This window comes from Bacillus pretiosus (assembly GCF_051294775.1).
Taxonomy (GTDB): Bacteria; Bacillota; Bacilli; order Bacillales; family Bacillaceae_G; genus Bacillus_A; species Bacillus_A wiedmannii.
Window position 1 is genome coordinate 1 of sequence record NZ_JBPPHF010000004.1, and the last position, 57,671, is coordinate 57,671.

At 35.7% G+C, this 57,671-nt stretch carries 52 protein-coding genes, 4 tRNA genes and 1 rRNA gene (1 of these 57 running past the window's edge); 44 read left to right on the forward strand and 13 right to left on the reverse strand.

Annotated elements, in window-relative coordinates; genetic code table 11:
- The 7 genes from ACSG5Z_RS20295 to dnaA all read right to left on the reverse strand — a co-directional run.
- A 16S ribosomal RNA gene (locus ACSG5Z_RS20295) occupies window positions 1-309 on the reverse strand; the annotation flags it as partial.
- Between the two features lie 242 nt (window positions 310-551).
- The gene (gyrA, locus tag ACSG5Z_RS20300) at window positions 552-3,023 is read right to left on the reverse strand and encodes a DNA gyrase subunit A (RefSeq protein ID WP_001282859.1); all 2,472 of its coding nucleotides are present in this window, start codon (window positions 3,021-3,023) and stop codon (window positions 552-554) included.
- An 88-nt stretch (window positions 3,024-3,111) separates the two neighbouring features.
- The gene (gene gyrB, locus ACSG5Z_RS20305) at window positions 3,112-5,034 is read right to left on the reverse strand and encodes a DNA topoisomerase (ATP-hydrolyzing) subunit B (protein WP_000435974.1); all 1,923 of its coding nucleotides are present in this window, start codon (window positions 5,032-5,034) and stop codon (window positions 3,112-3,114) included.
- 38 nt (window positions 5,035-5,072) lie between these two features.
- Window positions 5,073-6,200 carry a DNA replication/repair protein RecF gene (gene recF / locus ACSG5Z_RS20310; protein ID WP_000470742.1) on the reverse strand — a complete coding sequence of 376 codons (1,128 nt, stop codon included), beginning with the start codon at window positions 6,198-6,200 and terminating at the stop codon, window positions 5,073-5,075.
- Between the two features lie 12 nt (window positions 6,201-6,212).
- Window positions 6,213-6,425 (reverse strand): ribosome maturation protein RlbA, encoded by a 213-nt coding sequence (rlbA, locus tag ACSG5Z_RS20315; protein WP_000821366.1) that lies wholly within the window; start codon window positions 6,423-6,425, stop codon window positions 6,213-6,215.
- A gap of 127 nt (window positions 6,426-6,552) precedes the next feature.
- The gene (dnaN, locus tag ACSG5Z_RS20320; RefSeq protein WP_087981847.1) at window positions 6,553-7,692 is read right to left on the reverse strand and encodes a DNA polymerase III subunit beta; all 1,140 of its coding nucleotides are present in this window, start codon (window positions 7,690-7,692) and stop codon (window positions 6,553-6,555) included.
- Between the two features lie 179 nt (window positions 7,693-7,871).
- Complete coding sequence (gene dnaA / locus ACSG5Z_RS20325) at window positions 7,872-9,212, reverse strand: chromosomal replication initiator protein DnaA (RefSeq protein WP_000428027.1); 1,341 nt, start codon at window positions 9,210-9,212, stop codon at window positions 7,872-7,874.
- A gap of 565 nt (window positions 9,213-9,777) precedes the next feature.
- Here dnaA and rpmH point away from each other — a divergent pair.
- The 10 genes from rpmH (at window position 9,778) to spo0J (ending at window position 18,823) form a co-directional block, all read left to right on the forward strand.
- Complete coding sequence (rpmH, locus tag ACSG5Z_RS20330; RefSeq protein WP_000831901.1) at window positions 9,778-9,912, forward strand: 50S ribosomal protein L34; 135 nt, start codon at window positions 9,778-9,780, stop codon at window positions 9,910-9,912.
- Window positions 9,913-9,988: 76 nt separating this feature from the next.
- Window positions 9,989-10,336 carry a ribonuclease P protein component gene (rnpA, locus tag ACSG5Z_RS20335; protein WP_000731505.1) on the forward strand — a complete coding sequence of 116 codons (348 nt, stop codon included), beginning with the start codon at window positions 9,989-9,991 and terminating at the stop codon, window positions 10,334-10,336.
- A gap of 52 nt (window positions 10,337-10,388) precedes the next feature.
- Window positions 10,389-11,156 carry a YidC family membrane integrase SpoIIIJ gene (spoIIIJ, locus tag ACSG5Z_RS20340; RefSeq protein ID WP_000726758.1) on the forward strand — a complete coding sequence of 256 codons (768 nt, stop codon included), beginning with the start codon at window positions 10,389-10,391 and terminating at the stop codon, window positions 11,154-11,156.
- Window positions 11,153-11,770, forward strand: coding sequence for an RNA-binding cell elongation regulator Jag/EloR (jag, locus tag ACSG5Z_RS20345; RefSeq protein WP_087981845.1), 618 nt, complete (start codon window positions 11,153-11,155; stop codon window positions 11,768-11,770). The genes spoIIIJ and jag overlap by 4 nt, the downstream gene beginning before the upstream one ends.
- Before the next feature lie 226 nt (window positions 11,771-11,996).
- Window positions 11,997-13,373, forward strand: a complete 1,377-nt coding sequence (mnmE, locus tag ACSG5Z_RS20350; RefSeq protein ID WP_087981843.1) for a tRNA uridine-5-carboxymethylaminomethyl(34) synthesis GTPase MnmE — start codon at window positions 11,997-11,999, stop codon at window positions 13,371-13,373.
- Between the two features lie 46 nt (window positions 13,374-13,419).
- On the forward strand, window positions 13,420-15,309 hold the full coding sequence (gene mnmG / locus ACSG5Z_RS20355; protein ID WP_000541059.1) for a tRNA uridine-5-carboxymethylaminomethyl(34) synthesis enzyme MnmG: 1,890 nt from the start codon (window positions 13,420-13,422) through the stop codon (window positions 15,307-15,309).
- Window positions 15,310-15,330: 21 nt separating this feature from the next.
- On the forward strand, window positions 15,331-16,050 hold the full coding sequence (rsmG, locus tag ACSG5Z_RS20360) for a 16S rRNA (guanine(527)-N(7))-methyltransferase RsmG (RefSeq protein WP_137014057.1): 720 nt from the start codon (window positions 15,331-15,333) through the stop codon (window positions 16,048-16,050).
- 105 nt (window positions 16,051-16,155) lie between these two features.
- Window positions 16,156-17,028 (forward strand): nucleoid occlusion protein, encoded by an 873-nt coding sequence (noc, locus tag ACSG5Z_RS20365; RefSeq protein WP_000799025.1) that lies wholly within the window; start codon window positions 16,156-16,158, stop codon window positions 17,026-17,028.
- Window positions 17,029-17,217: 189 nt separating this feature from the next.
- Complete coding sequence (gene soj, locus ACSG5Z_RS20370; RefSeq protein WP_087981838.1) at window positions 17,218-17,979, forward strand: sporulation initiation inhibitor protein Soj; 762 nt, start codon at window positions 17,218-17,220, stop codon at window positions 17,977-17,979.
- The gene (spo0J, locus tag ACSG5Z_RS20375; RefSeq protein WP_001051814.1) at window positions 17,972-18,823 is read left to right on the forward strand and encodes a stage 0 sporulation protein Spo0J; all 852 of its coding nucleotides are present in this window, start codon (window positions 17,972-17,974) and stop codon (window positions 18,821-18,823) included. The genes soj and spo0J overlap by 8 nt, the downstream gene beginning before the upstream one ends.
- Window positions 18,824-18,843: 20 nt before the next feature.
- Here the strand turns inward: spo0J and yyaC are convergent, their stop codons facing one another.
- Window positions 18,844-19,440, reverse strand: coding sequence for a spore protease YyaC (yyaC, locus tag ACSG5Z_RS20380; protein WP_087981836.1), 597 nt, complete (start codon window positions 19,438-19,440; stop codon window positions 18,844-18,846).
- Window positions 19,441-19,700: 260 nt separating this feature from the next.
- On the opposite strand from yyaC, the gene ACSG5Z_RS20385 reads away from it, so the two are divergent.
- The 24 genes from ACSG5Z_RS20385 (at window position 19,701) to ACSG5Z_RS20500 (ending at window position 39,147) form a co-directional block, all read left to right on the forward strand.
- The gene (locus ACSG5Z_RS20385) at window positions 19,701-20,558 is read left to right on the forward strand and encodes a mechanosensitive ion channel family protein (RefSeq protein WP_000362298.1); all 858 of its coding nucleotides are present in this window, start codon (window positions 19,701-19,703) and stop codon (window positions 20,556-20,558) included.
- Between the two features lie 20 nt (window positions 20,559-20,578).
- Entirely contained in the window at window positions 20,579-20,776 is a 198-nt protein-coding gene (locus tag ACSG5Z_RS20390) for a DUF951 domain-containing protein (protein ID WP_000436051.1), read from the forward strand.
- A gap of 115 nt (window positions 20,777-20,891) precedes the next feature.
- Window positions 20,892-21,992, forward strand: a complete 1,101-nt coding sequence (ychF, locus tag ACSG5Z_RS20395) for a redox-regulated ATPase YchF (RefSeq protein ID WP_000524660.1) — start codon at window positions 20,892-20,894, stop codon at window positions 21,990-21,992.
- A 191-nt stretch (window positions 21,993-22,183) separates the two neighbouring features.
- A complete protein-coding gene (gene rpsF, locus ACSG5Z_RS20400) occupies window positions 22,184-22,474 on the forward strand; it encodes a 30S ribosomal protein S6 (RefSeq protein ID WP_001233781.1) in 291 nt (96 codons plus the stop codon).
- 26 nt (window positions 22,475-22,500) lie between these two features.
- On the forward strand, window positions 22,501-23,022 hold the full coding sequence (gene ssb, locus ACSG5Z_RS20405; protein WP_000981963.1) for a single-stranded DNA-binding protein: 522 nt from the start codon (window positions 22,501-22,503) through the stop codon (window positions 23,020-23,022).
- 44 nt (window positions 23,023-23,066) lie between these two features.
- The gene (rpsR, locus tag ACSG5Z_RS20410; protein ID WP_000918874.1) at window positions 23,067-23,300 is read left to right on the forward strand and encodes a 30S ribosomal protein S18; all 234 of its coding nucleotides are present in this window, start codon (window positions 23,067-23,069) and stop codon (window positions 23,298-23,300) included.
- 80 nt (window positions 23,301-23,380) lie between these two features.
- A complete protein-coding gene (locus ACSG5Z_RS20415) occupies window positions 23,381-24,316 on the forward strand; it encodes a YybS family protein (RefSeq protein ID WP_142343584.1) in 936 nt (311 codons plus the stop codon).
- A 78-nt stretch (window positions 24,317-24,394) separates the two neighbouring features.
- Window positions 24,395-26,368, forward strand: a complete 1,974-nt coding sequence (locus tag ACSG5Z_RS20420) for a DHH family phosphoesterase (RefSeq protein ID WP_098147892.1) — start codon at window positions 24,395-24,397, stop codon at window positions 26,366-26,368.
- On the forward strand, window positions 26,365-26,811 hold the full coding sequence (gene rplI, locus ACSG5Z_RS20425; RefSeq protein WP_000864225.1) for a 50S ribosomal protein L9: 447 nt from the start codon (window positions 26,365-26,367) through the stop codon (window positions 26,809-26,811). The genes ACSG5Z_RS20420 and rplI overlap by 4 nt, the downstream gene beginning before the upstream one ends.
- A gap of 27 nt (window positions 26,812-26,838) precedes the next feature.
- Window positions 26,839-28,200 (forward strand): replicative DNA helicase, encoded by a 1,362-nt coding sequence (gene dnaB, locus ACSG5Z_RS20430; RefSeq protein ID WP_001286242.1) that lies wholly within the window; start codon window positions 26,839-26,841, stop codon window positions 28,198-28,200.
- Window positions 28,201-28,415: 215 nt separating this feature from the next.
- A complete protein-coding gene (locus tag ACSG5Z_RS20435) occupies window positions 28,416-29,705 on the forward strand; it encodes an adenylosuccinate synthase (protein ID WP_044740892.1) in 1,290 nt (429 codons plus the stop codon).
- Between the two features lie 140 nt (window positions 29,706-29,845).
- A tRNA-Lys gene (locus ACSG5Z_RS20440) sits at window positions 29,846-29,921 on the forward strand.
- Window positions 29,922-29,934: 13 nt separating this feature from the next.
- Window positions 29,935-30,006 (forward strand) — tRNA-Glu (locus ACSG5Z_RS20445).
- A gap of 22 nt (window positions 30,007-30,028) precedes the next feature.
- Window positions 30,029-30,104: transfer RNA gene (locus ACSG5Z_RS20450), tRNA-Asp, on the forward strand.
- A 41-nt stretch (window positions 30,105-30,145) separates the two neighbouring features.
- Window positions 30,146-30,218 (forward strand) — tRNA-Phe (locus ACSG5Z_RS20455).
- Between the two features lie 386 nt (window positions 30,219-30,604).
- Complete coding sequence (gene walR, locus ACSG5Z_RS20460; RefSeq protein ID WP_000971866.1) at window positions 30,605-31,312, forward strand: cell wall metabolism DNA-binding response regulator WalR; 708 nt, start codon at window positions 30,605-30,607, stop codon at window positions 31,310-31,312.
- 3 nt (window positions 31,313-31,315) lie between these two features.
- Window positions 31,316-33,157, forward strand: coding sequence for a cell wall metabolism sensor histidine kinase WalK (walK, locus tag ACSG5Z_RS20465; RefSeq protein WP_048542845.1), 1,842 nt, complete (start codon window positions 31,316-31,318; stop codon window positions 33,155-33,157).
- Window positions 33,154-34,470: a YycH family regulatory protein gene (locus ACSG5Z_RS20470; RefSeq protein ID WP_087981853.1), complete on the forward strand. Its 1,317-nt coding sequence runs from the start codon at window positions 33,154-33,156 to the stop codon at window positions 34,468-34,470. Before walK ends, ACSG5Z_RS20470 begins: the two co-directional genes overlap by 4 nt.
- Complete coding sequence (locus tag ACSG5Z_RS20475; RefSeq protein ID WP_435712028.1) at window positions 34,451-35,293, forward strand: two-component system regulatory protein YycI; 843 nt, start codon at window positions 34,451-34,453, stop codon at window positions 35,291-35,293. Before ACSG5Z_RS20470 ends, ACSG5Z_RS20475 begins: the two co-directional genes overlap by 20 nt.
- A complete protein-coding gene (gene yycJ / locus ACSG5Z_RS20480) occupies window positions 35,277-36,071 on the forward strand; it encodes an exodeoxyribonuclease YycJ (RefSeq protein WP_000522836.1) in 795 nt (264 codons plus the stop codon). Before ACSG5Z_RS20475 ends, yycJ begins: the two co-directional genes overlap by 17 nt.
- 63 nt (window positions 36,072-36,134) lie before the next feature.
- Window positions 36,135-37,310 carry a S1C family serine protease gene (locus ACSG5Z_RS20485; protein WP_435712029.1) on the forward strand — a complete coding sequence of 392 codons (1,176 nt, stop codon included), beginning with the start codon at window positions 36,135-36,137 and terminating at the stop codon, window positions 37,308-37,310.
- Window positions 37,311-37,363: 53 nt separating this feature from the next.
- Window positions 37,364-37,549 (forward strand): CxxH/CxxC protein, encoded by a 186-nt coding sequence (locus tag ACSG5Z_RS20490; protein WP_001052827.1) that lies wholly within the window; start codon window positions 37,364-37,366, stop codon window positions 37,547-37,549.
- 59 nt (window positions 37,550-37,608) lie between these two features.
- Window positions 37,609-38,088 (forward strand): 23S rRNA (pseudouridine(1915)-N(3))-methyltransferase RlmH, encoded by a 480-nt coding sequence (gene rlmH / locus ACSG5Z_RS20495; protein WP_001027003.1) that lies wholly within the window; start codon window positions 37,609-37,611, stop codon window positions 38,086-38,088.
- A 180-nt stretch (window positions 38,089-38,268) separates the two neighbouring features.
- Window positions 38,269-39,147, forward strand: a complete 879-nt coding sequence (locus tag ACSG5Z_RS20500) for a radical SAM/SPASM domain-containing protein (RefSeq protein WP_000713629.1) — start codon at window positions 38,269-38,271, stop codon at window positions 39,145-39,147.
- Window positions 39,148-39,184: 37 nt separating this feature from the next.
- Here ACSG5Z_RS20500 and pepF read toward each other — a convergent pair whose 3' ends face one another.
- Both pepF and guaC read right to left on the reverse strand, forming a co-directional pair.
- The gene (gene pepF, locus ACSG5Z_RS20505) at window positions 39,185-41,002 is read right to left on the reverse strand and encodes an oligoendopeptidase F (protein WP_435712030.1); all 1,818 of its coding nucleotides are present in this window, start codon (window positions 41,000-41,002) and stop codon (window positions 39,185-39,187) included.
- 136 nt (window positions 41,003-41,138) lie between these two features.
- Complete coding sequence (gene guaC / locus ACSG5Z_RS20510; RefSeq protein WP_000432444.1) at window positions 41,139-42,122, reverse strand: GMP reductase; 984 nt, start codon at window positions 42,120-42,122, stop codon at window positions 41,139-41,141.
- Between the two features lie 240 nt (window positions 42,123-42,362).
- Here guaC and ACSG5Z_RS20515 point away from each other — a divergent pair, with 240 nt between their 5' ends.
- Window positions 42,363-43,394: an acyltransferase gene (locus ACSG5Z_RS20515; RefSeq protein ID WP_435712031.1), complete on the forward strand. Its 1,032-nt coding sequence runs from the start codon at window positions 42,363-42,365 to the stop codon at window positions 43,392-43,394.
- 187 nt (window positions 43,395-43,581) lie between these two features.
- Window positions 43,582-45,027, forward strand: coding sequence for an ATP-dependent RNA helicase DbpA (gene dbpA, locus ACSG5Z_RS20520; protein ID WP_087981861.1), 1,446 nt, complete (start codon window positions 43,582-43,584; stop codon window positions 45,025-45,027).
- A gap of 41 nt (window positions 45,028-45,068) precedes the next feature.
- Here dbpA and ACSG5Z_RS20525 read toward each other — a convergent pair whose 3' ends face one another.
- The gene (locus ACSG5Z_RS20525) at window positions 45,069-45,629 is read right to left on the reverse strand and encodes a DUF1836 domain-containing protein (RefSeq protein ID WP_088608190.1); all 561 of its coding nucleotides are present in this window, start codon (window positions 45,627-45,629) and stop codon (window positions 45,069-45,071) included.
- Between the two features lie 164 nt (window positions 45,630-45,793).
- On the opposite strand from ACSG5Z_RS20525, the gene trhA reads away from it, so the two are divergent.
- From trhA to ACSG5Z_RS20545, 4 genes are all read left to right on the forward strand, one after another.
- Window positions 45,794-46,441: a PAQR family membrane homeostasis protein TrhA gene (gene trhA, locus ACSG5Z_RS20530; RefSeq protein ID WP_435712032.1), complete on the forward strand. Its 648-nt coding sequence runs from the start codon at window positions 45,794-45,796 to the stop codon at window positions 46,439-46,441.
- Between the two features lie 224 nt (window positions 46,442-46,665).
- A complete protein-coding gene (galE, locus tag ACSG5Z_RS20535; protein ID WP_435712033.1) occupies window positions 46,666-47,682 on the forward strand; it encodes a UDP-glucose 4-epimerase GalE in 1,017 nt (338 codons plus the stop codon).
- A 469-nt stretch (window positions 47,683-48,151) separates the two neighbouring features.
- Window positions 48,152-48,742 carry an AmiS/UreI family transporter gene (locus ACSG5Z_RS20540; protein ID WP_000542569.1) on the forward strand — a complete coding sequence of 197 codons (591 nt, stop codon included), beginning with the start codon at window positions 48,152-48,154 and terminating at the stop codon, window positions 48,740-48,742.
- A gap of 99 nt (window positions 48,743-48,841) precedes the next feature.
- Window positions 48,842-49,729, forward strand: a complete 888-nt coding sequence (locus ACSG5Z_RS20545; protein ID WP_147786850.1) for an NAD-dependent epimerase/dehydratase family protein — start codon at window positions 48,842-48,844, stop codon at window positions 49,727-49,729.
- A gap of 88 nt (window positions 49,730-49,817) precedes the next feature.
- On the opposite strand, the gene sodA is transcribed toward ACSG5Z_RS20545, so the two are convergent.
- Window positions 49,818-50,444 (reverse strand): superoxide dismutase [Mn], encoded by a 627-nt coding sequence (gene sodA / locus ACSG5Z_RS20550; protein ID WP_435712034.1) that lies wholly within the window; start codon window positions 50,442-50,444, stop codon window positions 49,818-49,820.
- Window positions 50,445-50,661: 217 nt separating this feature from the next.
- Between sodA and ACSG5Z_RS20555 the strand changes: the two genes are divergently transcribed.
- Window positions 50,662-51,732: a nitric oxide synthase oxygenase gene (locus ACSG5Z_RS20555; RefSeq protein WP_098201014.1), complete on the forward strand. Its 1,071-nt coding sequence runs from the start codon at window positions 50,662-50,664 to the stop codon at window positions 51,730-51,732.
- Between the two features lie 360 nt (window positions 51,733-52,092).
- Complete coding sequence (locus ACSG5Z_RS20560; protein ID WP_435712035.1) at window positions 52,093-53,661, forward strand: BCCT family transporter; 1,569 nt, start codon at window positions 52,093-52,095, stop codon at window positions 53,659-53,661.
- Window positions 53,662-53,757: 96 nt separating this feature from the next.
- On the opposite strand, the gene ACSG5Z_RS20565 is transcribed toward ACSG5Z_RS20560, so the two are convergent.
- Complete coding sequence (locus ACSG5Z_RS20565) at window positions 53,758-55,056, reverse strand: MFS transporter (protein ID WP_001103428.1); 1,299 nt, start codon at window positions 55,054-55,056, stop codon at window positions 53,758-53,760.
- A gap of 328 nt (window positions 55,057-55,384) precedes the next feature.
- On the opposite strand from ACSG5Z_RS20565, the gene lytS reads away from it, so the two are divergent.
- Window positions 55,385-57,154, forward strand: a complete 1,770-nt coding sequence (gene lytS, locus ACSG5Z_RS20570; RefSeq protein WP_435712036.1) for a two-component system sensor histidine kinase LytS — start codon at window positions 55,385-55,387, stop codon at window positions 57,152-57,154.
- A protein-coding gene (locus ACSG5Z_RS20575) for a LytR/AlgR family response regulator transcription factor (protein ID WP_048542820.1) crosses the window boundary here: on the forward strand, window positions 57,132-57,671 show its 5' portion. 201 nt of this gene lie beyond the right edge of the window; 540 of the gene's 741 nt are visible here — the first part of the coding sequence; it begins with the start codon at window positions 57,132-57,134; its stop codon lies off the right edge, out of view. The genes lytS and ACSG5Z_RS20575 overlap by 23 nt, the downstream gene beginning before the upstream one ends.

Consider the following 57,671-nt stretch of genomic DNA (forward strand, 5'->3'; position numbering starts at 1 on the left):
CTCTCAGGTCGGCTACGCATCGTTGCCTTGGTGAGCCGTTACCTCACCAACTAGCTAATGCGACGCGGGTCCATCCATAAGTGACAGCCGAAGCCGCCTTTCAATTTCGAACCATGCAGTTCAAAATATTATCCGGTATTAGCCCCGGTTTCCCGGAGTTATCCCAGTCTTATGGGCAGGTTACCCACGTGTTACTCACCCGTCCGCCGCTAACTTCATAAGAGCAAGCTCTTAATCCATTCGCTCGACTTGCATGTATTAGGCACGCCGCCAGCGTTCATCCTGAGCCAGGATCAAACTCTCCAATAAAGTAAGTTTGTCTAGCATCTAAAAATAAAAATTGACGTTTCACGTTGTTTGTTTCGTTTAGTTTTCAAAGTTCAACATCGCGTTTCAGCGACTTTCATAATATATCATAGTATATTATTTTCGTCAACAAGTTTTTTAAGATAATTTGTATCTCTCATTTGCTGACTCTGCCTATTATATAGAGTTTTCCATTGCTATGCAAGTATTATTATAAAAAAATAAGAGGAGGAAAAATCCCCCTCTTATTCTTCAGAAGAAACCTCTTCATTAGATTCCTCTTCTTCATCTTTCTGTGCTTTTGCTACCGTCGCTACCTCTTGCTCATCCTCTAATCGAATTAGACGAACACCTTGTGTATTACGTCCCATTTGAGAGATTTGATCAACTGGCATACGAATAATAACACCTGCTGCCGTAATTAACATGATATCTTCTTCACCTGTTACAGATTTAACAGCTACTAATTTACCGTTTTTATCTGTAATATTACAAGTCTTCAGACCTTTACCACCACGGCTTTGTAGACGGTATTCATCAATAGGTGTACGTTTTCCATAACCATTTTTCGTTACGATTAGAACATTTACATCCTCTTCGACAATTTCCATGCCTACAACTTGATCTTCATCACCTAATGTAATTGCTTTTACACCAGCCGCATTACGTCCCATAGAACGCACATCTTGCTCGTTAAAGCGAATTAACATACCATTGCTTGTTCCTACAATAATATCCTTATCACCAGATGTTAAACGTACAGATATTACTTCATCCTCTTCACGAAGAGAGATGGCGATTAAACCATTCGTACGTATATTTGCAAATGATGAAAGTGGCGTTCTCTTAGAAATACCTTGTTTTGTTGTGAAGAATAAGAATTCATCATCACCAAATTCACGAATTGGAATAATGGCGTTAATCCATTCACCCTTATCTACACCTAATAAGTTAATAATAGGTATACCTTTTGCTGTACGACTATACTCTGGGATTTCATATCCTTTCGTACGGTATACTTTCCCTTTATTAGTAAAGAATAAAATGTGATCATGCGTAGAAGTAGTTAATAAATGCTCTACGAAATCATCATCATTTGTTCCCATTCCTTGCACACCACGTCCGCCACGGTTCTGTGTTTTGTACGTAGAAGCCGGTAACCTCTTAATATAACCATTATGAGTTAACGTAATAGCGATGTTTTGTTCTGGAATCAAATCTTCATCTTCAATAAATTCCATGCCACCAATTGTAATTTCCGTTCGTCTCTTATCATTGAAGCGTTCTTTTACTTCCGTTAATTCTTCACGAATAATCTCAAGAACTTTCTCTTCATCTGCTAAGATTGCTTTTAATTCAGCGATTAACTTCATTAAGTCTTGATATTCTTGCTCAATTTTTTCACGTTCTAATCCTGTTAAACGTTGCAGACGCATATCTAAAATTGCTTGTGCTTGTTTCTCACTTAAACCGAAACGTTCCATTAAGCCTTGTTTTGCAATATCTGCTGTTTTCGAACTACGAATTAACGTAATAACTTCATCTAGATGATCTAGAGCAATTCGTAATCCTTCTAAAATATGAGCACGCGCCTCTGCTTTTTCTAATTCATAAGCAGTACGTCGACGAATTACTACCTTCTGATGCTCCAAGTAATGATATAAATTTTGTTTTAAATTCAGTACTTGTGGCTCTCCATTTACAAGAGATAACATATTAATACCGAAACTTGTTTGAAGTGCTGTATGTTTATATAGATTATTTAATAGTACATTGGCATTGGCATCACGGCGTACTTCCATAACAATACGCATACCGTTTCGATCTGACTCATCACGTAAATCCGTAATACCTTCAATTTTCTTATCACGAACTAATTCTGCAATTTTTTCAATTAATCGCGCCTTATTAACTTGATAAGGTAGTTCAGTTACGAGAATAGATTGTTTACCATTTGACTTCTCTTCAATTTCAACTTTAGCTCGAAGCATAATAGAGCCTCTACCTGTTTCATACGCTCTTCGAATCCCACTTCGTCCCAAAATTAAACCTGCTGTTGGAAAATCTGGTCCTGGAATAAACTCCATTAATTCCGCAATCGTAATGTCGGGATTATGGCTTAGTGCCAATACACCATCAATTACTTCACCGAGTTGATGCGGTGGAATATTCGTTGCCATACCTACCGCAATACCCGTCGTACCATTCACTAATAAATTAGGGAAACGCGCTGGCAATACAATTGGCTCTCTTTCAGAACCATCATAGTTATCTTGATAATCAATCGTATTTTTTGAAATATCACGTATTAATTCCATAGAAATCTTAGACATTCTTGCTTCTGTATAACGCATCGCTGCTGCTGAATCACCATCAACAGAACCAAAGTTACCATGCCCATCAACAAGCATATAACGTTGACTAAAATCTTGCGCCATACGTACCATCGTCTCGTAAACAGCTGAATCACCGTGAGGGTGATACTTACCGATTACTTCACCGACAATACGCGCTGATTTTTTATACGCTTTATCAGCTGTAATTCCTAAATCATTCATCGCATATAAAACCCTACGATGCACAGGTTTTAATCCATCACGAACATCTGGTAATGCACGAGATACGATAACACTCATTGCGTAATCTAAAAACGAGGTACGCATTTCATGACTAATATTAATTTCTCGAATTCGTGCTTGTTGTTGATTGTCTGACATCAACCAGCACCTCCTCTTACATTTCCGTTACACATACATTGATTTATATGTAGAAGACAGGAATACTTGGATTCCTGTCATTACCCATTTAAATATCAAGGTTTTTCACGTATTTTGCATTTTCTTGGATAAAGTTACGACGTGGCTCTACTTTATCTCCCATCAAAATTTCAAATGTTTCATCCGCTTCAATTGCATCTTGAAGTGAAACTTGAAGTAATGAACGTACTTCTGGGTCCATTGTCGTCTCCCATAACTGAGTTGGATTCATTTCCCCTAGACCTTTATAACGCTGAATCCCCGGCTTAGGTTGGGCTGGTAATTCAGCTAAGATTTTTTCAAGTTCCTTATCATTGTAAGCATATTGAATTTTCTTACCTTGTTGTACTTTAAACAAAGGTGGCTGTGCAATATATATATAACCGCACTCAATTATTTGACGCATATAGCGATAGAAGAACGTTAATAATAGGGTACGAATATGCGCACCATCAACATCGGCATCCGTCATAATAATAACTTTATGATAGCGTGCTTTTTCAATAGCGAAGTCTCCGCCGATATTTGTACCAATCGCCGTAATAATTGTACGAACTTCATCATTTGATAAAATCTTATCTAAGCGTGCCTTTTCAACATTAATAATTTTACCCTTCAGCGGTAAAATTGCTTGGAAATGACGATCACGTCCTTGTTTTGCAGACCCACCCGCAGAGTCACCCTCTACGATATAGATTTCACTAATTGCTGGATCTTTAGAAGAACAGTCTGCCAATTTCCCTGGTAAACTTGAAACTTCTAAAGCACTCTTTCGGCGAGTTAACTCACGAGCCTTTTTAGCTGCTACACGCGCACGCGCTGCCATCGTCCCTTTATCTATAATCTTACGTGCAACATTCGGATTTTCCAGTAAGAACTTTTCAAATGCCTCTGAGAATACTGACTCTGTAATTGTTCTTGCTTCACTATTTCCAAGTTTCGTCTTCGTTTGTCCTTCGAATTGTGGATTTGGATGTTTAATTGAAACAATCGCTGTTAAACCTTCACGAACATCTTCACCAGTTAAATTACTATCCGCATCTTTTAAAATATTATTTTTACGACCATAATCGTTGATCACACGAGTTAAGGCTGTTTTAAATCCTACCTCATGTGTACCACCTTCATACGTATGAATATTATTTGTAAATGAGTAAATATGATTTGTGTATCCTTCGTTATATTGAAGCGCAACTTCAACCTGAATACCATCTTTTGAACCCTCTACATATACAGGTTCTTCATGAATTGGCTGTTTTGAACGATTTAAATGTTCAACATATGATTTAATTCCACCTTCATAATGGAATTCTTTCTTCTGTTTATGTTCACGTTTATCTTCAATTGTTAATTTAATATTACGATTTAAAAATGCTAATTCGCGCATACGAGTTGCTAACGTATCAAATTCGTATACTATTGTTTCCTGAAAAATTTCTGGATCTGGTTTAAATCGAGTTATCGTCCCTGTTTGATCTGTGTCACCAATGACTTTTAAATCCGCAACCGGGATACCTCTTTCGTATTTTTGATAATGGATTTTGCCTTCACGATGTACAAATACCTCTAGTTCTGTTGATAGAGCATTTACTACAGATGCCCCAACACCATGCAAACCACCAGAAACTTTATAACCCCCACCGCCAAACTTACCACCAGCATGAAGAACGGTCATTATAACTTCTACAGCAGGACGTCCCATTTTTTCTTGTATACCAACTGGAATACCACGTCCATTATCCGTTACAAGAATACTATTATCTTCTTCGATACTAACGTTAATTTCATCACAATACCCTGCAAGTGCTTCATCAATACTATTATCGACAATTTCCCACACAAGATGGTGAAGTCCTTTTCCACTTGTAGATCCAATATACATCCCAGGGCGTTTTCGAACCGCTTCTAATCCTTCAAGTACCTGTATCTGACTTTCATCATATGAGTTTTCTTCCATTTGCTTTTGTTCCATTGACACAAAGATCACCTACTTTTCCATTTAAATAGGGATTACGCCCTATCTATTTCACAATCTACCGTGCCGTTCGTTACATGAATTGTTTTCGCTTCTTTTAATGTTTCGTGTTCAATTCCGTCGACACTCGTCGTTGTCACAAATGTTTGCACTTTTCCTTGAATTGTATTTAACAGATGCGATTGACGATAATCATCTAATTCTGATAATACATCATCCAATAAAAGAATCGGATATTCCTTAACTTCTGAGTAAATCAATTCAATTTCAGCTAATTTTAGGGACAGTGCGGTCGTTCGTTGTTGTCCTTGCGAACCAAAGACTTGAACATTTTTACTATTAACGAAGAATTGTAAATCATCACGATGAGGACCAATTAAAGTCGTACCACGGAAAATCTCACGTTGTTTCACAGATTGAAAATTTTCATAGTATACTTCTTTTATTTTCGACAAATCCATTGATTCTGATACATCTACACTTGGTTTATAGACAATTTCTAATTCTTCTAATCCGCGGCTTATACCGCGATGAATTGGAGCTGCCCATTCTTGTAGTAAATGCAAAAACTCAAACCGTTTTTGCAATATTTTTGCACCATGCTCAATAAGTTGAAGTGTAAATACATCCAACATCGTTTCCTCATTCTTACTATTCCCTTGCATCTTTTTCAGCAAGTGATTTCGTTGCGTGAGCACCTTTTGATATTGACTCAATTCATACAAATAGATTGGAGCTATTTGGCCTAATTCCATATCTAAAAAGCGTCTTCTTACTTGAGGGCTTCCTTTTACAAGATTTAAATCTTCTGGGGCAAACATGACAACATTCATCATGCCAATATATTGACTCAATTTTTGTTGTTCAAGTTGATTTAATTTTGCCTTTTTACCTTTTTTCGAAATATTTAATTCCAAAGACAAAGAACTATTTCTCTTTTGTAATTTCCCTTTAATTTGACCGAAGTCTTCATCCCAACGGATAAGCTCGCGATCATTAGAGGTTCTATGAGATTTCGCCATCGCTAAAACATAAATAGCTTCCATCAAATTCGTTTTCCCTTGTGCGTTTTCACCGATAATCACATTCACTTTATCTTCAAAGGAAAGCTCTAACTTTTCATAATTGCGATAGTTTTTTAATTGTATTTCTGAAATAAACAAAGGGCTCCCCCTTTATGCCTGAACTTGGAAACTTCCGCTTCCTGGAATTTCAATAATATCGTTCGCATATAATTTGCGGCCTCTTCTATTTTCAAGTTCTTGATTCACGTACACTTCATATTCTTGTAAAAACCATTTTACAGCGCCACCTGTATCAATTACATCGGCTAACTTCAAAAATTGTCCTAGTGTAATATACTCTGTTGAAATTTTAATACGTTTCATAAAATCGCTCACTTTCTGAAAGTGTTCATTCTTTCATTGTACTAAATAAACTAACATTAGGAAAGTAATACCCAAAAATCAAATAAGGGCTACTAGTATCTGAAAACTAGCAACCCTTACTTCTTACTTAGTAAGTACGAACCGGTAAAATTAATTGAATAATGGACTCATCATTTACTGTACGAATTAAGAATGGTCTCATCGCACCAGTAAAGCTAATTTTAATTTCAGTACTATCTAAAGCTTTTAGTGCATCCATCATATATTTTGCACTAAAAGATATTTTTAACTCTTCCCCATCCATCTTTTCACATTGAACTTCTTCTACTACTTTCCCAATTTCTGGTGAATTCGAAGAAATTTCTAGCATTTCCTGTTCTAAAGTTGATAATTTTACAACATTATTACGACCATCCCTTGCTAATAAAGATGCACGATCAATCGCTTGTAAAAATTCTTTTGTATTTACAAAAATATCTGTTTTACTTTCGGCTGGAATTAAACGAGTTGTATCCGGATAATTACCTTCTAACAATCTTGAGAAGAATAATAAATGCTTTGTACGGAATAATACTTGATACTCCGTAATAACGATATCTACCATTTCTTCAGACTCATCTAGAATTTTGCTTAATTCATTTAAGCTTTTACCTGGAATAACAACATTCGCTTGAAATTCATCTGCGATTCCTTCGATTTTTGCTTTTCGAAGAGCTAACCTGTGACTATCTGTAGCAATGCAAGTTAATTCGCTGTTATATACTTTCCAGTTTACACCTGTCAAGATTGGTCTTGTTTCAGAAGTGGAAACTGCAAATACAGTTTGTCTGATCATATGTTTCAGTAAATCTGTTGGGATCTTAAAAACATGATGTTCTTCAATTTGTGGTAACAATGGATATTCAGCAGAATCTAAACCATTTAAATTAAACTCTGATTTTCCAGAAATTATTTTTGTCATAAAATGATTTTCCACAGAAATTTCGACAGTCTCTTTAGGTAATTTTTTTACAATCTCACTAAAATATTTTGCTTGTAAAATAATACTTCCTGATTGTGCTACTTCTACGATTTCTTTTCCATTGTCTTCAACTGGGATAAAAGATTCAATAGAAATATCAGCATCGCTTCCTGTTAACGTAACTCCTTCTTCCGTAGCGACAACTTTAATTCCTGTAAGGATCGGAATTGTTGTACGAGAAGAAACAGCCTTCATTACATCTTGTACACTTCTTACAAGATAGTCTTTTTGTATTGTAAAACGCATAAAGAAAAACCTCCGGTAAGTATAATATTTTATTTAATTAATAAAGATAAAAAAATAGTAGTAATAGTAATAGGGCCTGTGGATATGTGGATAACCCCGTTGAAGGATGTAAAAACAGTCTATCTACATGTGGATAGACTGTGCGTAAAACAAGGGAAGTTATTCACACTATTCAGCTACTACTTTAAAATATCGTTAATTTCTTCAACTTGTTTTTGTAATTGCGTATCCGTTTTAAGCAGCTTAGAAATTTTTTCATGAGCATGGATAACTGTTGTATGATCACGTCCACCAAATTCTTCACCGATTTTAGGTAAGGAGTAATCTGTAAGTTCGCGTGATAAATACATTGCAATTTGGCGAGGGAAGGCAACTGATTTTGTTCGCTTTTTCGCCTTGAAATCTTCCAGTTTTATTTGATAAACATCCCCGACAGCCTTTTGAATATCATAAATGGAGATAATTTTTGGTTTAGAATTTGGAATAATATTTTTAAGTGCTTCAGCTGCTAAATCAGCATTAATATCTTTGTTAATTAAAGATGAATAAGCTACAACTCGGATAAGTGCACCTTCTAGTTCACGAATGTTTGAATCAATTTGATTTGCAATATAAAGCATAACCTCATTTGGTATATCGAGTCCTTCAGCCTTTGCTTTTTTACGTAAAATTGCAATTCGTGTTTCTAAATCTGGTGGCGTAATATCCGTAATGAGTCCCCATTCAAAGCGAGAACGAAGACGATCTTCTAAAGTTGGAATTTCTTTTGGTGGCCGATCACTTGAAATTACAATTTGTTTACTTTCTTCGTGTAATGCATTGAATGTATGGAAAAACTCTTCTTGAGTTTGTTCTTTTCCTGCTAGAAATTGAATATCATCTATCAATAAAACATCTACATTACGGTATTTATTACGAAAATCGACCGCTTTATTATCACGAATAGAATTAATGAATTCATTTGTAAATTTTTCTGATGATAAATATACAACCTTTGCGTTTGGGTTATGTTCAATTACATAATGACCAATTGCATGCATTAAATGGGTCTTTCCGAGTCCAACTCCCCCGTAAATAAAGAGGGGATTATATGCTTTAGCTGGCGCTTCGGCTACGGCCAATGAAGCAGCGTGAGCAAAACGGTTACCAGAGCCAATAACAAATGTATCAAACGTATATTTTGGATTTAGCATACTCTGTGGTAAATGATTAGAATCATCTTGTGCTGAATTTGGTTTAGAAGGAGGAAGATCAATCTCCTCTTCAGCTTGACTTTGGGGAATAATAAAGCGAATAGCTAATTTTGCCCCCGTTAAATCATAAAGTGTTTCCGAAATTAGCTCTGAATAATGAGATTCTAACCAATCACGAGCGAATTCATTTGGAGCTGTAATTGTTAACACATCTTTCTTTAAATTATGTGCGGTTGTTGATTTTAACCATGTTTCATAACTTGGTTTACTGACCTTTTTTTCTAGTTCTTTTAAGGCGCTGTTCCATAAATCAGAGATGTTTTCCAAAGGTGTCCCTCCTTTACTAAGATGGTAAAAGAATAAGGTTGCGCAACAAATGTACAACCTAAATAAATATAAAATGTATATTTATACGAAACGTATTTTAAAACCTAAAAACGTCGTTTGTATATGAGATAGGGTTTTCGACAAAAAAAGCAAATGTGGATAAGTATTTACCCACATGTGATTAAAACTGTCCACATGTTATACACAAATTGTGGATAAGGTAAAGGTGTGGAAAACTTATTCAAAGTGAAAACACAACTATAATATCAAAAAAAAGTAGCTATAGCAATGAATTTAAGAAAGTTATCCACAAAATCAATACCTTGTGGAATAAACTTGTCCACAACACGATATACTGTGTAAAAGTACGAAAAGGGTTTGTGGATATAAAAACCGAGAAAAAACATTTATCCACAAGGAAATATAGGGTCTGTGAAAAAGTATGTGAATAGGTTCAAAATGAATATTTGATGAAAATTTCGAGAACCATTGACATTTTCCTAGTTGATTAACTATAATTTATAGGACTGTCTTTAACAGATATTCCTCAGGGAGGTGTCATATAATGAAAAGAACTTACCAACCAAATAAACGTAAGCGCAGCAAAGTACATGGTTTCCGCAGCCGTATGAGCACAGCGAACGGACGTAAAGTGCTAGCAGCTCGTCGTCGTAAAGGAAGAAAAGTATTATCTGCGTAGACCACTGATCGTTCAGTGGTCTTTTTTTCTAATAATAGTGAATTTCCACTGATGAACTACAGGAGTGTCAATTGATATGAAGAAAAAATATCGTATAAAAAAGAATGATGAATTCCAGACGGTTTTTCAAAAAGGAAAATCGAATGCTAACCGTCAGCTTGTTGTCTATCAACTAGATAAGGGAGAGCAGCCAAACTTTCGTATTGGCCTTTCTGTCAGCAAGAAAATAGGAAATGCAGTAGTGCGTAACCGAATTAAACGTATGATCCGCCAGTCGATCACAGAATTAAAAGATGAGATAGATTCTGGAAAAGATTTTGTTATAATAGCAAGGAAGCCTTGTGCAGAGATGACATATGAAGAATTAAAGAAAAGCTTAATTCATGTCTTTAAACGCTCTGGTATGAAAAGAATAAAAAAGTAGCGTAAGGAAATGAATTACACTATATACATACCGAAACAAGGAGGAGCAGGCTTTGAAAAAGAAAATAGGTTTACTAGCCATGGTTATTGCATTAATGGCAATTGCTACTGGCTGTAGTGAAGTGAATCAGCCGATTACACCGAAAAGTACTGGAATTTGGAATGAATATTTCGTATATCCGCTTTCTCAGTTAATTACGTATTTTGCCAACTTATTTGGTAGTAATTACGGTTTAGCAATCGTTGTTACAACTCTTATCATTCGTTTTGCATTATTACCATTAATGATTAAACAAACGAAGAGTACGAAAGCAATGCAGGCGTTACAACCAGAAATGGTTAAGTTAAAAGAGAAATATAGTTCTAAAGATCAAGCAACACAGCAAAAACTACAACAAGAAATGATGCAGTTATATCAAAAAAATGGTGTAAACCCATTAGCAGGATGTTTACCAATATTCATTCAGATGCCTATTTTATTCGCGTTTTACCATGCGATTATGAGAACAGCAGAAATTAGTAAGCATACATTTTTATGGTTCGATTTAGGGCAGGCAGATCCGTACTATATCTTACCGGTTGTTGCGGCAATTACGACATTTATTCAGCAAAAGCTTGCAATGGCAGGAACAGCTGGTCAAAATCCGCAAATGGCAATGATGATTTGGCTTATGCCAATTATGATTTTAGTCTTTGCAATTAACTTCCCAGCTGCATTATCACTTTACTGGGTTGTTGGTAATATCTTTGGTATCGCTCAAATGTACTTGATCAAGGGGCCAGAAATTAAGGCTAGTAAGGCAGAAGGATCAAGCAAGTGAGTGTAATTACTGCTAAAGGACAAACAGTCGAGCTGGCAGTACAAGATGCTTTAAGGCAACTAAATGTTCTAAAAGACCGAGTAGATATAAATATTATCGATGAGGGTAAAAGAGGGTTCCTAGGTTTATTTGGGAATCGACCTGCAGTAGTAGAAGTTGTATTGAAGAAAGATCCGATTCAAGAATGTGAAGAATATTTAAAAAATATTATTCATGATATGGGTGTGGAAGCTGAGATTAGTAAAATTGTAAAAGGACGCGAAGTTGAATTTACAATTTCTGGCGAAAACATAGGTGTTTTGATTGGGAAAAGAGGAAACACCTTGAATTCTTTGCAGTATTTAACAAAACTTGTGGCGAATCGTAGTACGAAGCAGTATATTGGCATCACACTAGATGCTGAAAATTATCGTAGTAAAAGAAAAGCTACATTAGAAGCACTTTCTTATCGATTAGCAAAACAAGTAGTAAGTACGAAAAAAAGAGTTGTGTTGGAGCCTATGCCATCTTTTGAACGAAAGATTATCCACCAAGCATTATCTAATCATCAAAATATCATTACAACTTCTGAAGGAAAAGAACCACATCGACATGTTGTAATATCTTCCAAGTGACCGGTTACTCAATTGAGTGCCGGTTTTTTTGAGGGGAAAATAGGTGTGGATAACTAAAAAACACTAAACTTATCCACTGTGAATAAGTTTAGTGTTTTTTACATGAGGACATAATAAAATGAGTTATTATTCTTTTGTAGATAGGTTCGTTATGGTATTCTAATAATTTAGTGAAGAAAATAATCATGTTGAAATAGAGATAAATAAGCAAGTGAGGTGAAAGGACATGGAATTTGATACAATTGCCGCGATTTCCACAGCGCTTGGAGAGGGTGCAATTGCCATTGTTCGAGTAAGTGGAGATGATGCGGTTGAAAAAGTTAATCGTATTTTTAAAGGGAAGGATTTAACAGAAGTTCCTTCTCACACAATTCATTATGGTCATATTGTGGATTTAGATACAAATCAGGTTATTGAAGAAGTGATGGTATCTATTCTGCGTGCACCAAGGACTTTTACACGTGAAAATATAGTGGAAATTAACTGTCACGGCGGACTTGTTTCGGTAAATAAAGTATTGCAGCTTATTTTAGCGCAAGGAGTACGATTAGCAGAGCCTGGTGAATTTACAAAACGTGCTTTTTTAAATGGCCGTATTGATTTATCACAAGCAGAAGCTGTTATGGACTTAATCCGTGCAAAAACAGATCGTGCAATGAACGTAGCGATTAATCAAATGGAAGGACGATTATCTAAATTAATCGGCCGTCTGCGTCAGGACATATTAGAAACGTTGGCTCATGTTGAGGTAAACATAGATTACCCGGAATATGATGATGTGGAAGAAATGACACATAATATTTTAATTGAGAAGGCTACACATGTTCGTACGGAAATTGCAAAAATATTAGAAACATCGAAGCAAGGAAAGATTTTACGTGAAGGTATTGCTACTGCAATCATCGGTAGACCTAACGTTGGGAAGTCATCGCTATTAAATAGTCTTGTTCAGGAGAAAAAGGCAATTGTAACTGATATTGCAGGAACAACTCGTGATGTTATTGAAGAGTACGTTAATGTGCGTGGTGTACCACTTAAACTTATAGATACAGCCGGGATTCGTGAAACAGAAGATGTTGTTGAACGAATTGGTGTAGAACGTTCAAAAGAAATGATGAGCCAAGCTGATTTAGTGTTAGTTGTCGTTAATTATAGCGAGGCTTTAACGCATGAGGATGAAGATCTATTCCGTGCCGTACAAGGAAAAGATTTCATTGTTATTGTAAATAAGACAGATTTATCGCAAGTAATCGATATGGAACGTGTTATAGAATTGGCAGCGGGAAATCGTATTATTACAACATCGTTAATTGAGGAACAAGGAATAGATGAGCTTGAAAAGGCAATAGCTGATTTATTCTTTGAAGGAACAATTGATTCTGCAGATGTGACATATGTTTCTAACGCGAGACATATTGGATTATTAACACAAGCAGGAAAAACAATTGGAGATGCAATTGAGGCAATAGAAAATGGTGTTCCAATTGATATGGTGCAAATTGATTTAACAAGAACGTGGGAAATACTTGGTGAAATTACTGGTGATACCGTCCATGAAAGCCTAATTGACCAGTTGTTCTCTCAATTTTGTTTAGGAAAATAATATAGCGATGTTTGAGAAAGATAGAGATTTTTAGGAGGAATAAACAATGGGATACAATGCCGGTTCATACGATGTCATAGTAATCGGTGCAGGTCATGCAGGATGTGAAGCTGGTCTTGCGGCAGCACGAATGGGCTCCAAAACATTAATGTTAACAATTAATTTAGATATGGTGGCGTTTATGCCATGTAACCCTTCTGTTGGTGGACCAGCAAAAGGGATTGTTGTTCGGGAAATTGATGCATTAGGCGGAGAAATGGGACGCAACATCGATAAAACATATATTCAAATGCGTATGTTAAATACAGGTAAAGGACCAGCTGTACGCGCGCTTCGCGCACAAGCAGATAAGTTTTCTTACCAGCATGAATTAAAGAAAACAATTGAAGAAACACCAAATCTAACGTTGTTCCAAGGAATGGTTGAGCGTTTAATCGTTGAAGATGGCGAATGTAAAGGGGTAGTTACGCAAGCTGGTGCTGAATATACAGCCAAAACAGTTGTAATTACGACTGGAACATTTTTACGCGGTGAGATTATTATGGGAGATCTAAAATATTCGAGCGGTCCGAATAATCAACAACCATCTATTACTTTATCCGAGCATTTAGAGGAGCTTGGATTTGATCTTGTTAGATTTAAAACAGGTACACCTCCGCGTGTAAATAGTAATACGATTGATTACAGTAAAACAGAAATTCAGCCAGGTGATGATAAACCACGAGCTTTCTCTTTTGAAACGACAAAATTTATTATGGATCAAATTCCATGTTGGTTGACGTATACAAGTACGGAAACACATCGTTTAATAGATGAAAACCTACATCGCTCAGCTATGTATTCTGGTATGATTAAGGGAACAGGACCTAGATATTGTCCTTCAATTGAAGACAAAGTAGTAAGATTTAATGATAAACCACGTCATCAAATTTTCTTAGAGCCAGAAGGACGTAATACACAAGAAGTGTATGTACAAGGTTTATCCACAAGCTTACCAGAAGATGTGCAACGTGATATGCTTAGAACAATACCTGGCCTAGAAAATGTTGAAATGATGCGTACAGGTTATGCAATTGAATATGATGCAATCGTGCCAACACAACTATGGCCAACACTTGAAACGAAAAAAATTAAGAATTTATATACAGCAGGACAAATTAACGGAACTTCTGGTTACGAAGAGGCGGCAGGACAAGGGCTTATGGCTGGGATTAATGCAGCATGTCGTTCTTTAGGTAAAAAAGAAGTTATTTTAGGTCGCGCGGATGCTTATATTGGTGTCTTAATTGATGACCTTGTAACGAAAGGGACAAATGAACCATATCGCTTATTAACATCTCGTGCAGAATATCGCCTATTATTACGCCACGATAATGCTGATCTTCGTTTAACTGAAGTTGGTCGTGAAATTGGATTAATTAAAGAAGAGCGCTATGAGCGATTTACAAATAAAAAATTAAAAATTGAACAGGAAAAGGAACGTTTAAGCAGCATTATTATTAAACCACGTCCTGAAGTTCAAGAATTAATTCGTAGTATTGGCGGAAGTGAATTGAAAGATGGAATACGTGCAAGTGACTTATTACGTCGTCCAGAGATGACATATGAGCATATTCATCTTTTAGTACCAAGCGAAGTAGAATTAAGTGATGAAATTACAGAACAAGTTGAAATTCAGATTAAGTACGAAGGATATATCGAAAAATCCTTACAGCAAGTAGAGCGTATGAAGAAAATGGAAAACAAAAAAATCCCTGTGGATATTGATTATGATGCGATTTCTAGCCTTGCCTCAGAAGCGAGACAGAAATTGAAAGATGTGCGTCCACTTTCAATGGGGCAGGCTTCACGTATTTCTGGCGTGAATCCAGCGGATGTTTCTATTTTACTTGTGTATATTGAACAAGGAAAAATTGCGCGAGTATCGAACCAATAAATAGTAAGGAGATATTGTTAGATGAACATAGAACAATTTCAATCTATGCTAGAAGAGAAGGGTATCACCCTCTCTTCTAGACAGTTAGAGCAGTTCGAAATCTACTTTGAAACATTAGTAGAGTGGAATGAAAAAATGAACTTAACGGCTATTACGGAGAAAGAGGAAGTATATTTAAAACACTTTTTTGATTCCATTACAGCTGCTTTTTATTATGATTTTTCAGAACCATTCTCAATTTGTGATGTTGGCGCAGGAGCCGGATTCCCAAGTATTCCTTTGAAAATCTGTTTCCCGCACTTAAAAGTAACAATTGTAGACTCATTGCAAAAACGTATTAACTTCTTAAATCATTTAGCACAAAAGTTGGAATTAGGTGACGTTGCGTTTTGTCACGATCGTGCGGAAACATTTGGGAAAAAAGAAGATGTACGTGAATCATACGATATTGTAATGGCACGTGCAGTCGCGCGTCTTTCGGTATTGAGTGAGCTATGTTTACCACTTGTAAAAGTTGGGGGAACATTCATTGCAATGAAAGGTGCCGCAGCAAACGAAGAAATTGAAAATGGCAAGTATGCTTTAGAGGTGCTAGGTGGGAATTTAAAAGAAATGTCTACGTTCCAATTACCGTTTGAAGAAAGTGAACGTAATATTTTATTAATCGAGAAAAAGCGCAAGACACCAAAGAAATATCCACGCAAACCGGGAACACCCAATAAATTACCTATTGAAAAATAAATCTTATTAGACGTAAGATTAAATTATATAAATGAAAACGTAAATGTTTCATAGGAAACATTTTATGGAGAATAGTCAATAGGCCTAAAAGGTGGTGGAATATGTATGAAAAATACGTTTTCTCGTTTATTTGGCTTTGGAGATAAAGAGAGCGAATTCGAATTACAAGACGAAAGCCATGAAGAAATAGATAAAAAGGTATATGAAGAAATACAAGAAATTCCGATAGTAAATATTACCCCTAACCGTTATCAACCACGAACAGTTTTTGATGATGCACGAATTGAAGAGCTAGCACTAACGATTCGTACACATGGGCTGATTCAGCCGATTGTTGTGAGGCAATATGAGGATGACAAGTACGAGATTATCGCTGGAGAAAGGCGTTTCCGTGCGGCAACAAAGTTAGGGTGGGAAAAAGTTCCTGCAATTATAAAGAACTTAAATGATACAGAGACAGCTTCTGTAGCTTTAATTGAAAACTTGCAACGTGAGGAACTAACAGCAATCGAGGAAGCTGTGGCATATCAAAAGCTAATTGAGTTACATAATTTAACACAAGAAGCATTGGCACAACGACTTGGAAAAGGACAATCCACAATCGCAAATAAGTTGCGATTGTTAAAGTTGCCTGAAGAAATAAAACGTGCGTTATTAGAAAAAAGTATTACAGAACGTCATGCCCGCGCTCTCATTCCTTTAAAGAATGAGGAATTACAACTGAAGGTTTTACAGGAAATTGTGGAGAAACAACTGAATGTAAAGCAAACAGAGGAACGAATTGCGAAATTACTAGAGGAAGCCAAACCGAAGCGTAAGGCAAAGCAAAAAGCAGTAAGTCGAGATACGAGAATTGCCATGAATACAATTAGGCAGTCATTACAAATGGTTGCTGACAGTGGTTTAAATGTTAATTCTGCGGAAGAAGAATTTGATGAGTACTATCAAATTACAATTAAAATTCCGAAGAAAAAATAATAATGGCGTGTTAGAGACCTTATCCTACTGGATAGGTCTCTTTTACTATATTTTCTTGTTAGATGAAGAAGGAGTTTAGAAATAAATTTTGAAGTTTAATAAGGACGTAAAAGAAAAACTTTTATTTCATGTTACAATAAACGTAATTGTTACTAGAATAAGATAGAAAGGTTGAAAGTAGGTGACATCATGGGAAAAATCATTGCTATTGCCAATCAAAAAGGTGGCGTTGGAAAAACAACAACATCTGTTAATTTAGGGGCTGGATTGGCACAAGTAGGTAAAAAAGTCCTTCTTGTAGATATTGACGCTCAAGGAAATGCAACGACTGGTGTGGGAATTGAAAAATCCGAATTAGATCAATGTATTTACAATGTTCTTGTGGAAGATGCAGAGGTTCAAGGGGTTATACGTAAAACCGCAACTGAAAACTTAGATGTTCTACCCGCTACAATTCAATTGGCAGGTGCTGAAATTGAATTGGTACCGACTATTTCCCGGGAAGTACGTTTACAAAGGGCATTACAGCCAGTTCGTGATGAATATGACTATATTATTATCGACTGTCCCCCGTCCTTAGGGTTATTAACGATTAATGCATTAACCGCAGCAGATTCTGTTATTATTCCTGTTCAATGCGAATATTACGCACTAGAAGGATTAAGTCAGCTATTAAATACAGTTCGACTTGTGCAAAAGCACTTAAATAAAAATCTAGCAATTCAAGGTGTATTGTTAACGATGTTGGATGCCCGTACGAATTTAGGGATTCAGGTTATAGATGAAGTGAAAAAATACTTTAGGGATAAAGTATACCGTTCGATTATTCCTCGTAATGTTCGTTTAAGTGAAGCACCAAGTCATGGGAAACCAATTATGCAGTATGACGCTAAATCAAGAGGGGCAGAAGTATATATAGATTTAGCAGAGGAAGTGATTGCAGGTGGCTAAAGGATTAGGAAGAGGAATTAATGTGTTTTTTCCTGATTTAGATGTGAAAGAAGAAGAGGCAATTCAGGAGATTGTGATAACTGAATTAAGACCGAATCCATATCAACCACGTAAACACTTTAATAAAGAGGCAATTCAAGAATTATCGGCCTCTATTAAAGAGCACGGCATATTGCAACCGTTAATTGCTAGGAAGAGTATTAAAGGATATGAAATTGTTGCAGGTGAAAGAAGATATCGTGCTGCCAAAGAGGCAGGGCTCGAAAAGGTACCTGCTGTTGTAAGACAATTAAATGAGCAGCAAATGATGGAGTTTGCATTGCTTGAAAACTTACAACGAGAAGATTTAAACCCAATGGAAGAAGCAATGGCATATCAAATGTTAATGAATGAGCTAAATGTAACGCAAGAACAATTAGCAAAACGTCTTGGTAAGAGCAGACCTTACATTGCAAATTATACGCGGTTATTAAGCCTCCCTTCTTTTGTGCAAGATATGATTGCAAATGGTCAACTTTCAATGGCCCATGGGAGAACTTTGCTTACTATAAAGGATGAAGAACAATTGAAATCTTTATTAAAACGAATCGAAAAAGAAGGATTAAACGTTCGTCAATTAGAGAAAATTGTTCAGGAGATTAATCAACGCGTTTCACGTGAAACAAAACAAGTGAAAAAAGAGAGAAACATATTTTTCGTAGAACGCGAAACGTTCTTAAGAGAAAAGTTTGGCACAGATGTGAAAATTAAAGAAACGAAAAAAGAAAAAGGTAAAATCGAAATTGAATTTTTTAATAAAGAAGATTTAAATCGTATTTTAGAATTATTAGCGCAGAAAAACTAAAAAGCAAACCATCTTATTATTTATAGATGGTTTGCTTTTTTTAATACAGATAATTTTTGGTCTGTTTCTTTTATACTTTGTGCAATTACATCAGCCATTTTCATGACTAAACTTAATCTTGTATTTTGCAGGACGAAAAACTCCATAAAACCATTTAGATTTACGATGCCATGAATATGTAAATCACCAACTGCAGGTAATTTTTTGTTCATCGCAGCTCCAGGTTTACTAGGCCCCATTCCGGTAGTGATGGAACCGATGTTTTGAGACTTTCCTAAACAGGCATCAACCGCAACTATAAATGAAGTAGGGTTATCTTTCTGTATATTCTGAATTTTTTCTTCTAAATTTAGGGCATGCACTGGCTCATCTAGTGTACCGAACACTTGGAAATTTTTAATTCCTGCTTGTTCTAGTTTCGTACCGACTAACGGACCGAGTGCATCGCCTGTAGAACGATCTGTTCCGATACAAACGAGAATAATCGGTATATTCGTTTTAATAGGGATATGGGAAAGTAAGAAGTTACTAATTGTCTCGGAGGCTTCTACGTCTTGGTGCATAACATTTTGAGTTTCTTTTTCGAAAAAGGGTAAGCGAAAACTTCCAATATTCATGAAGCATCCATCCTTTTAATAAATTTTCAAAATATGTTATATGGTGAGTAAAATGGAAAACTATAAGTGCGTACTTCCTGTAAAACTTGAGTGAAAACGGAAATAATAGTACTAGTATATATATATTCGTTCCATTTTATACCTGCATGGAAGTTAACAAATGCAATTAAAGTCATAAAAATTTTTCAGAAATCAGGGTGACTTCTGATACAATAAGAAGGATGATTAAAAAGAAATTTTAGCTGGAGAGGTAGAGGTACATGGATTTAGCGTTGAAATGGTTTGAGTCCATTGATTGGACGAATATAGGTGTGAAATCACTAAAAATAGTCGTTATTTTAATACTTGGTGCAATTATTGTACGAGTTGCGCGTGCAATTGTACGAAATGCGTTTCGTATGGGAAGCCGTTCGCCAATTCAAATTTCAGAACGTCGTACAGTTACAGTAGCGAAGTTACTTGAAAATATTGTGGCATACGTTGTTATGTTCATTATGTTAATTGCGATTTTGGGTGTGTTTAATATTAATGCATCTGGTTTATTAGCGGGTGCCGGGGTAATTGGTTTAGCAGTCGGATTTGGTGCTCAAAGTTTAGTAAAAGATGTTATTACGGGGTTATTTATTTTGCTAGAAGATCAATTTTCAGTAGGTGACTATGTAAAAATTGGTCAGTTTGAAGGTGTCGTTCTAGAAATTGGACTTCGTACAACAAAAGTAAAGAGTTGGACAGGCGAAATTCATACTTTACCAAATGGAAGTATTATTCAAGTTACGAACTATTCAGTTAGTAATAGTGTAGCATTTGTTGATGTATCCATTTCGTATGAGGCTGACATAGCGAAAGCGGAGCAAGTCATTGAAGAGTTATTAGAAGAATTACCTGCACAGTATACGCAAATGGTAGCAAAGCCTCAGTTATTAGGTGTGCAAACATTGGCTGCGTCAGAAGTTATATTACGTGTTATTGCGGAAGTAGAGCCGATGCAACATGCGGTTGTTGCGAGAGCACTTCGTAAAGAAATTAAAAATCGTCTAGATTTACATGGGATTGAAATTCCATATCCACGTATGGTTTTATATAATCGTGAAGAATTGGTGAGTGGAAAAGCAATTTAGTATGGAGAGGGGTTTGGAGAATGGAGCAAAAGCAGTATAACTTGTACGATGTTGTGGAAATGAAGAAAGCCCACCCATGTGGTGAGAATCGCTGGAAAATTATTCGTATGGGAATGGATATCCGCATTAAGTGCGAGGGATGTGACCATTCAGTAATGATTCCTCGAAGAGAATTTGATCGTAAGGTGAAAAAAATACTTGTGAAGCACGAAGAATAGAGAGAAAGTAACAGTTGCAATGGGTAGCTGTTACTTTTTTTCGTTTGGAGGAAACTTGTCATTTTTTTCGTTACTATCTATAATGATGAAAGATTGAGACATAGGAGTGAAAAATATGGGATTAACGGCTGGGATTGTTGGATTACCTAACGTAGGGAAGTCAACTTTATTTAATGCAATTACACAAGCAGGAGCAGAATCTGCAAACTATCCATTCTGTACAATTGATCCAAACGTAGGGATTGTAGAAGTACCAGATGAGCGTTTAAATAAATTAACGGAATTAGTAGAACCGAAAAAAACTGTTCCGACTGTATTTGAGTTTACTGATATTGCAGGTATCGTAAAAGGTGCTAGTAAAGGTGAAGGTTTAGGAAATAAATTCTTATCTCACATTCGCCAAGTAGATGCAATTTGCCAAGTTGTTCGTTGTTTTGAAGACGAAAATATTACACACGTTTCAGGGAAAGTAGATCCAATCGATGATATTGAAACAATCAACTTAGAGCTAATCTTAGCAGATTTAGAATCTGTTGATAAACGTATCGAGCGTGTTGCGAAGTTAGCAAGACAAAAAGATAAAGAAGCAGTATATGAGCATGAAATTTTAGTTCGTTTAAAAGAAGCTTTTGAAGAGGGAAAACCAGCTCGTACTGTTGAATTTACAGAAGAACAAATGAAGATTGTTAAAGGCCTTCATTTACTTACAACGAAAGAAATGTTATACGTAGCAAACGTAAGTGAAGATGATATTATGGATCCTTCTGAAAATAAATATGTACAAATGGTAAAAGAATTTGCTGCAAATGAAAATGCTCAAGTAATCGTTGTATGTGCAAAAATCGAAGAAGAAATCGCTGAGCTAGACGAGGAAGAGAAAAAAGTATTCCTTGAAGAACTAGGCATTGAAGAATCTGGTTTAGATCAATTAATTCGTGCTGCATATGATTTATTAGGACTTGCTACTTACTTCACAGCTGGTGTGCAAGAAGTACGTGCATGGACGTTTAAACAAGGTATGAAAGCACCACAATGTGCTGGCGTAATTCATACAGACTTTGAGCGTGGATTTATTCGTGCGGAAACAGTTTCTTACGAAGACTTAATGACAAACGGTTCTATGACAGCTGCAAAAGAAGCTGGTAAAGTTCGTTTAGAAGGAAAAGAGTATATCGTAAAAGATGGAGACGTTATGCACTTCCGCTTCAACGTTTAATTTAATATTTCCTAGGAAAAATAAAGATATGAGCTTGGCAAATATATTATGTGTTTGCCAAGTTTTTTATGCATGGGTGAGTTGATTCATCTAACTTACTATGATATAATCTAAACTCGTGAGTAATTACTATAAATTAATTGCTCCTTGCCCATTATGGGCCGTTTAGACCAAAAGGAGGTGAAAGTGTAATGAGAAAGTACGAAATTATGTACATCATTCGTCCTGGCGTTGAAGAAGAAGCTCAAAAAGCTTTAGTTGAACGTTTCGCAGGTGTTTTAACAAACAATGGTGCAGAAATCATTAACACGAAAGAGTGGGGTAAGCGTCGTTTAGCTTACGAAATCAACGACTTACGTGAAGGTTTCTACATGATCTTAAACGTGAACTCTAACGCAGAAGCGATTAACGAATTCGACCGTTTAGCTAAGATCAACGAAGACATCCTTCGTCATATCGTTGTTAAAGAAGAAGAAAAATAATTGATATATAAGGGAGAGTGGTTCGATTGATGAATCGTGTTATCCTCGTTGGTCGTTTAACTAAGGACCCTGACTTACGTTACACGCCCAATGGTGTTGCAGTAGCTACTTTTACGTTAGCTGTGAATCGCGCATTTGCGAATCAACAAGGTGAGCGTGAAGCTGACTTTATTAATTGTGTAATATGGCGTAAACAAGCAGAAAACGTAGCAAATTATTTGAAAAAAGGTAGCTTAGCAGGCGTAGATGGACGTCTTCAAACTCGTAATTACGATGGACAAGATGGTAAACGTGTATATGTAACAGAAGTTCTTGCGGAAAGCGTACAATTTTTAGAGCCGCGTAATGGCGGTGGGGAGCAACGTGGTTCATTTAATCAGCAACCATCAGGAGCTGGTTTCGGTAACCAAAGCTCTAACCCATTTGGTCAATCTAGTAATTCAGGTAACCAAGGTAACCAAGGAAACTCTGGATTTACGAAGAATGACGATCCATTTTCAAATGTAGGTCAACCGATCGACATTTCCGACGACGATTTACCGTTCTAATACAGTAAATTAGTTAGTTTTAACAAAGAATGGAGGGAATAGACATGGCAGGACGCAAAGGTGGACGTGCGAAACGTCGTAAGGTGTGTTTCTTCACATCTAACGGCATCACTCGCATTGACTATAAAGATGTTGATTTATTAAAACGTTTCGTTTCTGAGCGTGGTAAAATTTTACCTCGTCGTGTAACAGGAACAAGCGCAAAATACCAACGCAAACTTACAGTTGCAATTAAACGTGCTCGTCAAATGGCACTTTTACCATATGTTGGTGAATAATAGCGTATGAAATGCACAGTAGAGTCCGACTCTACTGTGCATTTTGCTATGCTTTTCTTTTTTGGAAGAGAGGTTAGATGATGAAGAATACGAAATTTATTACTGAGGGTGCAGCGTTGCTAGCGATATATGCAATGTTATTGCTTATATCTATGTATGTTCCAATTTTAGGTACAGTTGTAACGTTTGCGTTGCCATTGCCGTTTATATTGCTAACGATAAGATATAGATTATCTAACGCCTTTGTAATTTTTACGGCGGCACTTTTTATTACTGTTATTGTCAGTCAACCGATGAACCTAGTAAAGACAACTATGTTTGGATTGATAGGTATCGTTTTAGGATATATGTATAAAAAACAAAAAAAACCGGTAGAAATTTTGATGGCGGGGACGCTTGCGTACTTAATTGGTATTATGCTCATTTATGTTGCAAGTATAAAGTTTTTTAACATAGATTTAATGAAGCAAATGCAAAATATGCTTAATGAAAGTATGGCGCAAAGTGAAAAGATAGTCACTGCTGCTGGTATGCCTATTAGTAAGGAGCAAAAAGAATTATTTGCACAATTTAATGATGTGTTACAAACGTTATTCCCAAGTTTGCTTGTAATGGTCTCGGTATGTTTTTCTTGGATTACAGTTATGATATCAGGTAGTGTTTTGAGAAAACTAAAGCATGACGTTATACCTTGGCCTAAATTTAAAGATATACAATTACCAAAGAGTATTGTTTGGTATTACGTTATATTTATTTTGCTATCAACTTTTATAAAAGTAGAACCGACATCATATTTACATATGGTATTTTCTAACCTATATGTCATATTTGCCTTACTACTAGTACTACAAGGTCTGACATTTATCGCTTTTCTAGCGCATAGCAAAGGTTTTACGAAAGGGGTTCCTATTATTAGTTTTATTGTCTGCATGTTTATACCGATGTTGTTTCCTCTTGTGACAATCTTAGGTATAATTGATTTAGGGATTTCATTGCGTTCTAAAATAGGAGGATAAAGTAATATTCCTTATACTATTTTAATCTGTTTAACTAACTGAAAGGTGAGTTAGTTTTACTTTATAGGAGTTGTATACATGCCTGAATTTTATAAGAAACAGTGGTTTTTATATCCTGTTTATGTATTGGCATTTTTCGTGTTTGTGCTCATTGCCATCCTCTGTTATTTTCATTTAATTATGGGGATATCCACCTTTTTTATTTTTTGCATTGTACTTTTTGTTGTTATACGCTTTGAACTGACCTTTCAAAGGAATTTTGAGAAGTATACGACAGATATGATTACAAGAGTAAAGAAAGTGAGTAATGAAGCATTTAACCAAATGCCGATTGGTATTTTGTTATACAATAAGGATTATGGGATTGATTGGGCGAATCCTTATTTATCTTCATGTCTAGGACAGCATGCGTTAGCTGGATGGCACCTTTATGATGTATCAGAAACGTTGCTTCTTTTTATTAAGGGAGAAACTTCCGAAGATATAGTCTCTTTAAATAACCGAAAGTTTCGCGTTTTTGTAAGGAAAGAAGAAAAGTTAATTTATTTCTTTGATGTAACGGAACAAACAGAGATTGAAAAGATGTACGAGGATCAACGCACTGTTTTGGCTGTCATTTATTTAGATAATTATGATGAAGTTACACAGGGGTTAGATGATCAATTACGTACGAATATCACAAGTCTTGTAACATCACGACTAAATGAATGGGCCGTTAAGTATGGGGCATATTTAAAACGTGCATCTTCAGAAAGATTCTTCGTTGTACTAAATGAGAGTATTTTAGCACAGATGGAGAAAGGGAAATTTAGCATTTTAGATCAGGTGCGTGAAGAAACATCCAAAAGGAATATACCACTCACCTTAAGTGTAGGTGTTGGATCAGGTGATTTACCTTTATCAGAGCTTGGGGCAATGGCTCAGTCCGGTTTAGACCTTGCGCTTGGCCGTGGTGGAGATCAAGTAGCTATTAAACAAGCGACAGGTAAAGTTAAGTTTTATGGTGGTAAGACGAATCCAGTTGAAAAACGTACTCGTGTACGTGCCAGAGTTATTTCGCATGCATTAAAGGATTTAGTATTAGAAAGTAGTAATGTCATTATAATGGGGCATAGGGCTCCTGATATGGACGCAATTGGTGCTGCGATTGGTATTTTAAAGGTAGCGCAATTAAATGAGCGCAAAGGATATATTGTGTTAGATGAAAATGATTCTGATAAGGGAATTAAGCGTTTAATGGATAAAGTGAAACAAAACGAAGAGTTATGGTCTCACTTTATTACCCCAGGACAAGCGATGGAATTTGCAAATGATGATTCATTACTTGTTGTTGTTGATACGCATAAACCTTCAATGGTGATGGAAGAAAAGCTGTTACATAAAATTGAAAATGTAGTTGTTATTGACCATCATCGCCGGGGAGAAGATTTTATTGAAGATCCATTGCTTGTTTACATGGAGCCATACGCTTCTTCCACGGCAGAACTTGTTACAGAATTACTTGAGTACCAACCGAAAAATTTAAAAATGACAATGTTAGAAGCAACGGCATTGTTAGCAGGTATTATTGTTGATACGAAAAGCTTTACATTCCGGACGGGTGCTCGTACGTTTGATGCAGCTTCTTATTTACGCTCGCATGGTGCAGATACTGTACTTGTACAAGAGCTTTTAAAAGAAGATATGGATCAGTATTTACGGGTTGCAAAAGCTATTAAAAATGCGTACATTTATACAAATGGAATTGCGATTGCAAAAGTTGATAGTGATGATTACTACGATCAAGTGCTTATTGCGCAATCAGCGGACACATTATTAACAATGACAGGAATTATTGCGTCATTTGTTATTGCAAAACGTGGCGAGAATTTCATTGGAATTAGCGGCAGGTCTTTAGGTGAAGTGAACGTGCAGCTAATTATGGAAAATTTAGGCGGTGGTGGGCATTTAACGAATGCAGCCACACAAATGAAAAATGTTACAGTAGATGAAGCTGAGGAGAAGCTTCGATTTGTTATTGATGACTATTTACAGGGAGGCACACAATCATGAAAGTAATTTTTCTAAAAGACGTAAAAGGTAAAGGGAAAAAAGGAGAAATAAAAAACGTACCAGATGGCTATGCAAATAACTTCTTACTAAAACAAGGATTAGCTGCTGAAGCGACAAATAGCAGTATGAAAACTTTAGAAGCTCAAAAGCGAAAAGAAGAAAAAGATGCAGCAGCAGAGGTTGAAAATGCAAAAGAGTTGAAAGAAACGTTAGAGAAACTAACTGTAGAAGTAAAGGCGAAATCTGGAGAAGGTGGCCGTCTATTCGGTTCAATCACAAGTAAACAAATCGTAGATGCAATGCAAAAATCACATAAAATTAAACTTGATAAACGTAAATTTGAAATGGATGATGCAATTCGTGCATTAGGCTATACAAACGTTACTGTGAAGTTGCATCCGCAAGTAACAGCAACAGTAAAAGTTCATGTTAGTGAACAATAAAAATAAGTTAAGCAAGGAGGATTGCGTATGAGTGATGTAATGGCTGATCGTACCCCTCCGCATAATATAGAGGCTGAGCAGGCGGTTTTAGGGGCCATATTAATTGATCAAGATGCGTTAACGTCAGCATCGGAATTATTGGTACCTGACTCATTTTATCGAACGAAACATCAAAAGATTTTTGAAGTCATGCTTGGGTTATCTGATAAAGGAGAGCCGATTGACTTAGTAATAATGACGTCAGCAATGGCTGATCAAGGATTATTAGAAGAAGTTGGTGGGGTTTCTTACTTAGCAGAATTAGCAGAAGTTGTTCCAACCGCTGCTAACGTAGAATATTATGCACGAATCATCGCTGAAAAGGCGCTATTACGTCGTTTGATTCGAACAGCGACTCATATCGTGTCTGATGGGTATGAGAGAGAAGATGACGTGGATGGTCTTTTAAATGAGGCTGAGAAAAAAATATTAGAAGTATCTCACCAAACAAATGCAAAAGCATTCCAAAACATTAAAGATGTTCTTGTAGATGCTTACGATAAAATTGAACTTTTGCATAATCAAAAAGGTGAAGTTACTGGGATACCAACTGGATTTACAGAATTAGATAAGATGACCGCAGGTTTCCAGCGAAATGATTTAATCATCGTAGCGGCACGTCCATCAGTAGGGAAAACCGCATTTTCATTAAATATCGCACAAAACGTAGCGACGAAAACTGATGAAAATGTAGCGATTTTTAGTTTAGAGATGGGCTCTGATCAGCTTGTTATGCGTATGCTTTGTGCAGAAGGAAATATTGATGCGCAAAGACTGCGTACCGGTTCATTAACTTCTGATGATTGGGCAAAATTAACAATGGCGATGGGGAGCCTTTCTAATGCTGGTATCTATATTGATGATACACCAGGGATTAAAGTAAATGAGATTCGAGCGAAATGCCGTAGATTAAAGCAAGAACAAGGTCTAGGGATGGTTTTAATTGACTATTTACAGCTTATTCAAGGAAGCGGGAAATCAGGAGAAAACCGTCAGCAGGAAGTATCTGAGATTTCTCGTACATTAAAAGGGATTGCGCGTGAATTACAAGTGCCTGTTATTGCCTTGTCACAGTTATCTCGTGGTGTAGAATCTCGTCAAGATAAACGTCCGATGATGTCTGACATTCGTGAATCGGGAAGTATCGAGCAGGATGCTGATATTGTAGCCTTCTTATATCGTGAAGATTACTATGACCGAGAAACGGAAAATAAAAATACGATTGAAATTATTATTGCAAAGCAGCGTAACGGTCCCGTAGGCTCAGTAGAGCTCGCATTCGTTAAAGAGTTCAATAAGTTCGTTAACTTAGAACGTCGCTTCGAGGATGGACATGCGCCGCCTGCATAAAGATAGTATAAAAAAGAAATGCATTTCTTATAATAAGATGTGTTTCTTTTTTTTTATAGGAAAGATAAGGCTTTCATAGTGTGAAAATATAATTCTTACGAACGAAAATGTTTTTTAATAAAAAAATGTTCGCTTTTTGGTTGACTTCTTTTTCGGTTTTGGTACAATTATATTGTTTGAATAGATCGTTTGAAAATCGCGGAGGTGCTTTAATAATGTCTTCAGTAGTAGTTGTAGGAACACAATGGGGCGACGAAGGAAAAGGTAAAATCACTGATTTTCTTTCTGAGCATGCGGAAGTAGTTGCAAGATATCAAGGTGGAAATAACGCGGGACATACAATTGTTTTCGGCGGAGTTAAATATAAATTACACTTAATTCCATCTGGTATTTTCTATAAAGAGAAAATTTGTGTAATCGGAAATGGCTTAGTAGTAGATCCGAAAGCATTACTTGAAGAGTTAAAATACTTACACGATCGTGGTGTAAGTACTGATAATTTACGTGTAAGTAACCGTGCGCACGTTATTTTACCTTATCACTTAAAACAAGATGAATTAGAAGAAGCAAGTAAAGGTGATAACAAAATCGGTACAACGAAAAAAGGTATCGGTCCTGCATATATGGATAAAGCTGCTCGTATTGGTATTCGTATGGCTGATCTTTTAGACCGTGAAGCATTTAAAGAAAAGCTTGAGCGCAATTTAGTAGAAAAAAATCGTTTATTTGAAAAAATGTACGATACAGAAGGTTTCAGTGTAGAAGAAATCTTCGAAGAGTACTTCGAGTACGGACAACAAATCGCGCAATATGTATGTGATACGTCTGTTGTATTAAATGATGCACTAGATAACAATCACCGTGTATTATTTGAAGGTGCACAAGGTGTTATGCTTGATATCGACCACGGTACGTACCCGTTCGTTACATCTTCTAACCCGATTGCTGGTGGTGTAACAGTTGGAACTGGAGTTGGTCCTGCGAAAGTTACTCGCGTTGTAGGTGTGTGTAAAGCATATACAAGCCGCGTAGGTGATGGTCCGTTCCCTACGGAGCTTCATGATGAAATTGGTCATCAAATTCGTGAAGTTGGTCGTGAGTACGGAACGACAACTGGTCGTCCACGCCGCGTAGGTTGGTTCGATAGCGTTGTTGTAAGACATGCGCGTCGTGTTAGTGGTTTAACAGATTTATCATTAAATTCTATCGACGTTCTAACAGGTATTCCGACTCTTAAAATTTGCGTTGCTTACAAATACAATGGCGAAGTTATCGATGAAGTTCCAGCAAACTTAAACATTTTAGCGAAATGTGAGCCTGTATACGAAGAACTTTCAGGTTGGACAGAAGATATTACTGGTGTAAAATCATTAGACGAGCTTCCTGAAAATGCACGAAAATACGTAGAACGTGTTTCTGAGTTAACAGGAATTCAATTATCTATGTTCTCAGTTGGACCAGATCGTAACCAAACAAATATCGTTCGTAACGTATACGAAGCTTAATTGATATTTTTGAGAAAAAACTCATGTCCGCATGAGTTTTTTCTTATCTTTTATAAAAAAATAAAAAAAGTATTGCAAAAAACAAAGGAAACATGTTATGATACATCTTGTCGTCACGAAAATATGACGTTGGTGAGTATGAGCCATTAGCTCAGTTGGTAGAGCATCTGACTTTTAATCAGAGGGTCGAAGGTTCGAATCCTTCATGGCTCACCATTTTATTTTTCGTGGCCCGTTGGTCAAGTGGTTAAGACACCGCCCTTTCACGGCGGTAACACGGGTTCGAATCCCGTACGGGTCATGTTTTTTTTATGTTCATTTTTGGTCCCGTGGTGTAGTGGTTAACATGCCTGCCTGTCACGCAGGAGATCGCCGGTTCGACCCCGGTCGGGACCGCCACTTTTGTTTATACCACCATTAGTGGTTTTATATATAGTTTTGGCTCGGTAGCTCAGTCGGTAGAGCAGAGGACTGAAAATCCTCGTGTCGGCGGTTCGATTCCGTCCCGAGCCACTCTCAGGATATTAAGTGGGCCCACTTAATATCCTTTTTATTTGTGTAATTTTACAAAATTGAGTAGTTATTTTAAAATAGAATGAGAAGCCTCTAGCAGTTGAAGCTAGAGGTTTTTCTATAGATCGTATAGGATTCCGTGTAAAAGTGGATCATACATGAGTCTGTGAGAATAGAGGAGAAAGTACTTAAGCAAAAGATGCGGCCATATAGGGACATACTATGTAGACATCAATGTGTTTAGGGATATTGAACATATTTTTACCCCGCATTAACGGGCAGTAAGACCCCACCCAAAAATTCAACGAAGGTAAAGAAGTTAGGTGCGGGATCAACTGCACGTAAATGCCCGATTAAAGTTTCACTTTATAAGGAGGAAATAGACGATGATGGGAAAGAAAATTTTAGTAGTTGATGATGAAAAGCCGATTGCGGATATTTTGAAGTTCAACCTAGAAAAAGAAGGTTTTGAAATTGTAATGGCGCATGATGGTGATGAAGCGATTGAAAAAGCGAATGAAGAGCAGCCAGATATGGTTTTATTAGATATTATGCTACCAGGTAAGGATGGCTTAGAGGTTTGCCGTGAAATACGTAAAAGCTCAGAAATGCCGATTATTATGCTTACAGCAAAGGACTCTGAAATTGATAAAGTATTAGGGCTTGAGCTTGGAGCAGATGATTATGTAACGAAGCCATTTAGTACGAGGGAACTACTTGCTCGTGTGAAGGCGAATTTACGTCGCCATCAACAAGGTGGTGCTGCAGAAAAAGAAGAAAATACGGAAATGGTTATTGGACCAATCGTTATCAATTCAAATGCGTATAGTGTAACGAAACGTGAGGAAAATATTGAACTTACACATCGTGAATTTGAGCTACTACATTATTTAGCCAAACATTTAGGACAAGTTATGACTCGTGAGCATTTATTGCAAACAGTTTGGGGTTATGACTACTTTGGAGATGTACGTACAGTGGATGTAACAGTGCGTCGTTTACGTGAAAAAATTGAAGATAATCCAAGTCATCCTACTTTAATTGTAACTAGACGTGGAGTAGGATATTACTTGCGTGACCCAGAGCAGGAATAGTATATGAAGAAAGTTGGTTTTTTTCAATCTATTCATTTAAAATTTGTACTCATATATATGCTATTAATATTGATAGCTATGCAAGTTATTGGGGTATATTTTGTAAGAGAGTTAGAAAAGAGTCTTGTACAAGGCTTTAGAGATTCTTTAACGCAGCAAACGAACTTATTATCATATAACTTGAAACAAGAGTTTAAAAAAAGTTATACAAAGGCAGAAACAGAATCAACAGATGAAACGATTAAAACTTCAATTCGAAAATTTGCCTCTGATCGAAAGAAAGATATCCAAGAGGTAAGTGTATTTGATTCGCATAGAAAGTTACTCGCTATTTCAGATGAGTCAAAGCAAAACAAGGTAAATAGAACATCAACTGATATAGCTGTTCAACGGGTATTGGTACAAAAAAAGCCAGAAGTGAAAATTGAGAAGGATGGTCGTACAGGCCATCGTGTACAAGTTATGCTTACTCCTATTCTAGATGATAACGGCAAGGATGCACTTGGTGTTATTTACATTGTTGCATCTATGGAAGATGTTTATAAACAGATGAAGGATATTAATCAAATTTTTGCGACTGGAACCGTTATTGCATTACTCGTAACAGCTGTACTTGGAATTTTGTTAGCTCAAACGATTACGAGACCAATCTCAGATATGCGAAGACAAGCGATTGAAATGGCAAAAGGAAACTATTCAAGAAAAGTAAAAGTGCATAGCCATGATGAAATAGGACAATTAGCATTATCTTTCAATAATTTATCAAAAAAATTACAACAAGCTCGTTCTTCAACTGAAAGTGAAAGACGTAAATTATCATCTGTTTTATCACATATGACAGATGGAGTAATTGCTACTGACCGAAAAGGAGACATTATTTTATTAAATGATCCTGCGGAAAAGATGCTAAATGTTTCGCGTGAAACGGCGCTCGATCAATCTGTTTTAGAGGTATTAGGGATACAAGAAGAATTTACGCTCGATCATTTATACGAAGAGCCTGATTCCGTTTTATTAGATTTTAGTACGAGAAATGAGCCATATATTTTACGTGCTAGTTTCTCTGTTATTCAAAAAGAGACAGGGAAAGCAAATGGTTTAATTGCCGTATTATATGATGTAACTGAGCAGGAGCGTATAGAAAGGGAACGCCGTGAGTTTGTGGCAAACGTTTCCCATGAATTAAGAACGCCATTAACAACGATGCGCAGTTACTTAGAGGCACTTACGGACGGCGCGTGGCAAGATCCGAATATTGCACCGCAATTTTTAACAGTTACACAAGAAGAAACAGAAAGAATGATTAGACTTGTAAATGCGTTATTGCAACTTTCTAAACTCGATAGTACAGAACATCGTTTAATGAAAGAATGGGTGGACTTTACTGACTTCTTTAATAACATTATTGATCGTTTTGAAATGTCTAAAGAGCAAAACGTAAGTTTCAAACGATCTTTCTCTAAGAAATCCCGATTTATTGATATGGATACGGATAAAATTACGCAAGTTTTGTATAACATTATTTCGAATGCATTAAAGTATTCACCAGAAGGTGGAACAGTAACATATCGCTTACGTGATCGTGGGGAATTATTAGAGGTTAGTGTAAGTGACCAAGGAATGGGTATTCCCAAAGAAAACGTCGATAAAATCTTTGAACGTTTTTACCGCGTAGATAAAGCACGTTCAAGACAAATGGGTGGTACAGGACTTGGATTAGCAATTGCAAAAGAAATGATTGAGGCACATGGTGGCTCGATTTGGGCGAAGAGTGAGGAAGGAAAAGGGACAACTATTTACTTCACATTGCCAATGGCAGCAGATGAAGAGGACGATTGGGAATGAGTATGGAAAATGTTAAAACGATAGTTTTAATTAATTTAGTTGTAATTAGCCTATTTCTTACTTTTAACTTATGGACGTATGTGCCAGATTCCACGTCTATGCAAAACGCAAAATTTGTGCAGGGGAATGAAGGAATTACTCAAACTAAAATCGCTGATGTTGTCCGCCCTACTTCTATCATCGTGCATAAAGATAAAAATCATTATGGGAGCAAAAGAGAGGGAGATATAGAATCAATCTATAAACCTTTGGAAGCAGGGGAATTACATGATTTCAAAGAGATATCGATTGCTAAGGTTGATTTCCTTTCTTATGTGCATGGTGAAGGGAAAATTGAACTTGTTTTTCCTACCAACATCCCGTTTGATGCAGTTAAATCTATGTTTAATATGAAAGAAAAAAGTATAAATAAGCCTAAATATTTTAATCGAATTATTCTTGATCCTTCTAGAAGTAGGGATCAAGAAATTAAAATTAATTTTGTTTCTGATGGTGATAACTCTAGAATATATGAAGCAAAATTAAGTGGTGTGTATTTAAAAGATATTGTAAATGCACAAAATCAATTTATAGTATCGGCAAAACCTTATTTTGACTATCAAATTAATGATATGAAAAAGCTATTTTTACCAGATGGAACGACAGAATTAAGTAATATAACATATATTTCATCTAATTTAGCGGTTGATACATTTAAGAATGCTCTTTTTAGTGACCCACGTTATTTAAGCCCTATTACCGAGAAATCGAAAGAAACATTTACGGATGGTATTAGGTCCATGGAGATTGAAAACGATCATCATATGCTAAAGTATAAAAATTCTTCTGTTTCAAGTGAGAAAACGACAGATAATTTAATGCTTTTACAAAAAAGCTTTGATTTTGTAAATGGTCACAGTGGGAGTTTGGATTCATATCGTTTGGATTATATGAATAAAGGACAGACGGTATTCCGTTTACATGAAGATGGATATTCCGTATTCAATACAGATGGATTAGCTGAATTGAGACAAGTATGGGGATCAGAAGAAGTAATGGAATATGAAAGACCGTTGTTGTCTTTAAATACGAAAGGTATAGAACAGAAGGTTACTCTTCCATCAGGTCATGTTGTAATAGCATCTTTAGAAAATAATGCCGCGGTAGATAAAAGATTCATTAAAGACATTGGTATTGGATACAAATTATCACTAGATGGGCAAGTAGCTCGACTACAGCCAATTTGGTATGTAAAGTTTGTTGAAGATGAAGCGGGTAAACAAAAAATATATGAGTGGAGTGAGGGAGGACTAAATGGATTGGGATCGGATTAAAACCATATTTATTGTGACCTTTTTTGTTTTGGACCTCTTTCTCATTTTTCAATTCATTCAAAAGCAAGATAGTAATCAATTGGAGCTTATTGCAGAAACAAAGATAGATCAAGAATTAAAAGCAAACAAAATTACTATGGGTAATTTCCCTAAAGAACCGAAAAAAGAATCATTTATTAGGGCGGAAAACAAGGCGTTTAAAGAAGAAGATGTACAGTCTTTAAAGAATCAAACGGCGCATATACAAAATATGTACAGGATAGAAAGTAAGCTAAAAGAGCCCTTTTTAAATACAAAATCATTATCCAAAGATAAGTATAGTGATTTTTTGAAGAACTATGTATTGGATGGACAAAAGTATGAGTTTGGGGCGATGAAAGACTCTAAAATTTACTTCTTCCAAAAATATAAAGATAAGCCTGTTTTCTATAACGATCAGGCAATGATTGTTGTGGAATTAAATGAAAAAAATGAACTTGTGTCGTACACGCAGACGATGCTAACTGATTTAAAAGAAATGGGCGAAAGTGAAAAAACGAAACAGCAAGAAATTATTACTGCTCAAACAGCTTTAGAAAATCTGTATTTAAAAAATAAAGTTCATGGGAATACACATGTAAAAGAAGCACAAATTGGTTATGCCACCCTTACCGCATCTACTTCTAATAACCAAGTACTCGCTCCAACATGGAATTTAAAAACGGAGCAGAAGCAGGACTTCTTTGTAAATGCAATTGAAGGACAAGTTATGGAATTAGGGGAAAGGGAAAATCAAGTGGTTGATGAACATACTGGAGTGAGAAAGAATGGGGTTGCATTTTAGCGTACTTGCAAGTGGAAGTACAGGGAATATGCTATATGTAGGAACAGATGAAAAAAAATTACTCGTCGATGCAGGTTTAAGTGGTAAAGCAACAGAGGCTTTATTTAAACAGGCAGAATTAAATATAAATGATGTATCAGGTATTCTTGTAACACATGAACATAGTGACCATATTAAAGGGTTAGGTGTATTGGCACGTAAATATGATTTACCTGTTTATGCAAATGAGAAAACATGGAATGCAATGGAACATTTAATAGGAAATATCCCAACTGAGCAAAAGTTTATTTTCTCAGTTGGGGATGTGAAAACATTCGGTGATATTGAGGTCGAGTCATTTGGGGTTTCTCATGATGCGGCAGAGCCGATGTTCTATGCTTTTCATAACAATAATAGAAAGTTAGCCCTTATTACAGATACGGGATACGTGAGTGATCGTATGAAAGGTGTTATTAAGGGTGCTAATGCTTTCGTGTTTGAAAGTAATCATGACGTGGAAATGCTTCGTATGGGACGTTATCCATGGAGTATTAAGCGACGTATTTTAAGTGATGTGGGTCACGTTTGTAATGAGGACGCTGCATTAGCGATGGCGGATGTAATTACAGATGAGACAAAACATATTTATTTAGCCCATTTAAGTTTAGATAATAACATGAAAGAACTAGCACGTATGTCAGTATCACAAGTATTAGAGGAAAAAGGATTTGGAGTGGGAGAAGCCTTCGAAATTCATGATACAGATCCGAAAATGCCTACAAAAATTCAATACGTATAATTCTTCATTTTAGTAAACAATAAAGGTGAATATAGTTGTTTTCAGGAAGATGGGTGAACAAATATGTCCTTTATTGATGAAGAAAATTATCGTATGAAACGTGCAAGAAAAAAGAAGCATAAAGGTATTGTTATTTCTAGTATAGCAGGAACAATTGTAGGAGCTTCGTTATTTGCATTTGGAGCTCCTTTATTTGCGAATGATGCGGGGGCGCTTCCACAAGCTGAAGCAAGTGGAAGTAATATGGATGAAGCTCAAGGAATTAAACAGATTAGCTTCGTTGATGCTGTTGATCGTGCGTCTGAAGCTGTTGTTGGCGTTATTAATATTCAAAGAGATAATTTTTCAGAGGCAGATTCAGAAGCTGGTACAGGATCGGGTGTAATTTATAAAAAGACAGATGGCCAAGCTTATATTGTAACGAATAATCATGTTGTTGCTGGAGCAAATCGTATTGAAGTAAGTTTAAGTGACGGTAAGAAGGTTCCTGGGAAAGTATTAGGAACCGATGTAGTCACAGATTTAGCTGTACTAGAAATAGATGCAAAGCATGTGAAAAAAATAATTGAAATTGGCGATTCTAATACTGTTCGTAGAGGGGAGCCGGTCATTGCGATTGGAAACCCACTGGGGCTGCAATTTTCTGGAACTGTCACACAAGGCATTATTTCGGCTAATGAACGTATTGTCCCTGTAGATTTAGATCAAGATGGACATTATGATTGGCAAGTAGAAGTTTTGCAAACAGACGCAGCGATTAATCCAGGTAATAGTGGTGGTGCGCTTGTAAACGCGGCAGGTCAATTAATAGGCATTAACTCAATGAAAATTGCAGCAAAAGAAGTAGAAGGAATTGGACTAGCTATTCCAGTTACTAGAGCTGTTCCAATTATGAATGAATTAGAGAAGTACGGAAAAGTAAGGAGACCGTATGTTGGAATTGAACTTAGATCGTTAAATGAGATTCCAAACTACCATTGGTCAAAAACATTGCATTTACCAGGCAATGTAACAGAGGGAGTTTGCATTTTAGATGTGAAGAGTCCTTCGCCAGGTGTAGATGCTGGTTTACGAGAACACGATGTGATTGTAGCGGTAGATGGAAAACCGGTTCGCGATATTATCGGATTCCGTACGGCCTTATATGATAAAAAAATTAATGATAAAATGACTCTTACGTTTTATCGTGGTACAAAACGAGCAACAACAACGGTTAAACTAGGCATTCAAAAGTATTAAAAACAGGAGGGCCTACCTCCTGTTTTCTATTGTAGAAAAGTGAGGTGAAGAATATGAATTTACCTTGTTGTTTAGAACATGTTGAATTAGCTTTAGATATTATTGTGGATGAGTGTGAAGTTGCACCGGTTATCAACAATGTGGATAACTCAGAAAAAGAGAAAAAAACATGTGAATTTTGTCAAAACGAGGCGACATATGTTGTATCGAACACAGATTCTCACACAATATGTGGGTAACAATTGTGGATATGTGGATAAGTTATGTGGATAACATGTTTGTAAGGTGGGGAATGAGTGTGAATATCTCGATTATTTCAATTGGGAAATTAAAAGAAAAATATTTAAAACAAGGTATAGCAGAATACTTAAAACGATTATCTGCATACGCAAAAGTAGAAGTAATTGAATTACCAGATGAAAAGGCGCCAGAAAATTTAAGTGAAGCAGAAATGTTAATTGTAAAAGAAAAAGAAGGTATACGTATACTGGATAAAATTTCTGACGATACGCATGTCATTGCGTTAGCGATAGAAGGAAAACAAAAATCATCAGAAGAATTTGCAGTAAGCTTAGATCGTCTTGCTACATATGGAAAGAGTAAAGTTGCATTTGTAATAGGTGGATCACTTGGACTAAGTTCAGAAGTAATGAAGCGTTCAAACGAATCTCTTTCTTTTTCAAAGATGACATTACCACACCAATTAATGCGATTAGTATTGCTTGAGCAAGTGTATAGAGCGTTTCGTATTAATCGTGGGGAACCGTATCATAAATAAAATTACTTTTTGTATATAAAAAGAGTAAAAAAGACCATTGGGCAAAAACCACCGATGGTCTTTTAAATATTAATAGGTAGTACGAAGGTTTCCTAAAATAAGTATGTTTCTATTTATAAAAAAGTGTGTTGTAATATGAAGAGGAAAAGTATAAGTAGTCATAGAAGTGAGGAATTAAAGGTGAAGAAGTTTAAAAAGTTTTACTTGGAGATTACGAGTGTATGTAATCTTGCATGCAGCTTTTGTCCGCCGACGGAAAGGCAGAAGCAATTCATTTCTGTGGAGGATTTTGCTAAAAGATTAGACCAAATTAAACCTCACACAGACTACATTTATTTGCACGTGAAGGGTGAGCCATTGCTCCATCCAAAAATAGATCAACTGTTAGATTTGAGCCATGAAAAAGGGTTTAAAGTTAATATTACAACGAACGGAACGTTAATTAATAAGAGAAGGCATAGACTGTTAAATAAGCCTGCTTTAAGACAAATGAATTTTTCACTGCACAGTTTTGATGGGCATCCAGGTTCGCAAGATAAAGAAGGTTATGTAAGGAGTATACTTTCCTTCATTAGAGAGGCGACAAGTCAATCGGATTTAATTGTTTCACTACGGTTATGGAATTTAACTCAGGATAATAAAACAAATGCTGAAATCCAGAAAAATAGAGATTTATTATCCATCATTGAAAATGAGTTTGGTCTATCTTATCAAATCGAAGAGAAGCTTACACCAGGAAAAGGTATAAAAATTGCAGAACGCGTCTTTATTAATCAAGACTATGAATTCCAGTGGCCAGCATTACATGAAGAAGAGGATGATGGAAAAGGATTCTGTCATGGTCTTCGAAATCAAGCGGGTATTTTAGCGAACGGAACGGTTATTCCTTGCTGTTTAGATGGTGAAGGGATTATTAACCTTGGGAATATTAATAATGACTCATTTTCTAATATTATAGAAGGTGAAAGAGCAACAAACATTGTCGATGGATTTTCGAAAAGAGTTGCAGTCGAAGAGCTATGCAGGAAATGTGGATACCGTAAAAGATTTGGAAAATAAATATGAAAAAAGCCCTCATAAAGTGAGGGCTTATTTTTTATTCTTGATAAGAATGTTCCAATTCATCAATTAAGGAACCGACGTAAGAAACAGCCCTGCGGATTGCATCTGGTTTTGACATATCTACTCCGGCATGCTTCATTAATTCAAGTGGTTTCATCGTACCACCAGCGCGAAGTACATCTAACCAGCGGTCAACGGCAGGTTGCCCTTCCTCTTTAATCATTTGGGCTACCGCAGTAGATGCAGTGAGGCCTGCGGAATAGGTGTAAGAATATAAGCCCATATAATAATGAGGTTGGCGCATCCAAGTTAAGCCAGCACCTTCGTCAATTTCTACAGAATTTCCCCAGAATGTCGAAAGTACATTTGTTTTTATTTCAGTTAAAGTTGAAGCTGTAAGTGCTTCTCCTTCTTCTGCTAGGGTATATACTCTTCTTTGATATTCTCCCTCAAGTAAGTGAGTAACAAAGTTATGATAATATGTGCCAAGTAGTTGCAGAATCACCCATCTGCGCATTCTCTTGTCGTCAGTAGTCGCTAATAAATGCTGGGCTAATAGTAATTCATTCATTGTAGATGGTGCTTCAACAAAGTACATAGATGGACGTACATTCATAATACGCTGGTTTTTATTTGCTAAATAAAAATGACCAGCATGGCCAAATTCATGTGCTAATGTGAAGCATCCACGCATCGTATTTTGCCATGTAATTAAAATGTATGGATGAGAACCATATGGGCTTGAACAAAATGCTCCGGTGGATTTGCCTACGTTATCTGCAAGATCAACCCATCTTTCTTTGAATCCTTTTTCGATAATGGAACTATATTCATCGCCTAATACCTTTAAAGAATCTTGAATTAATTTACCAGCCTCCTTGTATGTGATGGTTGGATTAAATTCGGGATCTAAAGGTGCATGTAAGTCGCAGAACAGCATTTGATCGAGTCCTAATACTTTCTTTTTTAAATCTGCAAAACGGCGCATATGAGGCGCTAATTCTTTATAAATAATATCAAGTTGATTGTTATACATTTCAAGTGGAACTTTTTGAGGTTCTAAAAGCATATGAGTAACAGATTCAAATTTGCGTAAACGAGAGAGTGTTACTTGTTTTTTTACTTCAGTAGCATATGTTGTTGCCACTGTATTCTTATATCGTTTTAAGGTCGAAACAAATGATGAGTATGCTTTTCTACGTATGTCTACGCTTGGAGAGAACTCATATTTGCTTTCAAATAATGAAAATGATACAGGGAGTTCGTTTCCTTTTTCGTCTTGTATGGAGGTAAAATCCATATCGGCTAATTTAGTCATACCGTAAATTTTGTATGGAGAACTATGTACTTCGCCAAGTGCAGCAAGAGCTTCTTCTGTTTCAGGAGAGAGCGTGTGCGGCCTTTTTTGTAGGATGTCTAGTAATGATTTACGGAAAGGTTCGAGTTTTGTTTCTTCAACTAAATATTTTTCAATTGTTCCTTCGTCGAATGAGAGGATTTCATTATGGATAAAGGACAGTGCAGTATGTACTTTCGTCCATAAAGCAGCAATTTTGGAAGAGTTCGCTTGAATAATTGGATTTGTACGATCAGTGGATTCTTTTAAATTTGCATATGAGTATAGTTTTGTTAACTCCATTAAAAGATCTTCTTCTAAAAGTAGGCAATGTAATAAGGTAGTGGGGCTAGTGTGTAATTGTCCTTTAAACGCATCAAGTTTTTTTATATCGTTTGTTAATACACGTAATGCAGTTTCCCACTCTTTATCAGATTCGTATAAGTCAGAGAGGTCCCATGTTAGTTCAGTAGGGACTTCTGTGCGAATATGGCGTTTCTCAATTACATTTTTCATTTGTTATATCCCCCTTATTATAAGTATCTAAAAACATGATACTAGAAAATTCAGTAAAATGAAAATAATTTACATTTCTATGTATGAAAAAGAAGGACAAGCATAAAAATGCTTGTCCTTCGAGTTAAATTTAAAATTAATATACTTTATCACCGTTGAAAATAGAGTTTTTCACGACTACATAATCTACAGTACGAATTGAGTCTAATTTTGTTCCACCAGCGTAAGAGATAGAAGATTGAAGATCTTGTTCCATTTCGATTAAAGTATCTTCTAAAGAACCTTTATGTTCAACGAACATTTTCTTACCTTCAACGTTTTTCTTCTCACCTTTTTGGAATTCAGAAGCTGAACCAAAGTACTCTTTATAAAGTTTGCCGTCTTTTTCGATTGTTTCCCCTGGAGACTCTTCATGACCAGCGAATAGAGAACCGATCATAACCATAGTCGCCCCAAATCGAATAGATTTAGCTACGTCGCCGTGTGTACGAATACCACCGTCAGCGATAATTGGCTTACTTGCAGCTTTTGCACACCAGCGAAGTGCAGCTAGTTGCCAACCGCCAGTTCCAAAACCTGTTTTAATTTTAGTAATACAAACTTTACCAGGTCCAATACCAACTTTTGTTGCGTCAGCACCAGCGTTTTCTAATTCTCTTACCGCTTCTGGAGTCCCAACGTTTCCAGCGATAACGAAGCTTTCTGGTAAATGCTTCTTAATATGTTGAATCATGTTGATTACAGCATTAGAATGTCCGTGTGCAATATCAATCGTGATGTATTCAGGTGTAAGTTGCTCAGCAGCTAATTGTTGTACGAATTCATACTCGTCCTCTTTTACACCAACGCTAATAGAAGCGATTAATCCACGTGATTGCATATCTCTAATGAATGAGATACGTTTCTCTGGTTGGAAACGATGCATGATATAGAAGTAATTGTTTTCAGCTAAATAAGTTGCGATTCTTTCATCAATAATCGTTTGCATATTTGCAGGTACGACAGGTAATTTAAATTTATGTTTACCTAAAGTGACAGTTGTATCACATTCAGAGCGGCTGTTTACAATACATTTTGCAGGAATTAATTGAATATCTTCATAGTCGAATACGTTTTCCATCATTTACACCCCTAAAATACGAATATTTTATTCATTTTGTTTAAAAATGTTCGTCCAAAAGATAATTTACATTATTTTCACTCATAAGTCAAAGGTTTTCATGTTTATATTTAAAAATTAAGGTTTAGCTACGTATGTTGTAAGTTCATGTAATTAAAATGTGTTTAAACATAGTATTATTTGATGTAAAATTATGTTTGGGAAATAAAAGTTAAAGAGGTAAATTTAGGAGGGGTGCTAATGAAACGCTTAGTATATATGGATTGGTTGCGTGTATTAGCAACGATCGCAGTGGTTACAATTCACGTTTCTGCTGGTTATGTTTCTATGTTAGATGCAAATAACGTATCACGCTGGATGACTGGTAACTTGTTTGAATCGATTTCACGTGCGAGTGTTCCGATTTTTGTAATGATTAGTGGAGCGTTATTGTTAAAGGGTACAAAAGATATTTCAGTCGGGGAATTTTTACAGAAGCGTGCAAGTAAAGTAATTATACCTTTTGTAGCTTGGAGCGCTATATTTTATGCATATGGAGCATATGCAGGATATTTCCCGGCATCTTTAAAGCAAGGGATAAAGCACTTTTTAACGGATACTATTGGGGGACATTTATGGTTCTTATACATGATTGTAGGGATATATTTAATTACACCTCTACTGAAAATCTTTGTGAAGAATGCTAAAAAAAGAGAGATAGAATACTTTTTAATTTTATGGCTATATGCGTCTGTTGTAGTCAATTTAGTGAAATATTATTATCCTATCAACTTTAACATTGAATTATTTTACGTTACAAATTATGTAGGGTATTTCTTACTTGGTTATTATTTATCCAATTACGATATTTCGAAAAAATGGAGGAATATTTCTTACATTGGAGGACTTGTAGGATTTATTAGTACATTCTTTATTACATATTACTATACAGTAAAAGCAAATGGACAGTTAGAGCAGTTTTGGTATGGATATTTTGCGCCAGGTGTTGTACTGATGGCGATTGGATTATTTATATTTTTCAAATATGCATTCCAAAAGCCAGAAAGAGAATTACCATTGTTATTCCGTTTTATAAATCAAGCAAGCCTTGGAATCTATATTCTTCACTTCTTCTTATTAAATAACTTGTTGTACATGGTTTTCCCTAAGGTAAATGAGCGTGTACATGCAATATTGGCAATACCTATTAATGTAACGATTACAATTGTTCTTAGTCTGGTAATTACGTTAGTATTGCAAAGAATACCAGTTGTGAAAAAATTAGTTCCGTAAAAATGAATACAGTATAGATAGGGCAGACTTATTATTAAGGCTGCCTTTTCCTATTTTAAAATTATACTTAGATAAATTTAGGTTGAAACGAATTGAAAACAGTGGATTAATATAGTATCTTACTATAGTCTAAAGTGAGGTATGAAGAACATAATAGGTTAAATATAAAATCAAATGAGGTTAATATATGAGTAAAAAAAGCTTTAGTAATTATGCATTAAGTAAAGAAGTAAGACGAGCACTTACTGGTTTAGGATATGAGCATCCGACAGAAGTGCAAGGAGAGGTTATTCCAGTTGCATTGCAAAAGAAGGATCTTGTTGTAAAGTCGCAAACGGGAAGTGGAAAAACGGCTTCGTTCGGAATACCACTTTGTGAAATGGTAGAGTGGGAAGAGAATAAACCCCAAGCATTAGTTTTAACACCAACGAGGGAACTTGCTGTTCAAGTGAAAGAAGATATTACGAATATAGGGCGATTCAAAAGAATTAAAGCTGCTGCAATTTATGGTAAATCTCCATTTGCACGTCAAAAATTAGAGTTAAAGCAAAAGACGCATATTGTAGTGGGGACCCCAGGACGTGTGTTGGATCATATTGAAAAAGGGACCCTTTCTTTAGATCGATTGAAATATTTAGTGATTGATGAAGCTGATGAAATGCTAAATATGGGCTTTATCGATCAAGTAGAGGCAATTATTGATGAATTACCTACAAAAAGAATGACAATGCTATTTTCAGCAACCCTACCGGAAGATATTGAAAAGTTATCCCGTACATATATGAATGCACCAACTCATATTGAAATTAAAGCAGCTGGGATTACAACAGATAAAATTGAACATACCCTTTTTGAAGTAAGGGAAGAAGAGAAGCTTTCACTTCTTAAGGATGTAACTATGATTGAAAATCCAGACAGTTGCATTATTTTTTGTCGTACACAAGAAAACGTAGACCATGTATATAGACAGCTAAAACGAGTTAATTATCCTTGTGACAAAATACACGGTGGTATGGTGCAGGAAGATCGTTTTGAAGTTATGGATGATTTTAGAAAAGGAAAGTTCCGTTATTTAGTGGCAACTGATGTAGCTGCGAGAGGAATTGATATTGATAATATTACACATGTTATTAATTACGATATTCCATTAGAAAAAGAAAGCTATGTACACCGTACTGGAAGGACGGGACGAGCTGGTAATAATGGAAAAGCTATTACATTTATAACGCCTTATGAAAATAGATTTTTAGAAGAGATCGAGGAATATATCGGATTTGAAATTCCAAAAGAACTGGCACCTTCAAAAGAAGAAGTTATAAAAGAGAAAGCAGTATTTGAAGAAAAAATATATGCTAAACCAATTATAAAGAAAGATAAAAATGCAGACCTAAACAAAGGAATTATGAAATTGTACTTTAATGGCGGAAAGAAAAAGAAAATTAGGGCGGTAGATTTCGTTGGTACAATTGCTAAAATTCAAGGTGTTTCTGCTGATGATATAGGTATTATTACAATACAAGATAATGTTTCGTATGTTGAAATATTAAACGGAAAAGGACCACTTGTTTTAAAGGTTATGAGAAATACAACGATAAAAGGTAAACAATTAAAAGTTCATGAGGCAATTAAGTAAACAAAAAACTATCCACTATAACAGGTGGATAGTTTTTTTATTTAAGATTCTTTTAAATCATCAATCAACTTCTCAGCTAAGCGCCTATACATATTACTCATCGACACAAATGATGTTAGTAATAAAAATTTCTCTAGATTCGGATCTTCTAAGGAAGAAATTTCACTTACTTCTGAAACAAGATTATTTACGTCTTGTGTAAAGCTTTCGACGTTTTTTTCGGTAAGAGAAAGATAATCTTTATATAATGTATTTAATTCGAATGAATCATCGTTTAATAAGGATTCATTTATATTTTCTAAGGAGCTTTTTATGTCATTAATGGAAAGGGCTCCTTTTAATTGATAAATTAAGCTGATTAAAATCATATGCTCTTTTGAGTATTTTTTATTTTTGATTGGAATAAACAGTTTCCCTTTTGCGTAATTGTTAATCATTGTTTTTGTTAATACTTTTTCATCATCGGTTCTTGTTGTATCTGAATAAGTATTTTCAAATAATTGGACAACCTGGTCTACATACAAGTCGACATTTGGAATATCCTCAAGCGTAATGTTTTTTTCTAAATGTAATGTTTCAAGCAGTTTATTTATATTTTCCACGTAGAACCCCTCACTTTTATAACTTAGTGGAGCATAATGTTTAGTTTATCTCTAAATATGGTATTACGAAACAAATAAATTGTAAATGTTGACCTCTAATAATAATGCGTATATAATTACATGTAGTTATTGAAACTACATGTAATTATATGAGGGGTGTATATATGAATGCTTATGTAAGAGAACCAGTTAATGCTTTTACCCACTTGGGAGGAGCTGTATTATCATTTATTGCATTATTAGCTATGCTTGTAAAAGTTTCTATTAAGATGCCATCTTTTGCGGCAATTACAGCTGTTATTTTATTTGGTATCGGAATGATGGTTCTGTATACAGCATCAGCTGTATATCATAGTGTTGTAGCCAGTGAACGTGTTATTTATTTCTTTCGGAAGCTTGATCACTCTATGATTTTTATATTGATTGCAGGTACATATGCACCATTTTGTTTAATTACATTACATTCCGCAAACGGTTTATTATTATTTTGTTTAGTTTATGCAACTGCCATTTGTGGTATTGTTTTTAAAATGTTTTGGTTTAGTTGCCCGAGATGGTTATCAACAGCAATTTATATTACAATGGGCTGGTTAATTGTTCTGTTCTTTGCACCGTTAGCTGCTAACTTAAGTGCAGGAGGTATCGTGCTTCTAGTGCTTGGAGGCATTCTTTATACAATCGGTGGATTTATTTATGGAACAAAGCCAAAATGGTTAGAGTTTAAACATATGGGGCATCATGAAATTTTTCACGTGTTCGTGTTATTGGGAAACCTTGTTCACTTTTTAAGTGTATATTGCTACGTAATTTAACAAGATGAAATTTCCGAGTGATTTTTATTTTTTCTTGATTAATAAATAAAGATATAGACACATATGTATGTTAAAGAGTTGCATAACGTAAAGGTTATGCGGCTCTTTTTTATATAAATAATAATTCGAAATAAATATTCTAAATTATCAGTCTTTTGTGGTAGGATAGATTTGTATTGAGGTTATAAAATTTTATAATTAATAATAAGTGGGGGACTATATATATGGCGATACTTATAACAGGTGGAGCAGGATATATTGGTAGTCATACGTGTATAGAATTATTAAATAATAATTATAAAATTATAGTCGTAGATAATCTTTCAAATAGTTCAATCGAGTCCTTAAATCGAGTAAAAGAAATAACAGGAAAACAATTTGAATTTTATAAAGAAAGTGTTTTAAATCGTGAAAAAATGAATGAGATTTTTTTGAAAAATAATATTGAAGCGGTTATACATTTTGCTGGATTTAAAGCAGTGGGGGAATCGACTACAATTCCTCTAACATATTATTATAATAATATAATAGGTACAATCGTACTATGTGATGTGATGCAGAAACATCATGTTAAAAAGTTTATTTTTAGTTCATCTGCAACTGTATATGGAATTCCAAAAACGTCACCAATTACAGAAGAATTTCCGCTGAGTGTGACAAATCCATATGGGCAAACAAAATTAATGATTGAGCAAATTATGCGTGATGTGGCAAAAGCTGATGATGAATGGAGTATTGCGTTACTTCGTTATTTCAATCCCTTCGGAGCACATAAAAGTGGTCGTATTGGAGAAGATCCAAATGGGATTCCGAATAATTTAATGCCATATGTAACGCAGGTGGCGGTAGGTAAATTAAAGGAACTAAATATATTCGGAAACGACTATCCAACAAAAGACGGGACAGGTGTCCGTGATTATATTCACGTTGTTGACCTTGCAAAAGGACATGTAAAGGCACTTGAGAAAGTACTTGAGACGAAAGGAATAGAGGCATATAATCTTGGCACAGGTAAAGGGTATAGTGTGTTAGAGATGATAAAGGCTTTTGAGGAGGTTTCAGGTAAAAAAATACCTTATAAAGTGATAGGGCGTCGTCCTGGTGATGTAGCAGTATGTTTTGCTGATGTATCTAAAGCGAAACGAGAATTAGGATGGGAAGCAGAATATGGGTTAGAAGAGATGTGTGTAGATTCTTGGAGATGGCAGGTAAATAATAAAAACGGCTATCAAATGATTTAAGGTAGTTAGTAAAGCATTCTCTTATTAATTTGTAGGATATTTTATGTATATAATAAATTGTTTTCTTTATTATGTTGCTTGAGGTCAGTAATATGTTCAATTTAGGAAAGAGAATGTAATAAAATATTACTGACCATAGCATTTGAATAGCAACCGGTTCTATTGAAAAGTATTCCAATACTTGTATCATTGTTAAAGTGCGTTTATAATCAAATAATCTTGTTAGCTTTTTGCTTGAATTACGTATTATTGAAAGCGTTTTTATTGCGTGATATATTTTGATTGACATCATTACTGTATGAAATGCATGAAAAGGGTTTTTCTATTGTTTTTTAAGGTAGGAAGTCTGACTTATTTTTGAAAAAACTTCGTATGTAGTTGTAAGTAAGAAGGAGAATAAGGAATAATATAATTTTTACAAGACGGGGAGGGTACAGTGTGAAAATGTAAGGTTTTCACATGAGGATATATGGGGTACGTAGGATTATTACTTTCGGGTGCAGCTTTATTTTTAAATAGTCTTGTTATATTAGGGAAAGCAGAGATGAAAAGTGCGGGTGTTTTTAATTTATTTGTGGGTGCACTACAAATTATTATTCCGTTCTATTTGATCATGATTTCTGACCAAAGCAATTGGACAGTGTATTCATATGCAGCTACTTTCTTATTTGGATTAACCTATTTATATGTAGGTGTTACCTTTATAAAAGGAATGGATAGTAGCGGTTTAGGTTGGTTTTGTATTTGGGTAGCAATTATTGCTTTATTCTATATGGTTGTTTCATTTGTTCAATTTCACGATGTTGTTAATGCATTAACGTGGTTTATGTGGGCATTACTTTGGTATTTATTCTTTGTATTAAATACACAAAAGAAGAATATCAATCAATATCTTGGAAGAATTGCCTTCGTACAATCATGGGTAACATTGACGTTGCCTTCACTCTTTTATTTTATGGGAGTATGGGGAGAGGGATTCGTATATGAACTATGGGTTTATGTATCCGTAATTTCTATTTTATACTTCTGTTATTGTATTTATAAATATCGAGTACGTTAATATATTTTCTGTAGAAAAGCATGGAATCGTTAAACGAATTCCATGCTTTTTCTATATTAGCATTTATAATAGAGAGGTAGTATTTTACAATTTATCAAAATGGGGATGATGAATTTGAAAAAAGTATTGGTGCTAGGGGGAACAAGATTTTTTGGTAAACATTTAGTAGAAGCACTTTTACAAGCTGGACACGATGTAACAATTGCGACGAGAGGCATTACTGAAGATTCTTTTGGAAGTGTAGTAAACAGATTGATTGTAGATAGAGAAGACGAAAAACAACTAGCTGAGCGTCTAAAAGATAAAAGTTATGATATCGTATACGATAATTTATGCTATAGCTCGAATGCGGCGAAGATAGTATGTGGAGTGTTACGAGGAAAAACGAAGAAATACATTATGACATCTTCAATGGCTGTTTACGAGCCAGCACTAGGCTTATTAGAAGAGAACTTTAATCCGTACGAGTATGCCGTTACGTATGGTGGTAGGAAGGATTTTACTTATAGTGAAGGAAAGAGATTAGCCGAAGCGGTTTCATTTCAACAAGCAACATTCCCAGTTGTTGCAGTACGTTTTCCAGTTGTTATTGGAGAAAACGATTATACGAAAAGGTTACAATTTTACGTTGAACATATTGTGAAGCAAGAACCTGTCGCCGTGAATGATCTAGATGGAGAGTTATCATTTATACATGAAAAAGAAGCAGGAGAATTTTTAGCTTGGTGCGGGATGAAGGACATAGAAGGGCCAATTAATGCTTGTAGCAACGGGGTAGTTTCTACTCGAGAAGTTATTCATTTCATAGAAGAAAATACGGGAATAAAAGCACTCGTTCAAGAAGTAGGAGATAATGTAGCACCTTATAATGAAGTGATTAATTGTACATTACATAATGGAAAAGCTAGTGAATTAGGATTCCCGTTCCGAGAATTGAAAATAGAAATAGAACAAGTATTACGTTATTACATACATGCAATGAAATAATCATAAATCCCCCGGTGGCAATCCGGGGGATTCTGGAGGATTTCGACAATACTAATTTTACATTACCAAACTTACCTTATACGCACGACTAATGTTTTTGTGATCGCATTGCTTGTAAATACTTTTCATTTACCTGGTCCCAGTTCACTGTATGCCACCAGTTGGTAACAAATTCTGGACGCCGATTTTGATACTTTAAATAATAGGCATGTTCCCATACATCGATGACGAGTAATGGAATTTTACCTTCTTGCAAAGGTGTATCTTGATTGGGTGTACTCATAACGGAAAGTTCCTCACCGTCCAGAACAAGCCATCCATAGCCACTTCCAAAACGACTAATAGCTGCTTTGGAAAGTTGATCTTTTAAGTTGTCAAAGGTATTGAAATAATAATCAATTACTTTTGCAACGTCTCCATTAGGCTCACCGCCACCTCGCGGGCTCATTACTTCCCAAAAAAGACTATGACAATAGTGACCACCACCGTTATTTCTGACAGCTGTAGCAATTTCTTTTGGTAAAGTTTCTAAATTACATAGTAACTCTTCTAAAGATTTATTATGTAATTCCGTATAGTTTTCTAAAACGACATTCAAGTTATTTACGTATGTCGCATGGTGCTTTCCATGATGAATAGAAAGCGTGTTGCTATCGATATATGGCTCTAGTTCATCATAGTCATATGAAAGCTTTGGCAATTGAAATGAAGACATAACATTCCCTCCTTTCTTATTAAAAAGTTGGTCTAGGTAAAAATAATTTACCTGAGTCAAAAATACACCTATTTTTTATACAAGTCAATAGTAATCTCTTTAATTTTCTGAAAAATATTACAATAAAAGTAACACTTCGACTTTCATTTGTGACTCTTATTCTTTTTGCTTATACTGTAAAGTAGTAACGTTTTGTTGAAATAGAAGGAGATCGTTTATGAGTAAAACGAAACAATTAATAGAGGAAGCAAGTCATTTTATTACGGTTTGCTATAAAGAGCTTAATAAAGAACAATTCATAGAAGAGAGAATAAAAGAAATTCAAGTTGAGATAGAGAAGACGGGGACGTATGAGCATACATTTGAAGAACTTGTTCATGGATCACGAATGGCATGGCGCAATAGTAATCGATGTATCGGAAGACTATTTTGGAGTAAGATGCACATATTAGATGCACGTGAAGTAAATGATGAGGAAGGTGTATACAACGCATTAATTCATCATATTAAATATGCAACGAACGATGGGAAAGTTAAACCGACAATTACAATTTTTAAGCAATATCAAGGTGAAGAAAATAATATACGAATTTATAATCACCAATTGATTCGGTATGCAGGGTATAAAACAGAAATGGGAGTGATTGGTGACTCTCATTCCACTGCGTTTACGGATTTTTGCCAGGAACTTGGCTGGCGAGGAGAAGGTACGAATTTCGATGTATTGCCACTTGTTTTTTCTGTCGATGGAAAAGAACCTGTATATAAAGAAATTCCAAAAAAAGAAGTGAAAGAGGTACCAATTGAACATCCAGAGTACCCAATCTCATCTTTAGGAGCAAAATGGTATGGGGTTCCAATGATTTCAGATATGCGCTTAGAAATTGGCGGTATTTCCTATACAGCTGCTCCATTCAATGGATGGTATATGGGGACGGAGATTGGGGCGCGTAACTTAGCGGATCATGATCGTTATAATTTACTGCCGGCTGTTGCGGAGATGATGAAGCTCGATACATCGAGAAACGGTACGTTATGGAAAGATAAGGCGTTAATTGAATTAAACGTAGCTGTGTTACATTCCTTTAAAAAACAAGGAGTTAGTATTGTTGACCATCATACTGCTGCACAACAATTTCAACAATTTGAGAAGCAAGAAGTAGCTTGTGGTCGTGTTGTAACGGGCAATTGGGTGTGGCTTATTCCGCCATTATCTCCAGCTACCACTCATATTTATCATAAACCGTATCCGAATGAAATTTTGAAGCCAAATTTCTTTCATAAATAATATTTAGTATAGTTTTTTTATGCAAATTATAATTTTTTTAATTACTGTTACGTAGCAAATGGAAGCCTTTACTCTCGGTTATTTTTGGAAGGAGCTTTTTGAACCAAGGAGTTCCTTATGTTATAATCAAATTTCTGTTTCGAAGACCTTATAGAAATATAAGGTCTTTTGTTTTGCTTTTTTATGTAATAGGAATAGAAATTTTCTTTTAAATAAGGGATTTAGCATATTTTTAGGGACAACATAAGTGTGTAGAAAATTGATGAATTATTATGCTTATATAATCATTGTGTTTTGGATGTAAACAATAAAACATAATAAAGTTGTTTTTTTAGATTGCTGAGGAAGGAGGAAGTGTAAATGAGAATGAAGAGTCGAAAAACGGATTGGCCTGTATTTCTTATTAGTGGTGGCTCACTTTTATTATTTGTAATTGCAGTTATTTTAAATAAAAGTTACGTAGAGGGAGTCATTAATAGCAGTTTTGCAGCTTCAATTAAATATTTTGGTGCCTTTTGGCAAGTTTTATTAATTGGTACATTTGTTGTTGCAATGTGTATGGCATTTTCGAAATATGGGAGAGTTAAACTTGGGGGGCTAGAAAAACCTGAGATTAGTACGACAAAATGGCTCGCTATTATTATGTCTACATTACTTGCTGGAGGTGGCGTTTTTTGGGCAGCCGCAGAGCCGATGTACCATTTGATGACGGTGCCACCAATACATGAAGGTATAACTGCTGGGACGCAAGAAGCGGTAATGCCTGCTTTAGCACAAAGTTATATGCACTGGGGTTTCCTGGCTTGGACGATTTTAGGTACAATTAGTGCGGTAGTTATGATGTACGGGCATTATCATAAAGATATGCCGTTAAAACCTCGAACGCTTTTATATCCTATCTTTGGGGAGAGATTGCGAAAGAGTTGGCTTGGAACAATGATCGATGTATTTGCCATTATTGCGGTAGCTGCAGGGACGATTGGTCCAATCGGATTTTTAGGACTACAAGCAAGTTATGGGTTACAAGCATTGTTTAACATTCCTGATGTGTTTACTACTCAATTAGCTATTATTGTTTGTGTAGTAGCTGTTTCTACTATATCTGCGGTAACGGGAATTGATAAAGGGATTCAAATTATAAGTAATTTAAATGTTAGGTTAGCAGTTTTATTAATGGTATTCGTATTACTGTTTGGACCAGGTGGATTTATTATCGATTCATTTGTGTCTTCGTTTGGATTTTATATAAATGAATTTATTCCAATGAGCACATATCGTGGTGATACAGCTTGGTTAGGATCGTGGACAATCTTTTTCTGGGGATGGTTTATTGGATATGGACCGATGATGGCAATTTTAGTGAGCCGAATTTCAAGAGGAAGAACAATCCGAGAAATCATCGTTGCAATTGGAATTATTGCACCTATTATTACAACGTTTTGGTTTACTATACTAGGGGGATCAGGTGTGTTTTATGAGTTAATGAATCCTGGTTCTATCTCGACCGCATTAAGTGAATCTGGTATGCCAGCGGCTATGATTGCAATTACAGAGCAACTGCCACTATCTAATATTATTGGACCTGCATTTCTTTTATTAACAATTTTATTTGTAGTGACAACAGGAGATTCAATGGCTTATTCGATTTCAATGGCAGTGACTGGAGATGGAGATCCTAGAATTAGTTTGCGAGTTTTTTGGTCGCTTATTATGGGCGCAGTTGCGGCGATTCTTTTATATATGGGTGAGGGAAGTATTAACGCCTTACAATCCTTCATTGTAGTGACGGCTGTTCCGGTATCTATTCTGTTATTCCCAATGCTATGGCTAGCGCCTAAAGTCGCAGGGGAATTAGCGTTAAAACAAGGTATTGTAAAAGAAGAAGATAAAACTAGCTTCTTATTCCAAAAAGCTAGTAAATCAAAATAAATAATTGTATTTATATAAGAAGAGGAAGCATTTCATTTGAGATGCTTCCTCTTTGCTATTTATTTAACTACTGTTCATACTCTGTACATTTTTAATCTATTCTAATACTTTATCTTTCGTCTCTGGAACACATAATAACATCGTAACTAAACCGATTGGATAGATAATGAAGATGAGAGATAATGCTCCCATTAAATTACCACCTGCAGCAAGTAAGCCGATAATAACAGGCCCAAATCCAGCTAAACCACGTCCTGTACCGAAAATAAAGTTTTCTGCTGTAGAGCGAGCTTCAGCAGGATAGTTTTCGGCTAAAACTGCCCCGAATCCTCCCATCATGCCATTGGCAAAGAATCCAAGCAATGCACTTCCCCATAACAATAATGTTGAGTCTGTGAATAAGAAGAAGTAAATGAGACAGTATATAGTACCACCGACATAATAGATTGTAAAAGTTTTACGGCGACCAATTTTATCAGCTAGAATACCAAAAGTTGCAATTCCAATTAGCATGCCAATTGTAGAGATGAACATCCAACCGCTCGCTTTTGCTAATGTGTAGTTATATTTATTCGCTAAAATAGTTGGCATCCATGTGAAAATTCCATAATATCCGAAGTTCTGGATGAATGACATAATAATAAGACCGATTGTTGTTATCGTTACTTTTTTATTGGCAAATAACTTTCGAAGTGGGAACTTTTTCATTTGCTTTAGTTGTTCTGCCTCGGTAGTTGTTAAATTACCTTCAGCTTCTTTTTGTAACAATTCTTTTTTGTATCGTTGTTTTTGTTCCCATATTTTCGGTTCACTTAAACTTTTGCGGACGTAAACAGCTAATAAAGCGGGAATGAGTCCAAATAAGAAAACAGCTCTCCATCCGAAATGCGGGACGATAAATGCTGGAAGGAGTGAAGCGACTAGTACGCCAAATTGCCATCCAAGTGCAACAACGGATGTCGCCTTAGCGCGCATTTCTTTAGACCATGTTTCAGTTACGATGGCCATTCCAATCCCGAATTCACCACCAACTCCCATTCCAACTAAAAAGCGAAGAATTAATAATTGCCAATAATCTGTTGCGAAATAAATAAGTGCTGTTGCGAGTGAAAATAGTAAGATTGTGAAGGCCATCGTACGGATACGCCCAAATAAATCAGCAATAAATCCAAATAAATAAGACCCGATTAGCATTCCTATTGTGGTAGCTAATGTCAAGTTTCCACCTTCAACAGGGCTCAAATGAAATTCTTTTAAAATGTAGACCAGTACGAAAGATAAGAGCAACATATCTAAACCTTCTGCTGCATATCCTAGCGCAGAACCAAACAATGTTTTATATCTTTTCTCCTTCGTTTCCTCTGTTGTTGATTGTACATCAGTAGTAACGTTCATCATTACTCCTCCTTATTTTCTTCTACAGTCGCTATGGAAGAATAACAAAAGGCCTTCTCACCTGATATGATGAGAAGGCCAAAAAAGCATACGTATCTCTAAAAAAGACCATACGTATAGTATATTCCGACTTCCTTCTCAACCTCACGGGGTTGGGTTAAAGGACTGTATTATATTACTTTATTTTTAGCACTCTTCTATTAGGTTGTCAAATAAAGAGGGGATAGTTATGTGTAAAATATTTCAAAAGATATTGCATTCTTCTTGACGCCCACTTCATTATTTTCCCATAATAAAACTAACTCATATAAAAAGGAATGAATCACAGATGCTAAATTTAGTACTTATGATGATTGAACGTGTCGGACTTATTGTTATTTTAGGATTTTTACTTTCTCATATTAGAACGTTCAGGCGCCTTCTTCATAGACAAGATGGGTATGTAGATAAGCTTAAGCTTATTTGTATTTTTTCAGTGTTTACAATTGTCAGCAATTACACGGGAATTGAAATTGCGGGGAATACAATTATGAATGAAAATTGGCTACAAGGTGTTTCGTCATCTAGTACAATTGCGAATACACGTATTATGGGTGTTGGAATTAGTGGATTGCTTGGTGGTCCTATCGTCGGAATTGGAGTAGGATCGATTGCTGGTATTCACCGTTATATGCTTGGCGGGACGACAGCGCTAAGTTGTGCAATCTCTTCAATTTTAGCAGGTGTTATAACTGGGTATATTGGACACATTTTCAAAAAATATAATCATGCAATTACGCCTAAATTTTCAGCGGTTTTAAGCGTGTTTATTGTTTCTTTAGAAATGATTATAATCTTATTAATTGTAGAGGATGGAACTAGTATCGTGAAAACAATTGCGATACCAATGATCCTTGTAAATAGTTTCGGAAGTTTTATTTTACTTTCAATGATACAAGCTATTTTGCGTCAGGAAGAAAACGCGAAAGCTCTGCAAACGCATAAAGTATTACGAATTGCTGATAAGACATTACCATATTTTCGCAGGGGATTAACAGAAGAGTCTTGTAAACATGTGGCACAAATTATTCACCGTTTTACGGGAACGGATGCGGTATCCTTAACAGATACAGAGAAAATATTAGCTCACGTTGGATTGGCATCAGATCATCATATTCCTTCACACAGTTTAATAACAGGTTTATCGAAAGAGGTTTTACATACAGGGAAAATAATGAAAGCGAAATCACGTGAGGTTATTAATTGCCAACATGAAGGCTGTCCTTTGCAAGCAGCTATTGTTATTCCATTAACTTCACATGAAAATACGATAGGGACATTAAAACTGTATTTCAAGAACCCTAACCAGTTAAGTCGTGTTGAAGAGGAACTTGCAGAAGGATTAGCAAAAATATTTTCCACGCAGCTTGAGTTAGGTGAAGCAGAGTTACAAAGTAAGTTATTGCAAGATGCCGAAATAAAAGCGTTACAAGCACAAATCAATCCGCATTTTTTATTTAATGCAATTAATACCGTATCAGCTTTATGCCGAACAGATGTAGAAAAGGCAAGGAAGTTATTATTGCAGCTTAGCGTGTATTTCCGTTGTAATTTGCAAGGGGCACGTCAGTTGTTGATTCCACTAGAACAAGAATTAAACCATGTACAGGCATACCTATCACTAGAACAAGCAAGATTCCCAAATAAGTATGAAGTAAAGATGTATATTGAGGAAGAGTTAAAGACAACATTAGTACCACCATTTGTTCTTCAACTGTTGGTTGAAAATGCGTTGCGACATGCTTTTCCGAAGAAACAGCCAGTATGCGAAGTAGAAGTGCATGTTTTTGAAAAAGGGGGCATGGTTCACTTCGAAGTAAAAGATAATGGACAAGGAATTGAGGAAGAACGCTTAGAACAATTAGGAAAAATGGTAGTGTCGTCAAAGAAAGGGACTGGAACAGCTTTATATAATATTAATGAACGACTTATCGGGTTATTTGGGAAAGAGACAATGCTTCAAATTGAAAGTGAATTAAATGAGGGGACAGAGATTACTTTTGTTATTCCTAAAAAAATAGGGGAGGAAGAACGGAGTGTTAAAAGTATTAGTAGTTGACGATGAAATGTTAGCACGTGATGAATTGAAGTATTTATTAGAGCAAACGAAAGAAGTAGAGATAATTGGTGAGGCGGATTGTGTAGAGGATGCATTAGAGGAATTAATGAAAAACAAACCAGATATTGTTTTCCTAGACATTCAGCTATCTGATGATAACGGATTTGAAATCGCAAATATATTAAAGAAGATGAAAAATCCTCCTGCAATTGTGTTTGCTACTGCCTATGATCAATATGCGCTGCAAGCATTTGAAGTAGACGCGTTAGACTACATTTTAAAACCATTTGATGAAGAACGTATCGTACAGACATTAAAGAAATATAAAAAGCAAAAACAAATAAAATTAGAAACAAATCAAGAGGTAAAGAGTGTAGACGTAACGACCGAGATGCATAAATTAGCATTACCAATTGAGGAATCGATTGTACTTGTGAATATTGAAGATATTATATATGTAGGACTTGTGGATGGAAAAGTGACAGTAAAAACAATGAGAGAAACGTATGTAACACAC

Coding starts and splice junctions, on each gene's coding strand:
- gyrA (WP_001282859.1), bottom strand. CDS start 3,023: ATGTCAGACAATCAACAACAAGCACGAATTCGAGAAATTAATATTAGT.
- gyrB (WP_000435974.1), bottom strand. CDS start 5,034: ATGGAACAAAAGCAAATGGAAGAAAACTCATATGATGAAAGTCAGATA.
- rlbA (WP_000821366.1), bottom strand. CDS start 6,425: ATGAAACGTATTAAAATTTCAACAGAGTATATTACACTAGGACAATTT.
- dnaN (WP_087981847.1), bottom strand. CDS start 7,692: ATGCGTTTTACAATACAAAAAGACTATCTTGTAAGAAGTGTACAAGAT.
- rpmH (WP_000831901.1), top strand. CDS start 9,778: ATGAAAAGAACTTACCAACCAAATAAACGTAAGCGCAGCAAAGTACAT.
- rnpA (WP_000731505.1), top strand. CDS start 9,989: ATGAAGAAAAAATATCGTATAAAAAAGAATGATGAATTCCAGACGGTT.
- mnmE (WP_087981843.1), top strand. CDS start 11,997: ATGGAATTTGATACAATTGCCGCGATTTCCACAGCGCTTGGAGAGGGT.
- mnmG (WP_000541059.1), top strand. CDS start 13,420: ATGGGATACAATGCCGGTTCATACGATGTCATAGTAATCGGTGCAGGT.
- rsmG (WP_137014057.1), top strand. CDS start 15,331: ATGAACATAGAACAATTTCAATCTATGCTAGAAGAGAAGGGTATCACC.
- noc (WP_000799025.1), top strand. CDS start 16,156: ATGAAAAATACGTTTTCTCGTTTATTTGGCTTTGGAGATAAAGAGAGC.
- soj (WP_087981838.1), top strand. CDS start 17,218: ATGGGAAAAATCATTGCTATTGCCAATCAAAAAGGTGGCGTTGGAAAA.
- yyaC (WP_087981836.1), bottom strand. CDS start 19,440: ATGAATATTGGAAGTTTTCGCTTACCCTTTTTCGAAAAAGAAACTCAA.
- ACSG5Z_RS20385 (WP_000362298.1), top strand. CDS start 19,701: ATGGATTTAGCGTTGAAATGGTTTGAGTCCATTGATTGGACGAATATA.
- ACSG5Z_RS20390 (WP_000436051.1), top strand. CDS start 20,579: ATGGAGCAAAAGCAGTATAACTTGTACGATGTTGTGGAAATGAAGAAA.
- ychF (WP_000524660.1), top strand. CDS start 20,892: ATGGGATTAACGGCTGGGATTGTTGGATTACCTAACGTAGGGAAGTCA.
- rpsF (WP_001233781.1), top strand. CDS start 22,184: ATGAGAAAGTACGAAATTATGTACATCATTCGTCCTGGCGTTGAAGAA.
- rpsR (WP_000918874.1), top strand. CDS start 23,067: ATGGCAGGACGCAAAGGTGGACGTGCGAAACGTCGTAAGGTGTGTTTC.
- ACSG5Z_RS20415 (WP_142343584.1), top strand. CDS start 23,381: ATGAAGAATACGAAATTTATTACTGAGGGTGCAGCGTTGCTAGCGATA.
- ACSG5Z_RS20420 (WP_098147892.1), top strand. CDS start 24,395: ATGCCTGAATTTTATAAGAAACAGTGGTTTTTATATCCTGTTTATGTA.
- rplI (WP_000864225.1), top strand. CDS start 26,365: ATGAAAGTAATTTTTCTAAAAGACGTAAAAGGTAAAGGGAAAAAAGGA.
- dnaB (WP_001286242.1), top strand. CDS start 26,839: ATGAGTGATGTAATGGCTGATCGTACCCCTCCGCATAATATAGAGGCT.
- ACSG5Z_RS20435 (WP_044740892.1), top strand. CDS start 28,416: ATGTCTTCAGTAGTAGTTGTAGGAACACAATGGGGCGACGAAGGAAAA.
- walR (WP_000971866.1), top strand. CDS start 30,605: ATGATGGGAAAGAAAATTTTAGTAGTTGATGATGAAAAGCCGATTGCG.
- walK (WP_048542845.1), top strand. CDS start 31,316: ATGAAGAAAGTTGGTTTTTTTCAATCTATTCATTTAAAATTTGTACTC.
- ACSG5Z_RS20470 (WP_087981853.1), top strand. CDS start 33,154: ATGAGTATGGAAAATGTTAAAACGATAGTTTTAATTAATTTAGTTGTA.
- ACSG5Z_RS20475 (WP_435712028.1), top strand. CDS start 34,451: ATGGATTGGGATCGGATTAAAACCATATTTATTGTGACCTTTTTTGTT.
- yycJ (WP_000522836.1), top strand. CDS start 35,277: ATGGGGTTGCATTTTAGCGTACTTGCAAGTGGAAGTACAGGGAATATG.
- ACSG5Z_RS20485 (WP_435712029.1), top strand. CDS start 36,135: ATGTCCTTTATTGATGAAGAAAATTATCGTATGAAACGTGCAAGAAAA.
- ACSG5Z_RS20490 (WP_001052827.1), top strand. CDS start 37,364: ATGAATTTACCTTGTTGTTTAGAACATGTTGAATTAGCTTTAGATATT.
- pepF (WP_435712030.1), bottom strand. CDS start 41,002: ATGAAAAATGTAATTGAGAAACGCCATATTCGCACAGAAGTCCCTACT.
- guaC (WP_000432444.1), bottom strand. CDS start 42,122: ATGGAAAACGTATTCGACTATGAAGATATTCAATTAATTCCTGCAAAA.
- ACSG5Z_RS20515 (WP_435712031.1), top strand. CDS start 42,363: ATGAAACGCTTAGTATATATGGATTGGTTGCGTGTATTAGCAACGATC.
- dbpA (WP_087981861.1), top strand. CDS start 43,582: ATGAGTAAAAAAAGCTTTAGTAATTATGCATTAAGTAAAGAAGTAAGA.
- trhA (WP_435712032.1), top strand. CDS start 45,794: ATGAATGCTTATGTAAGAGAACCAGTTAATGCTTTTACCCACTTGGGA.
- galE (WP_435712033.1), top strand. CDS start 46,666: ATGGCGATACTTATAACAGGTGGAGCAGGATATATTGGTAGTCATACG.
- ACSG5Z_RS20540 (WP_000542569.1), top strand. CDS start 48,152: ATGGGGTACGTAGGATTATTACTTTCGGGTGCAGCTTTATTTTTAAAT.
- ACSG5Z_RS20545 (WP_147786850.1), top strand. CDS start 48,842: ATGGGGATGATGAATTTGAAAAAAGTATTGGTGCTAGGGGGAACAAGA.
- sodA (WP_435712034.1), bottom strand. CDS start 50,444: ATGTCTTCATTTCAATTGCCAAAGCTTTCATATGACTATGATGAACTA.
- ACSG5Z_RS20555 (WP_098201014.1), top strand. CDS start 50,662: ATGAGTAAAACGAAACAATTAATAGAGGAAGCAAGTCATTTTATTACG.
- ACSG5Z_RS20560 (WP_435712035.1), top strand. CDS start 52,093: ATGAGAATGAAGAGTCGAAAAACGGATTGGCCTGTATTTCTTATTAGT.
- ACSG5Z_RS20565 (WP_001103428.1), bottom strand. CDS start 55,056: ATGAACGTTACTACTGATGTACAATCAACAACAGAGGAAACGAAGGAG.
- lytS (WP_435712036.1), top strand. CDS start 55,385: ATGCTAAATTTAGTACTTATGATGATTGAACGTGTCGGACTTATTGTT.